Annotated in this window: 46 protein-coding genes and 3 tRNA genes (1 of these 49 only partly in view); 25 read left to right on the top strand and 24 right to left on the bottom strand. The window is 74.6% G+C overall.

Features of this window, described 5'->3' with window-relative positions:
* From ACFQ8Y_RS00245 to ACFQ8Y_RS00225, 5 genes are all read right to left on the bottom strand, one after another.
* Positions 1–492 carry the 5' portion of an ABC transporter permease gene (locus tag ACFQ8Y_RS00245; RefSeq protein ID WP_430552344.1) on the bottom strand. Its footprint begins 477 nt before the window's first position, so 492 of the gene's 969 nt are visible here — the first part of the coding sequence; the start codon lies at positions 490–492; the stop codon falls past the left edge of the window.
* 5 nt (positions 493–497) lie between these two features.
* Positions 498–1,478, bottom strand: coding sequence for an ABC transporter permease (locus ACFQ8Y_RS00240; protein ID WP_429730146.1), 981 nt, complete (start codon positions 1,476–1,478; stop codon positions 498–500).
* Between the two features lie 87 nt (positions 1,479–1,565).
* Positions 1,566–3,227 carry an ABC transporter substrate-binding protein gene (locus ACFQ8Y_RS00235; protein ID WP_430552343.1) on the bottom strand — a complete coding sequence of 554 codons (1,662 nt, stop codon included), beginning with the start codon at positions 3,225–3,227 and terminating at the stop codon, positions 1,566–1,568.
* A 160-nt stretch (positions 3,228–3,387) separates the two neighbouring features.
* Positions 3,388–4,518 (bottom strand): LacI family DNA-binding transcriptional regulator, encoded by a 1,131-nt coding sequence (locus tag ACFQ8Y_RS00230; protein ID WP_430584221.1) that lies wholly within the window; start codon positions 4,516–4,518, stop codon positions 3,388–3,390.
* A gap of 112 nt (positions 4,519–4,630) precedes the next feature.
* Positions 4,631–6,451, bottom strand: a complete 1,821-nt coding sequence (locus ACFQ8Y_RS00225; RefSeq protein WP_430584220.1) for an ABC transporter ATP-binding protein — start codon at positions 6,449–6,451, stop codon at positions 4,631–4,633.
* Between the two features lie 152 nt (positions 6,452–6,603).
* On the opposite strand from ACFQ8Y_RS00225, the gene ACFQ8Y_RS00220 reads away from it, so the two are divergent.
* Complete coding sequence (locus tag ACFQ8Y_RS00220) at positions 6,604–7,164, top strand: TetR/AcrR family transcriptional regulator (RefSeq protein ID WP_430552340.1); 561 nt, start codon at positions 6,604–6,606, stop codon at positions 7,162–7,164.
* 15 nt (positions 7,165–7,179) lie between these two features.
* Here the strand turns inward: ACFQ8Y_RS00220 and ACFQ8Y_RS00215 are convergent, their stop codons facing one another.
* From ACFQ8Y_RS00215 to hemE, 7 genes are all read right to left on the bottom strand, one after another.
* Positions 7,180–7,695 carry an isochorismatase family protein gene (locus ACFQ8Y_RS00215; protein WP_430584219.1) on the bottom strand — a complete coding sequence of 172 codons (516 nt, stop codon included), beginning with the start codon at positions 7,693–7,695 and terminating at the stop codon, positions 7,180–7,182.
* A gap of 60 nt (positions 7,696–7,755) precedes the next feature.
* The gene (gene hemL, locus ACFQ8Y_RS00210) at positions 7,756–9,114 is read right to left on the bottom strand and encodes a glutamate-1-semialdehyde 2,1-aminomutase (protein WP_430584218.1); all 1,359 of its coding nucleotides are present in this window, start codon (positions 9,112–9,114) and stop codon (positions 7,756–7,758) included.
* Positions 9,102–10,067 (bottom strand): porphobilinogen synthase, encoded by a 966-nt coding sequence (gene hemB / locus ACFQ8Y_RS00205; RefSeq protein WP_430584533.1) that lies wholly within the window; start codon positions 10,065–10,067, stop codon positions 9,102–9,104. The genes hemL and hemB overlap by 13 nt, the downstream gene beginning before the upstream one ends.
* Before the next feature lie 56 nt (positions 10,068–10,123).
* On the bottom strand, positions 10,124–10,996 hold the full coding sequence (locus tag ACFQ8Y_RS00200; RefSeq protein WP_430584217.1) for a uroporphyrinogen-III synthase: 873 nt from the start codon (positions 10,994–10,996) through the stop codon (positions 10,124–10,126).
* A complete protein-coding gene (gene hemC / locus ACFQ8Y_RS00195; RefSeq protein WP_430584216.1) occupies positions 10,993–12,081 on the bottom strand; it encodes a hydroxymethylbilane synthase in 1,089 nt (362 codons plus the stop codon). The genes ACFQ8Y_RS00200 and hemC overlap by 4 nt, the downstream gene beginning before the upstream one ends.
* Positions 12,082–12,319: 238 nt before the next feature.
* On the bottom strand, positions 12,320–13,825 hold the full coding sequence (locus tag ACFQ8Y_RS00190; RefSeq protein WP_430584215.1) for a protoporphyrinogen/coproporphyrinogen oxidase: 1,506 nt from the start codon (positions 13,823–13,825) through the stop codon (positions 12,320–12,322).
* Positions 13,822–14,976, bottom strand: coding sequence for a uroporphyrinogen decarboxylase (gene hemE / locus ACFQ8Y_RS00185; RefSeq protein WP_430552334.1), 1,155 nt, complete (start codon positions 14,974–14,976; stop codon positions 13,822–13,824). The genes ACFQ8Y_RS00190 and hemE overlap by 4 nt, the downstream gene beginning before the upstream one ends.
* Positions 14,977–15,025: 49 nt before the next feature.
* Here hemE and ACFQ8Y_RS00180 point away from each other — a divergent pair, with 49 nt between their 5' ends.
* The 3 genes from ACFQ8Y_RS00180 to ACFQ8Y_RS00170 all read left to right on the top strand — a co-directional run bounded on the left by ACFQ8Y_RS00180 (position 15,026) and on the right by ACFQ8Y_RS00170 (position 18,077).
* Positions 15,026–16,459, top strand: coding sequence for a glutamyl-tRNA reductase (locus tag ACFQ8Y_RS00180; RefSeq protein ID WP_430584214.1), 1,434 nt, complete (start codon positions 15,026–15,028; stop codon positions 16,457–16,459).
* Positions 16,460–16,647: 188 nt separating this feature from the next.
* On the top strand, positions 16,648–17,022 hold the full coding sequence (locus ACFQ8Y_RS00175) for an SHOCT domain-containing protein (RefSeq protein ID WP_430552332.1): 375 nt from the start codon (positions 16,648–16,650) through the stop codon (positions 17,020–17,022).
* Positions 17,023–17,126: 104 nt separating this feature from the next.
* Positions 17,127–18,077, top strand: a complete 951-nt coding sequence (locus tag ACFQ8Y_RS00170; RefSeq protein WP_430552331.1) for a Ppx/GppA phosphatase family protein — start codon at positions 17,127–17,129, stop codon at positions 18,075–18,077.
* A gap of 37 nt (positions 18,078–18,114) precedes the next feature.
* On the opposite strand, the gene ACFQ8Y_RS00165 is transcribed toward ACFQ8Y_RS00170, so the two are convergent.
* The 4 genes from ACFQ8Y_RS00165 to ACFQ8Y_RS00150 all read right to left on the bottom strand — a co-directional run bounded on the left by ACFQ8Y_RS00165 (position 18,115) and on the right by ACFQ8Y_RS00150 (position 21,173).
* Positions 18,115–18,402 (bottom strand): DUF6510 family protein, encoded by a 288-nt coding sequence (locus ACFQ8Y_RS00165; protein WP_430584213.1) that lies wholly within the window; start codon positions 18,400–18,402, stop codon positions 18,115–18,117.
* Positions 18,402–19,112: an FAD-binding oxidoreductase gene (locus ACFQ8Y_RS00160; protein WP_430563264.1), complete on the bottom strand. Its 711-nt coding sequence runs from the start codon at positions 19,110–19,112 to the stop codon at positions 18,402–18,404. Before ACFQ8Y_RS00160 ends, ACFQ8Y_RS00165 begins: the two co-directional genes overlap by 1 nt.
* Entirely contained in the window at positions 19,109–19,702 is a 594-nt protein-coding gene (locus ACFQ8Y_RS00155) for a molybdopterin-dependent oxidoreductase (protein ID WP_430584212.1), read from the bottom strand. Before ACFQ8Y_RS00155 ends, ACFQ8Y_RS00160 begins: the two co-directional genes overlap by 4 nt.
* 103 nt (positions 19,703–19,805) lie before the next feature.
* On the bottom strand, positions 19,806–21,173 hold the full coding sequence (locus tag ACFQ8Y_RS00150) for a CoA transferase (protein ID WP_430584211.1): 1,368 nt from the start codon (positions 21,171–21,173) through the stop codon (positions 19,806–19,808).
* Positions 21,174–21,236: 63 nt separating this feature from the next.
* Between ACFQ8Y_RS00150 and ACFQ8Y_RS00145 the strand changes: the two genes are divergently transcribed.
* The 5 genes from ACFQ8Y_RS00145 (at position 21,237) to ACFQ8Y_RS00125 (ending at position 26,843) form a co-directional block, all read left to right on the top strand.
* Positions 21,237–22,070 (top strand): DUF5926 family protein, encoded by an 834-nt coding sequence (locus tag ACFQ8Y_RS00145; protein WP_430584210.1) that lies wholly within the window; start codon positions 21,237–21,239, stop codon positions 22,068–22,070.
* Between the two features lie 243 nt (positions 22,071–22,313).
* A complete protein-coding gene (locus ACFQ8Y_RS00140; protein WP_430552325.1) occupies positions 22,314–23,234 on the top strand; it encodes a glycosyltransferase family 2 protein in 921 nt (306 codons plus the stop codon).
* Positions 23,235–23,362: 128 nt separating this feature from the next.
* Positions 23,363–24,520 (top strand): ROK family protein, encoded by a 1,158-nt coding sequence (locus tag ACFQ8Y_RS00135; protein ID WP_430584209.1) that lies wholly within the window; start codon positions 23,363–23,365, stop codon positions 24,518–24,520.
* Positions 24,517–25,473: a ChbG/HpnK family deacetylase gene (locus tag ACFQ8Y_RS00130; protein ID WP_430584208.1), complete on the top strand. Its 957-nt coding sequence runs from the start codon at positions 24,517–24,519 to the stop codon at positions 25,471–25,473. The genes ACFQ8Y_RS00135 and ACFQ8Y_RS00130 overlap by 4 nt, the downstream gene beginning before the upstream one ends.
* A complete protein-coding gene (locus tag ACFQ8Y_RS00125; RefSeq protein WP_430552322.1) occupies positions 25,470–26,843 on the top strand; it encodes an MFS transporter in 1,374 nt (457 codons plus the stop codon). Before ACFQ8Y_RS00130 ends, ACFQ8Y_RS00125 begins: the two co-directional genes overlap by 4 nt.
* On the opposite strand, the gene ACFQ8Y_RS00120 is transcribed toward ACFQ8Y_RS00125, so the two are convergent.
* Positions 26,789–28,045, bottom strand: a complete 1,257-nt coding sequence (locus ACFQ8Y_RS00120; RefSeq protein ID WP_430584207.1) for an MFS transporter — start codon at positions 28,043–28,045, stop codon at positions 26,789–26,791. The two genes, ACFQ8Y_RS00125 and ACFQ8Y_RS00120, sit on opposite strands and share 55 nt — an antisense overlap.
* A 242-nt stretch (positions 28,046–28,287) precedes the next feature.
* Here ACFQ8Y_RS00120 and ACFQ8Y_RS00115 point away from each other — a divergent pair, with 242 nt between their 5' ends.
* Both ACFQ8Y_RS00115 and lgt read left to right on the top strand, forming a co-directional pair.
* A complete protein-coding gene (locus tag ACFQ8Y_RS00115) occupies positions 28,288–29,856 on the top strand; it encodes a SulP family inorganic anion transporter (RefSeq protein WP_430584206.1) in 1,569 nt (522 codons plus the stop codon).
* 56 nt (positions 29,857–29,912) lie between these two features.
* Positions 29,913–30,932 carry a prolipoprotein diacylglyceryl transferase gene (lgt, locus tag ACFQ8Y_RS00110; protein WP_430552369.1) on the top strand — a complete coding sequence of 340 codons (1,020 nt, stop codon included), beginning with the start codon at positions 29,913–29,915 and terminating at the stop codon, positions 30,930–30,932.
* Here lgt and ACFQ8Y_RS00105 read toward each other — a convergent pair.
* Both ACFQ8Y_RS00105 and ACFQ8Y_RS00100 read right to left on the bottom strand, forming a co-directional pair.
* Entirely contained in the window at positions 30,815–35,527 is a 4,713-nt protein-coding gene (locus ACFQ8Y_RS00105) for a hypothetical protein (protein ID WP_430584205.1), read from the bottom strand. The genes lgt and ACFQ8Y_RS00105 overlap by 118 nt on opposite strands.
* 71 nt (positions 35,528–35,598) lie before the next feature.
* A complete protein-coding gene (locus ACFQ8Y_RS00100; protein WP_430552318.1) occupies positions 35,599–36,714 on the bottom strand; it encodes a diacylglycerol/lipid kinase family protein in 1,116 nt (371 codons plus the stop codon).
* A 192-nt stretch (positions 36,715–36,906) separates the two neighbouring features.
* Here ACFQ8Y_RS00100 and serS point away from each other — a divergent pair, with 192 nt between their 5' ends.
* Both serS and ACFQ8Y_RS00090 read left to right on the top strand, forming a co-directional pair.
* Positions 36,907–38,178 (top strand): serine--tRNA ligase, encoded by a 1,272-nt coding sequence (serS, locus tag ACFQ8Y_RS00095; protein WP_430552317.1) that lies wholly within the window; start codon positions 36,907–36,909, stop codon positions 38,176–38,178.
* Positions 38,175–39,011 carry an HAD family hydrolase gene (locus tag ACFQ8Y_RS00090; protein ID WP_430552316.1) on the top strand — a complete coding sequence of 279 codons (837 nt, stop codon included), beginning with the start codon at positions 38,175–38,177 and terminating at the stop codon, positions 39,009–39,011. The genes serS and ACFQ8Y_RS00090 overlap by 4 nt, the downstream gene beginning before the upstream one ends.
* Here ACFQ8Y_RS00090 and map read toward each other — a convergent pair.
* On the bottom strand, positions 38,995–39,777 hold the full coding sequence (gene map, locus ACFQ8Y_RS00085) for a type I methionyl aminopeptidase (RefSeq protein ID WP_430584204.1): 783 nt from the start codon (positions 39,775–39,777) through the stop codon (positions 38,995–38,997). The genes ACFQ8Y_RS00090 and map overlap by 17 nt on opposite strands.
* 224 nt (positions 39,778–40,001) lie before the next feature.
* Here map and ACFQ8Y_RS00080 point away from each other — a divergent pair, with 224 nt between their 5' ends.
* From ACFQ8Y_RS00080 to ACFQ8Y_RS00070, 3 genes are all read left to right on the top strand, one after another.
* Positions 40,002–41,393 carry an ABC transporter substrate-binding protein gene (locus ACFQ8Y_RS00080; RefSeq protein WP_430552314.1) on the top strand — a complete coding sequence of 464 codons (1,392 nt, stop codon included), beginning with the start codon at positions 40,002–40,004 and terminating at the stop codon, positions 41,391–41,393.
* A gap of 110 nt (positions 41,394–41,503) precedes the next feature.
* Positions 41,504–42,493, top strand: a complete 990-nt coding sequence (locus tag ACFQ8Y_RS00075; RefSeq protein WP_430552313.1) for a carbohydrate ABC transporter permease — start codon at positions 41,504–41,506, stop codon at positions 42,491–42,493.
* Positions 42,490–43,452 (top strand): carbohydrate ABC transporter permease, encoded by a 963-nt coding sequence (locus tag ACFQ8Y_RS00070; RefSeq protein WP_430552312.1) that lies wholly within the window; start codon positions 42,490–42,492, stop codon positions 43,450–43,452. The genes ACFQ8Y_RS00075 and ACFQ8Y_RS00070 overlap by 4 nt, the downstream gene beginning before the upstream one ends.
* Before the next feature lie 98 nt (positions 43,453–43,550).
* On the opposite strand, the gene ACFQ8Y_RS00065 is transcribed toward ACFQ8Y_RS00070, so the two are convergent.
* Complete coding sequence (locus ACFQ8Y_RS00065; protein WP_430552311.1) at positions 43,551–44,006, bottom strand: DUF805 domain-containing protein; 456 nt, start codon at positions 44,004–44,006, stop codon at positions 43,551–43,553.
* A 248-nt stretch (positions 44,007–44,254) separates the two neighbouring features.
* Here ACFQ8Y_RS00065 and ACFQ8Y_RS00060 point away from each other — a divergent pair, with 248 nt between their 5' ends.
* The gene (locus ACFQ8Y_RS00060) at positions 44,255–45,085 is read left to right on the top strand and encodes a DMT family transporter (protein WP_430563277.1); all 831 of its coding nucleotides are present in this window, start codon (positions 44,255–44,257) and stop codon (positions 45,083–45,085) included.
* Positions 45,086–45,104: 19 nt separating this feature from the next.
* On the opposite strand, the gene ACFQ8Y_RS00055 is transcribed toward ACFQ8Y_RS00060, so the two are convergent.
* Together ACFQ8Y_RS00055 and ACFQ8Y_RS00050 are read right to left on the bottom strand one after the other, a co-directional pair.
* Entirely contained in the window at positions 45,105–45,698 is a 594-nt protein-coding gene (locus tag ACFQ8Y_RS00055) for a bacterial proteasome activator family protein (protein ID WP_430552310.1), read from the bottom strand.
* A gap of 66 nt (positions 45,699–45,764) precedes the next feature.
* On the bottom strand, positions 45,765–46,742 hold the full coding sequence (locus tag ACFQ8Y_RS00050) for an NAD(P)H-quinone oxidoreductase (protein WP_430563273.1): 978 nt from the start codon (positions 46,740–46,742) through the stop codon (positions 45,765–45,767).
* Positions 46,743–46,923: 181 nt separating this feature from the next.
* Here ACFQ8Y_RS00050 and ACFQ8Y_RS00045 point away from each other — a divergent pair, with 181 nt between their 5' ends.
* The 5 genes from ACFQ8Y_RS00045 (at position 46,924) to ACFQ8Y_RS00025 (ending at position 52,729) form a co-directional block, all read left to right on the top strand.
* A complete protein-coding gene (locus ACFQ8Y_RS00045; protein ID WP_430584203.1) occupies positions 46,924–50,661 on the top strand; it encodes an ATP-binding protein in 3,738 nt (1,245 codons plus the stop codon).
* A 33-nt stretch (positions 50,662–50,694) separates the two neighbouring features.
* Positions 50,695–51,144: a roadblock/LC7 domain-containing protein gene (locus ACFQ8Y_RS00040; RefSeq protein WP_079573344.1), complete on the top strand. Its 450-nt coding sequence runs from the start codon at positions 50,695–50,697 to the stop codon at positions 51,142–51,144.
* Between the two features lie 10 nt (positions 51,145–51,154).
* Positions 51,155–51,571: a DUF742 domain-containing protein gene (locus ACFQ8Y_RS00035; protein WP_429730019.1), complete on the top strand. Its 417-nt coding sequence runs from the start codon at positions 51,155–51,157 to the stop codon at positions 51,569–51,571.
* A gap of 406 nt (positions 51,572–51,977) precedes the next feature.
* On the top strand, positions 51,978–52,532 hold the full coding sequence (locus ACFQ8Y_RS00030) for a GTP-binding protein (RefSeq protein ID WP_429731380.1): 555 nt from the start codon (positions 51,978–51,980) through the stop codon (positions 52,530–52,532).
* A gap of 112 nt (positions 52,533–52,644) precedes the next feature.
* Positions 52,645–52,729 (top strand) — tRNA-Ser (locus ACFQ8Y_RS00025).
* Positions 52,730–52,811: 82 nt separating this feature from the next.
* On the opposite strand, the gene ACFQ8Y_RS00020 is transcribed toward ACFQ8Y_RS00025, so the two are convergent.
* The gene (locus ACFQ8Y_RS00020) at positions 52,812–54,650 is read right to left on the bottom strand and encodes a GMC family oxidoreductase N-terminal domain-containing protein (RefSeq protein ID WP_430584202.1); all 1,839 of its coding nucleotides are present in this window, start codon (positions 54,648–54,650) and stop codon (positions 52,812–52,814) included.
* A gap of 112 nt (positions 54,651–54,762) precedes the next feature.
* Between ACFQ8Y_RS00020 and ACFQ8Y_RS00015 the strand changes: the two genes are divergently transcribed.
* The 3 genes from ACFQ8Y_RS00015 to putP all read left to right on the top strand — a co-directional run bounded on the left by ACFQ8Y_RS00015 (position 54,763) and on the right by putP (position 56,794).
* A tRNA-Ser gene (locus ACFQ8Y_RS00015) sits at positions 54,763–54,854 on the top strand.
* Between the two features lie 156 nt (positions 54,855–55,010).
* Positions 55,011–55,083, top strand: a tRNA-Arg gene (locus tag ACFQ8Y_RS00010).
* Between the two features lie 199 nt (positions 55,084–55,282).
* Complete coding sequence (gene putP, locus ACFQ8Y_RS00005; RefSeq protein WP_430584201.1) at positions 55,283–56,794, top strand: sodium/proline symporter PutP; 1,512 nt, start codon at positions 55,283–55,285, stop codon at positions 56,792–56,794.
* Positions 56,795–57,189 lie beyond the last annotated feature (395 nt).

The following is a 57,189-nucleotide window of genomic DNA, read 5'->3' as shown; positions in this document are numbered from 1 at the left end:
CAGCGGCAGGCCCGGCATCACGAGGAACAGGTTGACGAGGAAGTTGACGACGTCGTTGCCCCAGCCGCGCAGGTAGCCCCACGACAGGCCGATGACGACGGCGACGAGCGTCGACAGGCCGCCGGCGACGAAGCCGACCAGCAGCGAGACGCGGGCGCCGTAGATCACCTGGGACAGCACGTCCTCGCCGGCGCCGGTGGTGCCGAGCCAGTGCGCGGCGCTGCCGGGCTCGTTGCGGGCGAACGAGTCGTCGTGCGGGGAGTACGGGGCGAGCAAGGGCGCGAAGATCGCCATGAGGACGAACATCCCCAGGATGACGAGCCCCACGCGGGCCTTGGGGTTGGCCCAGACGGTCGCGAACGCGCGGCCGAGCACCTGGCCGGTGCGGCCGAGGCGGGTGCGGGCGGGCCGGGAGGGGCCCTGCACGGACTCGGGGGCGGGGCCCTCGGGGTCCGGGATCGTCGCGGTGGTCGTGGTGGTCGGGTCAGCCATCGGGGTCACCGCCTCGTTCGGGGGTCGAGGACGCCGTAGAGGATCTCCACCAGGAAGTTCGCGAGCAGCACGCTCACGGTGATCATGAGGAAGAGCGCCTGCATCAGCGGGAAGTCCTGGTTGGTGACGGCGTTGAACAGCAGGTAGCCGACGCCGGGGTAGGCGAACACCTGCTCCACGAGCAGGGAGCCGCCGACGACGCCGCCGAGGGCCATGCCGAAGCCGGTGAGGTTCGGCAGGATCGCGTTGCGGGCGGCGTAGCGGATCGCGACGGTGCGGCCGCGCAGGCCGTTGGCCTCGGCGAACGTCACGTAGTCGTCGCCGAGCGTGTTGATCATCGTGTTGCGCATGCCGAGGATCCAGCCGCCGAGCGACGTGATGAGGATCGTCACCGCGGGCAGGGCCGCGTGGTACAGCACGTCGCCGAGGAACTCCCACGACAGGTTCGGCACCGCGGTGGCGGAGTAGGCGCCCGAGGTGGGGAACCAGCCGAGCACGTAGCCGAGGAAGAAGACGATGAGGAGCGCGGTCCAGAAGTAGGGGAACGCGGAGAGGAAGCTGCCGGCCACCGTGGGCAGGGAGTCCATCCAGGTGCCGCGCTTCCAGGCCGCCCCGATGCCGATCAGGGTGCCGAGCACGAACGCCACGACGGTGACGGCGCCGACCATGATCAGCGTCCAGGGCAGGGCGCCGGCCACGAGCTCGGAGACCTGCTGCGGGAAGAAGGTGTACGACACCCCGAAGTCGAGGTGGATGACGTTGTTCAGGTACGTGACGTACTGGTCCCAGATGCTGCCGCCGGGCACGCCGAGCTGGGCCTCGATCGCCGCCTGCACCGACGGCGTCACGGGGCCGTTCTGGGCGAGCTTGGCGATGGCCGCGTCAGCGGGGGAGCCGGGCATGAGGCGCGGGATGACGAAGTTCAGCGTCACCGCCGCCCACAGCGTGAGGACCAGCAGGCCGAGCTTGCGGAGCGCGTAGCGCAACGGAGCCTCCGGGTCGGTCGGTTCGGTGGGGCAGGGGGTGCCGGCCGGGCCTGACGACGGTCGTCGGGCCCGGCCGGCGCGCGGGGGTCAGCCCTGGGCGGGCTGGAGGTGCGTGAGGATCAGCAGCGGGGTGGAGTCCCACGTCTTGGGGGAGGCGTAGGGGTCGTCCGCGCTGGGCCAGCCGGTGAAGTTCTTGTTCGAGAACAGGCCCCACGAGCCGCCGTAGAACAGGGCGATCATCGGCAGCTGCTCGTACGTGATCTGCTCGAGCTGGTGCGTGATCTCGAGCTGCTTCGCCTCGTCGGTGGTCACCTTGAGCTCGGCGAGGAGCTCGTCGGCCTCCTTCGACTCGAAGCGGCCGAAGTTGCCGGCGGAGGTCTTGCCGACGGGCAGCAGGAACTCCGAGCCCATGAGGCCGTTGTAGTCCTGGAACGGCTGCCCGGTGCCGCCGACGGTGCCCATGATCATGTCGAAGTCGCCCGTGCGGAGCTCCTTCTGGTACGCGGCGGCCTGCGGCTGCACGACGCTGACGTCGATGCCGATCGCGGTGAGCTGGCCCTTGACCTGCTCGACGCCCTGCAGCCAGTCCGACCAGCCGTTCGGGGTCGTGATCGTGATCTTCAGCGGCTTGCCGGACGAGTCGACGAGCTTGTCGCCCTTCTTCGTGTACCCGGCCTTCTCGAACGACGCGAGGGCGGCGTCCGTGTCCTGGTCGATGTACCCCTGGTTCGGGATCGACGTGTCGAGGATCGCCTCCTGGTTGGGCAGCATGAGGCCGGTCTGGCTGGCCCGGTCGACGTAGCCCTGCTCGGCCTTGTCGGCGATGACCTGCTTGTCCAGGGCCAGCGCGATGCCCTTGCGGAAGTCGACGTCGTCGTACGGGGCCTTCGTCATGTTCGGGATGAGGGAGATCGCCGCGCCCGCCGGGAACCAGTAGGTGTTGTTCTCGGGGTCGGCCTTGACCCAGGTGTCCTCGACGTCGCTCATGAACGCGTAGGCCCAGTCGTAGCCGTTGTTGACGATGTCCAGCTCGGAGTTGGCGGCGGGCTGCACGAGCTCCTCGACGGCCACCTTGTCCGCCTGCCAGTACGACGCGTTCTTCTTCAGCGTGTACTGGTTCGGCGTGAACTCGCCGAGCGTGTAGGGGCCGGACCCGACGGGCTCCTCGTTGGTCCAGGTGACCGGGTCGTCGACCTCGGACCAGATGTGCTCCGGCACGATGAGCTGCTGGGCGAGGATCTTCGCGGCGGGGACGTCCTCGGTCTGCAGGTGCGCGACGACGGTCGTGCCGTCCACCTCGACCGACTTCAGGTGCGACCACGCGCCCTTGAGGTCCATCTCGGGGTGCTTCTTGACGAGGTCGAAGGAGTACTTGACGTCCTCGGCGGTGAGGGGCTCGCCGTCGGACCACGTCACGCCGTCACGGATGGTGAAGACGACGGTCTTCGCGTCGGGCTGCTCGTACCCCGTGGCGAGCCAGGGGGTCTCCTCGCCGCTCATCTCGTTGATGATGACCAGCGGCTCGTACATGTACGTCGTCGTGTTGCGCTTGCCGGACGAGTACGGGTTGAAGTTCCGGTCGAACGTCGGCGAGCCGTTGTCGGCCGCGATGAGCATCGACGTCGCGCCACCAGCGGCGCCGTCGTCCCCCTTGTTCTGCACCGGTGCCGAGCAGGCCGCCGTGGCCAGCACCGCGACGGTGGCCGCGATGGCGGCCAGGCGCCGCCCCGAGCGCGCTGTGCGCGTCATGGACATCCACTCCTCTTCGTCGAGGCCTCTCCTGTGAGGGCCCGCGCACACCGGGGTCGGCGTGCGACGTCCCGGCGAGTGTATGCGCATACATTTCGGAGCGGCAAACCGTGTGGCCAGTGGCCCGGACGTGCTCCGTGGCCCTCCCGGGCGGCAGGGGTCACGAGCAGCCGCAGCTCTCGCGCAGCAGCACGCGCACGGGCAGGTTCACCGTGGCCGCCGGCGACGACGGGTCGGCCAGCCGGGTGCGGAGCAGCTCCACCGCCGCGCGCCCGAGCTCGACCATCGGCTGGCTCACCGTGGTGAGCCGGGGGATCGAGGCCTGCGTGGCGTCGATGCCGTCGAACCCGGTGAGGACGACGTCGCCCGGGACGTCGACGCCCGCCTCGGTGAGCACGTCGAGGAAACCGAGCGCCGTCTGGTCGTTGGAGCACACCAGCGCGCGGGGGAGCGCGTGCCCGGTGGTCCCCGTGCCGCGGCCGGTCACGTGGGCCGCGAGCATCGTGCGGGCGAGGTCGCGCGCCCCGGCCCGCGTGAAGTCGCTGCGGGCGGCCGGCTCGGCGGGCACCTCGAGCCCCGCCGCGGCGAGCGCGTCGCGGAAGCCCTGGAAGCGCTCGTGCGCGTCGGGGGAGTCGAACGGCCCGCCCACGAACGCGAGGTCGCGCAGGCCGTGGTCGGCGATCAGGTGGTCCACCAGGGCGCGGGTGCCCGCGCGGTTGTCCACCGAGATGTGGTCGTAGGCGTCGTCCTGCGGCGGGCCGGCCATCACGACGACGGGGACCCGGCGCGCGATGTGCGCCAGCAGGTCGTCGGGCACCGACTTCGACAGCACCGCCAGGCCGTCCACGCGGCCGGCGAGCTCGTTGACCGCCTGTGCGCGGCGCAGCCCGCGCGCCACGCCGATCATCACCGCGTGGCCGGTGCGCCACGCCTCCAGCTCCGCGCCGCGCATCACCTCGCCCAGGTACAGGTTGCTCCACCGCGCGGTCACCGGGCCGCCGACGTCGCGCACCACCTCGACCGCCTCGCCCACCCGCACCGGGTCGGGCAGGTCGGCGACCTCGTCGATGCCGTCGACGTCGGGGAAGCACAGGCCCAGCACGCCCGTCGAGCGCGCCGCCAGCCCGCGCGCCGCGCCGGACGGCACGTAACCCAGCTCGCGGATCGCCTCGTGCACCACCGTGCGGGTGCGCTCGCGCACGTCGTCGGGGCGGCGCAGCACCCGCGAGACCGTCGCGATCGAGACCCCCGCGCGCTGCGCGACGTCGTACACCGTGGGGGCCTTCGCCACCGGAACTCCTTGACCGCATGCGTCGCCCGCACGGCCGTGCGAGCGGTCCCACGATAGTGACTGCGCATACATCCCGGCATCGCGGCCGGTCAGCGCCCCGCCGCGGGTGCTGTCAGGCGGCGGGGGCGGGCTCGGCGTCGACGGCGATGCGCAGCGCCGCCACCAGGTCGCGGTACAGCTCGTCCGTGGCGTGCAGCTCCTCGTGGGTGCCGCTCGCGCGCACGCGGCCGCCCTCCATGACGAGGATCCGGTCGGCGTCGAGCACCGTGGACAGCCGGTGCGCGACGGTCACGACGGCGCCGTGCCGGGTGTGCGCGCGGATCGCGTCGTGGATCGCCGCCTCGGTGAGGCCGTCCACCTGCGACGTCGCCTCGTCGAGCAGCAGCACGTCCGGCTCCTTGAGCAGCGCGCGCGCCAGGGCGATCCGCTGCCGCTGCCCGCCCGAGACGGCCGACGACACCAGGGAGGTGTCCAGGCCGTCGGGCAGGGCGTCGAGGTCGGCGGCCAGGCGCACCGCCTCGAGCACCGCGCGCACCTCGTCGTCGGTGGCGTCGGGGCGGCTGAACAGCAGGTTCTCCCGGATGGTGCCCGGCACCACCGGCGTCTCCTGCTCCACGTAGGCGAACCGGGCGCGCACCTGCGCGTGGGTCAGGTCGCGGTACGGCACGCCGTCGAGCCGCACCTCGCCGCCGGTCGGCTCGAGGAAGCGCAGCAGCAGCGAGAGCAGCGTCGTCTTGCCCGCCCCGGAGGGGCCGACGAGCGCCACGTGCCCGCGGCGCGGCACCTCGAGCGTGACGTCGTGCACCACCGGCGTGTCCTCGGCGTAGCCCGCCGTGACGCCGTCGAGCACGAGGACCGGCCGGGCCGGTCGGTCCCGGTCGTCGTCGCCGTCGTGGTGCGCGGCCCCCGCGGCGCGCGGCGCGACGGCCGGACGCGCGGCGTCGTCCTCCTCGAGCTCCATCGTCCCGACCTCCCGGATCCGCTCCGCCGCGGCGAGGCCGGACTGGAGGGTGGTGAACGCCTGGGTGAGCTCCGAGATCGGCCCCACGATGTTGAACGCGTAGAGCAGGAAGGCCACGAGGCTGGAGACGGCGAGCAGGTCCTGCGAGACGCGCCAGGCGCCCAGCCCGAGGATCACGATGATGGCGAGCTGGATGCCGCCCCACGAGACGGTCCACGCGACCGCCTCGGTCTTGACCGCCGTCACCGCGTGCTTCCGCGCCTCCCGCGCGTCGCCGAGGATCTTCGTCCCCTGGCGCTCCTCGGCCCCGCTGGCCTTGACCGTGCGCACGGCGCGCACCGCGCCCTCGACGGCGCCGCCCAGGCGGCCCACCGCCTCCTGCGTGCGGTGCTGCGCCTTGCCGATGCCGGGCAGGAGCAGGCCCATCGCGACGGCCACGACGACGATCGCCACGACGGTGGAGCCGAGCAGCGTGAGGTCGAGCACCGCCATGAGCACGAGCGTGCCGACCAGCGAGATGAACCCGTTGACGAGGCTGACCAGGCTGTTCGACGTCGCCTCGCGCAGCAGCAGGGTGTCGGAGGTGACCCGGGTGACGAGCTCGCCGGCCGGCTTGGACGTGATGGCGCCGACCTTGGCCCGCAGGTAGCGCGTGACGATCGACGACCGGGCCTCGTAGACGACGTCCTCCGCGAGGCGGCCCAGCAGGATCCACTGGAACAGCCCCACGACGGAGCCGACGACCATGAGCGCGAGCAGCCAGGCGACCGGCCCGCCCAGCGACGCGCCGGTCGACAGGGTGTCGAGCACCCACTTGGTGACCATCGGGGTGGCGAGGCTCATCGCGGTGGCCAGCAGGCCGAGCACCAGCCCGAGCGCGAGGGTGCGGCGGTGCGGGCGCACGAAGCCGAGCAGGATGCGCAGGCGCTCGCGGCCGGACGTCTCGGGGGTCGGCGGTGCGGTGGCGGTCATGCTGTCAACCATCGTTGACGCTCCTCGGTCTCGTCAACCCTGGTTGACGGTACTGGCGGCGGTTTGCTGCGGTCGGCCGGATTCCAAAGTGGAACACGAGTGTTCCAATCCGGTCAAGCACTATTCCATTCCACGGGTGTAGCGTTCGCCGCATGACGGAGGTGCAGGACGTCGAGACGGGCGCCCGCGCGCGCACGCGCCGAGCGATCGTCGAGGCCGCGGTGACCCAGCTCGCGCGCGACCCCGGGGTGGCCCTCGGGCAGGTCGCCGACGCCGCAGGGGTCGGCCGCACCACGCTGCACCGCTACTTCCCCGAGCGCTCCGACCTGCTCGAGGCCGTCGGCGCCGAGACCGCGGCGCGGCTGGAGGAGGCCCACGACCGCGCCCGGCTCGACCAGGGCACCGCCCGCGAGGCGCTGCGCCGGCTCTGCCCCGAGTACCTGCTGCTCGGCGACCACCTCACGCTGCTGTTCACGGAGGTGGTGCCCGACGGCCCCGCCGACGGGTGCGCGGACGACGACCCGATGGTCGCGCTGGTCGAGCGCGGGCGCGCCGACGGCAGCCTCGACCCCGAGCTCAGCCCGGCGTGGGTGATCGGCACGATCTGGGCGCAGCTCTACCTGGCCTGGGAGACGCTGCGCGAGGGCCACGAGTCGCGCCACGACGTCGTGCAGCAGCTGATGCGCACGGTGGACAAGGCGCTCGCCCCCTGACGGGCTCCAACGCGGTCAGCCGTGCAGCGCGACCTGGTCGTGCGGGGCGACGCCGTGCGAGCGGCCCGGGTACCGCAGCCCGGAGAAGTACAGGGTCGTGTGGGCGACGATGTGCTCGGCGGGGACGGCGACGCCCTCCCACACGGCGTCGGTCGTCGTGTGGGCGTCGCTCACCAGGGTGACGTCGAGACCGCGGGCGGCGGCAGCCTGCGTGGTGGTCCGGATGCAGTAGTCGGACTGCGCCCCGGCGACGACGAGGCGCGTCGCGGCGAGGTCGTGCAGCACGACGTCGAGATCCGTGCCCGCGAACGCGTCGCGGTACGCCTTGCGCACCAGGGGCTCGCCGGGGGCTCGCTCGAGGGGCGCGGCGAGCTGCCAGCCCGGGGTGCCCTCGGGCAGGTCGCCGTGGTCCTGCACCCACACCACCGGGGTGCCCTCACGGCGTGCGCGGTCCACCAGCGCGGCCGTGCGGCGCACGACGCCGTCGGCGTCGAGGCACCCGTCGAGCACCCCGACCTGCAGATCGATCACCAGCAGCACGGTCCGCCCGGTCGCGGTCGACCGGGGCGCCGGAGTCGTGTCCACCGTCGGTCAGGCGGTCGCCGCCGCGGCGGCGCGGGCGCCGGCCGGCAGGGCGTCGAGGATGCGGTTCACGGCGGCGTCGTCGTGCGCGGCGGAGACGAACCACGCCTCGAAGACCGACGGCGGCAGGTTGACGCCCGCGTCGAGCAGGGCGTGGAACAGCGCGCGGTAGCGGTACGCCTCCTGCGCCTGGGCCTGCGCGTAGTCGCGGACGCCCTCGGCGGCGGCGAACGGCCCGAAGAACGTCGAGAAGAGGGAGCCGGCGCGCTGCACCCGGTGCTCCACGCCCTCGGCGGACAGGGCGTCGCCGAGCGCGGTGGCGATCGTGTCCGCGACGGCGTCGACCCGCGCGTAGACGCCGTCGTCGGCCAGGCGCAGCGTCGTGAGGCCGGCGGCGACGGCCACCGGGTTCCCGGAGAGCGTGCCCGCCTGGTAGACGGGTCCGGTGGGGGCGAGCTGGTCCATGATCGACGCCGGGCCGCCCAGCCCCGCCACGGGCATACCGCCGCCCACGACCTTGCCGAAGGTGATCAGGTCGGGGGTGTACCCCTCGCCGCCCTCGCGACGGATCCGGGCGTTCTCCAGCCCCCACCAGCCGGACGGGCCGACGCGGAAGCCGGTGAGCACCTCGTCCATGACGAACAGGGCGCCGTGCGCGCGCGTGACGCGGCGCAGCCCCTCGTTGAACCCCTCGGCCGGGGGCACCACGCCCATGTTGGCGGGGCTCGCCTCGGTGATGACGGCGGCGATGCGCGAGCCGTGCTGCGCGAACGCGGCCTCGACGGCGGCGAGGTCGTTGTACGGCAGCACGAGGGTCTCGGCCGCCGACGCCTCGGTGACCCCGGCGGTGCCCGGCATGGCGAGCGTCGCGACGCCCGACCCGGCCTCCGCCAGCAGCGCGTCGACGTGGCCGTGGTAGCAGCCGGCGAACTTCACGACGAGCGGGCGACCGGTGACGCCGCGCGCCAGGCGGACGGCCGTCATCGTCGCCTCGGTGCCGGTGGAGACGAGCCGCACGCGCTCCGCGACGGGCACCCGGCGGCGGATCTCCTCCGCGAGCTCCACCTCGGCCACCGTGGGCGCGCCGAACGACAGGCCGCGTGCGGCGGCGTCCTGCACGGCCGCGACGACCTCGGGGTGCGCGTGGCCCAGCAGCGCCGGCCCCCACGAGCAGACGAGGTCCACGTACTCGCGCCCCGCGACGTCCGTGACGTACGGGCCGCGCGCGCTCGCGAGGAACCGCGGGTCGCCGCCCACCGAGCCGTACGCCCGGACGGGGGAGTTCACGCCCCCGGGGATGGCGGCCTGGGCGCGCAGGAACGCGGCGTGGTTGTCGGTGGTGTGCGTGCTGGCGGTCACTTGATCCACTCCGCGATCTTGTTGGCCCAGTAGGTGAGGACGACGTCGGCGCCGGCGCGCTTGATGGCGGTCACGGACTCGAGCACGGCGGCCTTCCGGTCGATCCAGCCGTTCGCGGCGGCCGCCTCGATCATCGCGTACTCGCCCGAGACCTGGTACGCCGCGACCGGCACGTCGGACCGGTCCGCGACGGAGCGCAGCACGTCGAGCGAGGTCCCGGCCGGCTTCACCATGACCATGTCCGCGCCCTCGGCGAGGTCGAGGTCCGCCTCGCGCAGGCCCTCGCGGGCGTTGGCGGCGTCCATCTGGTACGTGCGGCGGTCGCCCTGGAGGGAGCTGTCGACGGCCTCGCGGAACGGGCCGTAGAACGCGCTCGCGTACTTGGCGCTGTAGGCGAGGATGCTCACCTGGTCGAAGCCCGCGTCGTCGAGCGCGTCCCGGATGACGGCGACCTGGCCGTCCATCATCCCGGAGGGCGCCACGACCTCCGCGCCCGCCCGCGCCTGGGCGACGGCCATCGCCGCGTACCGGTCGAGGGTCGCGTCGTTGTCCACGGAGCCGTCGGCGGCGAGCACGCCGCAGTGGCCGTGGTCGGTGAACTCGTCCAGGCACGTGTCCGCCATGACGACGGGGCCCGGGCGCCCGGACGGGCCCGCTGGAGCCTCCGCCTCGACGGCGGCGACGGCCTCGCGCGCGACGCGGATGCCGCGCTGGAGGATCCCGTCGGGGTCGTCGCCGGCGGTGCCCGTCGCGTCGCGCTCGGCGGGGATGCCGAACAGCATGACGCCGCCCAGGCCCGCGCGGGCCGCGTCGGCGACGGCGTCGCGCAGCGTGGCCTCGGTGTGCTGCACCTGGCCGGGCATCGACGTGATCGGCGCGGGCTCGGCCAGGCCCTCCTTGACGAACAGCGGCAGCACGAGGTCCGCCGCGTGCAGGCGGGTCTCGGCGGCCAGGCGCCGCATCCGGGGGGTGGTGCGCAGGCGGCGCGGTCGGTACACGATGCCGGTGCCCGAGGTGCTCACGGGTGCTCCTTCGCTGAGGTGTCGGGCGCACGGTTCGCTCCCGTGGGCCGTGAATCTGACAGTGCCGGGTCTGACGGGGCGAGCCCTGACAGCGCCCGCTCGACGGCGGCGGCGAGCGCCTCGTCGGTGGGGTGCGCCGCGACCGCGGCGACGTGCAGCCCGGCGTCGCGGGCGGCGTCGGCCGAGGGCGTGCCGATGGCGACGACGGGCGTGCCGGTGCCCGCCTGCGCGGCGATCTCGCGCGCCACGGAGCCGGACGAGACGACGACGACGTCGAAGCCGCCGGCGCGGGCGCGCTCCGCGAGGTCCGCGGGCAGCGCGTGGCGCACGGTGCGGTACGCCGTCACGACGTGCGGCGCCCAGCCGCGGTCGGCGAGCCCGTCGTCGAGGGTCGGGCGGGCGAGGTCGCCGAGCGGCAGCAGCACGGCCGGTGTCTCCGGGTCCGTGACGGCCGGGTCGGGGAACGCCGCGACCAGGCCGGCGGCGGTGGCGTCGTCCTCGGGCACGAGGTCGGTCGTGACGCCGAGCGCGGCGAGGGCACGGGTCGTCGCGGGCCCGACGGCGGCCCAGCGGGCGGGCGTCCCGGCGAGGCTCGTGCCGGTCCGGGCGGCGGCGTCGGCGAGCGCGTCGACGGCGTTGACGCTGGTCACGACCGCCCAGACGTAGGCGCCCCGGGCCAGGCCGCGGACGGCGTCGTCGAGCGGGGCGAGGTCGTCCGCCGGCGCGCGCTCGATCACGGGGGCCGCGACGACCTCCAGCCCCAGGTCGCGCAGCCGTGCCACGAGGCCGGCGCCGCGCTCCGGCGCGCGCGCCACGAGGACGGACCTCGCCGGGGGCGAGGTGGCGGGGGTGGCTTCCTCGGCGGTCACGCGCCCTCCGGGTCGTCGGTGCCGGTGGGGGTGTGCAGGGGCTCGACGTCGGCGCGCGGCGCGACGTCGTCGTCCTCCCCGGTGCGGGGCTCGCCCGTGCCGCCCACCAGCGGCGCGAGGCGGGCCGCGCCGTCGGCGAGCAGCGACTCGGCCACGCGGACGCCCAGGGCGGTCGCGGCGTCGTCCTGCGTGGCCCGGTCGCGGGGGCCGGCGTCCGCGGCGAGGGCCGCCGACGCGCTGTGCGTGAGCTGTTCGGTCCCGTCGACGCGCGCGACGACGGCGGTGAGCTGCAGCTCGCCCGCCTCGACGCGGGCGTGCGCGCCGACCGGCGCCGCGCACCCGGCCTCGAGCCGCGCGAGCACCGCGCGCTCGGCCAGCACCGCGAGCCGGGTCGGACGGTGGTCGAGGGCGGCGAACGCGTCGGCCAGGGGGGTGCCGGGCGCCAGGTCGGCGGTGCGGGCCTCGACGGCGAGGGCGCCCTGCCCGGGGGCGGGGGCCACGACGACCGGGTCGAGCGCCTGCGAGACCACCTCGGTGCGGCCCAGCCGGGACAGACCGGCGAGCGCGAGCACGACGGCGTCGAGGTCGGCGTCCGGGCCGAGCGCGCGGGCCAGGCGGGTCTCGACGTTGCCGCGGATGTCCACCAGCTCGACGTCGGGCCGCGCGGCCTGCACCTGCGCCGCCCGGCGCGGGGAGCCGGTGCCGACGCGGGCGCCTCGGGGCAGGGTGTCGAGCGTGAGGCCGTCGCGGGCGCACAGCGCGTCGCGCGGGTCCTCCCGCTCCGGGGTGACGATCGTGAGCTCGGCGGGCTGCGCCGTCGGCAGGTCCTTGAGCGAGTGCACGGCCACGTCGCAGCGCCCGTCGAGCAGCGCCTCCCGCAGCGCGGTGACGAACACGCCCGTGCCGCCCAGCGAGGCGAGCGAGCCCGTCTTCACGTCGCCCTCCGTGCGGATGCGCACCAGCTCGACCGGCCGGCCCAGCAGCTCCTCCAGCCGGCGCGCGACCAGGCCGGACTGCGTCGTCGCGAGGGCGCTGCCGCGGGTGCCGAGGCGCAGCGGGGCGGGGGCGGTCTCGGGGGTGCTCACCGGTCCAGTGTCGCGCAGCGGCACGGCCTCTGGACAACTCCCGGGCGGCCCGGAGGCCGATCTCACACGCTTCTCCCGTCGTCCTGACGCCGGGTCATGACGATGCGTCACCACCGGCCCCGGAGTTGTCAGGATGTGCGCCGGGCACACCGCGCGCTCACCCTGACGGCTCGAGGTGCGGGCGACCTGTCAGGACCAGCGCCCGGGACACCCCGCGCCCGTCCTGACAGGTCGCGGGTCAGAGGGCGGCGACGGCGGCCTGCGCGTGCGCGACGATCGCCGCGAGGCCGGTACCGGCCACCCAGCCGCCGGTCACGGCCAGCCCCGGCGTGTGCCCGACGGCGGCGGTGAAGGCGCCGACCTGCGCGCGGTAGTCGGGGGTGGGCGGGGGGAGGGAGCCGGCCCAGCGCTGCAGCAGGTGGTCGCGGACCCGGTCGGTGAGGTCGACGCCGAGCAGCGCGGACGCGTCGCGGGCGGCCTCGTCGGCCGACGGCGGCTCGGTCGCGGTGCCGATCCGGCCGTACGACAGCCGCACGACGTGCACCCCCGGCCCGGCCACGGCGCGCACGCGGTCGGCCAGCCACGGCCACTTCGCGGTCGCGTGCGTCAGCGCCTTGGCGCGCACCTCGTCCGCCCCGGCGCCGTCGGGTGCGACGAGGAGCCCGGAGCCGCGCGGGGCGTCGTCGAGCTCGGGCGCGTCGAGCAGGAGCGTCGCGAGCCAGATGTCGGCGCCGGCCTCCGGCGTCGGCGCGGGCACGGACCCCGGCCCGACCGCGCCCGGAGCCGTCACCCACGGGGCCAGCAGCGGTGCGACCTGCGGCGTCGTCACGACCAGCCGCGGCGCGCGCACGGTGTCGCCGACGGTCGTGGTGACCTGCCAGTCCGCGCCGACCCGCTCCACGCCGTCGACCTGCTGCCCCACGCGCACGGCCGCGTGGATCGGGCCGGTCGCGTCGGTGCGCGGGGAGTCGGCGAACTCCTCGGCGCTCGCGGCGATCTCACCGGTGAGGGCCTCGACGATCGCGTGGATGCCGCCGTCGATGCCGCGCACGGCGGACCCGGCGGGCGCGGCCGCCCGCAGCTCCCCGACGGCGCGCGACAGCGACGCGGTGCGCGCGAACGCGTCGAGCAGCCCGGGTGCGACGGCGGCCACGTCGAGGCGGTCGAGCGGCGCCGAGTGCACCCCGGTGGCGACGGGCGCGACGAGCCGGTCGGCCACGCGCCGTCCGAGCCGGGACCGCACCAGCGTCCCGAGGTCGGTGGTGTCGGCGACGAACCGCGGCAGCACGCGGTCCAAGGCCGCTCGTGCGACGCCGGGCCAGCCGATCGCGCGGCGGACGTCGGGCGCCCACGGCACGGAGGGGATGCCGAGCACGCCGGCCTTCGGCAGCGGGAAGGCGTGGCCCGCGGCGTACCCCCACGCGGACAGCGGGGCCGGGCTCACGACGTCCAGCCCGAGCTCCTCGGCCAGGTCCGTGACGGCGGTGCCGCGCGCCGCGAACGACTCGGCGCCGAGGTCGAGGCGCACGGGCAGCGAGCCGAACGCGCCGCCGCGCACGGGCCCGCCCACGCGGTCGGACGCCTCGAGCAGCACCACCTGCAGGCCGCGGTGGACGAGGGTGCGGGCCGCGACGAGCCCTCCGATCCCGCCGCCGACCACCACCGCGTCGACGTGCTCGGGCGGCCGGGCGGGCCGGCCGGAGGGCACGTCGTCGGGGGCGCCGAGCGGCGGGAGGGGCGTCACAGCGCGTGCACCAGCTCGACGACGCGCGTGAGCACGGTGGGGTCGGTGTCCGGCGGCACGCCGTGGCCGAGGTTGACCACGTGCCCGGGGGCCCCGGCGCCGCGCGCGACGACGTCGCGCACGTGCGCCTCGAGCACCGGCCACGGGGCGCCCAGCAGCGCGGGGTCGATGTTGCCCTGCACGGGGACGGCGCCGCGCGGGTGGTCGGCGAGCAGGGCGGCGGCCTCGTCCAGCGGGGTGCGGTAGTCCACGCCGACCGCGGGGTGCGTGACGCCGGCGGCGTCGAGCACGTCGCGCAGCGCCGGCAGCAGGTGCCCGGTGCCGGTGCCGAAGTGGATGGCCGGGAGGCCGCCGTCGTCGCCGGGGAGACGCAGGTCGGCGACGTGCGCCAGCGCGGCGGTCGACGACGGCGCCACGTGCGCGGTGTAGTCGGCCAGGGACAGGGAGCCCGCCCAGGAGTCGAAGAGCTGCACGGCCGAGGCGCCGGCGAGCACCTGCGTGCGCAGGAACCGGCCGGTGAGCTCGGCGGTCCAGGCGGTGAGGCGGGCCCACGTCTCCGGGTCGGCGTGCATGAGGGTGCGAGCGGCGAGGTGGTCGCGCGACGGCCGGCCCTCGACCAGGTAGGCGGCGAGCGTGAACGGCGCGCCGCCGAACCCGAGCAGCGGCACGTCCCCCAGCTCGGCCACGGTGAGGCGCACGGCCTCCGCGATGGGGGCGAGCGCGCCGTCGTCGAGCGTGCGCGACGTGAGCCGGGCGACGTCCTCGGCCGTGCGGTACGGCTGGTCCATCACGGGCCCCACCCCGGGCTTGATGTCCACGTCCACGCCCGCGAGCCGCAGCGGCACGACGATGTCGCTGAAGAAGACGGCGGCGTCCACGTGGTGGCGGCGCACGGGCTGGAGGGTGATTTCCGCGGCGAGCGGTGGCCGGAGGCAGGAGTCGAGCATCCCTACCCCCTGACGGACCTCGCGGTACTCGGGCAGGGAGCGGCCCGCCTGCCGCATGAACCACACGGGGGTCACGTCCGGACGCTCGCCCCGCAGGGCACGCACCAGCGGGGAGCGCGTCGTCCGGCCGTCGACCAGCGGGTGGCCGGCGGGCAGCGGGTGGGTCTCGCGGCTGGGCTCGGGGGCGATCGTGGGGGATGTCACGGTTCATGATTCTGCCCCGCTTGTTCGGCCCTCTTAAAGTGGAGCCACTGTGGTACTCCTCTCCCTCACCGCCTCGCACCGCGAGCTGGACCTGGACGCGCTCGAGCGGCTGTCCACCGGGTCCGGCTCCGTCGGGCGCGTCGCCGTGGGGTCGTGCGGGCCCGTGCAGGGCGCCGTGGTGATCTCCACGTGCAACCGTTTCGAGCTCTACCTGGACGTCGACGCGCCGCTGCAGGGCGACGCCGTGCGGCACACCACGCGGCACGTCGCGGCGCTCGTCGCCGCCGGCTCCGGGGTGTCCGAGGAGGTCGCGGCGGACTCCTTCACGGTCCGGACCGGGCCGGAGGTCACCTCGCACCTGTTCACCGTGGCCGCGGGGCTGGACTCGATGGTCGTGGGGGAGCGGGAGATCGCCGGGCAGGTGAAGCGCGCCCTCTCCGAGGCCCGGACGGACGGCACCACGTCCAAGACCCTCGAGCTGCTGTTCCAGACGGCGTCGCGCACCTCGAAGCGCGTCGGCACGCGGACGGAGCTCGGCGCCGCAGGGCGGTCCGTCGTGTCGCTCGGCCTCGACCTCGCCGGGCGGGACGTCGTCCCGGGCTCCGCCGGCCGGGACGTCCCGGGCGGCCGTGCCGACCAGGACGGGTCGTGGCGGGGCGTGCGGACGGTGCTCATCGGCACGGGCTCGTACGCGGGGGCGTCGGTGGCGGCCCTGCGCGCCCGCGGCTGCGACGACGTGCGGGTGTACTCGCGCTCCGGCCGCGCCGAGGCCTTCGCGGCGGGCCACGACGTCGTGGCGGCGCCGGACCTGGTCGAGGCGCTCGCCGACGCCGACCTCGTGGTCTCGTGCTCGGGCGCGCGCGGCCGCCGGCCCTCGGGCAGCGTCGCGGACGGGCAGGCCGAGGCGTCCCTGGAGTACGTGCTCGACGCGGCCGCCGTGGTGCGCTCGCGGGAGCGGGCCGCGGCCGCCGCGGGCGACGAGCCGGAGCCGCGCCCCCTGGTGGTGCTCGACCTGGCGCTGCACCGCGACGTGGACCCGCGCGTCGCGGACGTCGAGGGCGTGCTGCTGTACGACCTCGGCACGCTCAAGGCGCACGCCCCGGCCACCGCCGCGGACGTCGTCGACCGGGCCCGCCGGATCGTGGACGACGCGGCCGCGGGCTTCGAGGAGACCCGCCTGGGCCGCGCGGCGGACGCCGCCGTCGTGGCCCTGTTCGACGCGGCGGAGGTCGAGGTCCGGCGCGAGGTCGACGCGGCGGTCGACCGCCTCACGACCGAGCTCGCGGCACGCGGCGGGACCCCCGACGAGGCCGACGTCGACGCCATCGCGCGCGACGTCCGCAGGCGGGTGCACGCCGCCCTGCACGGCGAGATCGTGGCCGTGCGCGCGGAGGCGCTGGCCCGGGCGCGGGCCGAGGAGGCCGCCGTCGTGGCGGGCGCCGAGGAGCTCGTCGAGGGCGCCGAGCGCACCGGTCGCCGCTGACGGTCCCGTTCCGACGCAGCACTGTCGCGAACCTCCCACAGAGCCCGGTTCGCCGGGTGGGGGCCCAGATCACCCTGTTTCAGCGCGCGCGTCCGGCATGTCAGCACTAGCGTGCCGAAAGCGGGCACCTGGCCGCCCCTGTCGGCCGTCGACGGTGTGGGAACCGCCTTCGAAAGGACGCGCTGAACATGGACACCTTCTGGGACTTCTTCTGGTACCTCGTCTGGATCTTCCTGTTCGTGGCCTACCTGATCGTCCTCTTCCAGATCCTCACCGACCTGTTCCGCGACCGGGACCTGTCGGGCTGGTGGAAGGCGGTGTGGGTCGTCTTCCTGATCTTCGTGCCGATGATCACCGCGCTGATCTACCTCATCGCCCGCGGCCGGGGGATGTCGGAGCGTCAGCTCGCGGCGGTGAAGGAGGCCAAGGCCGGCACCGACGCGTACATCCGGGAGGTGGCGGGCTCCCCGGCCGAGCACATCTCCTCGGCGAAGAAGCTGCTCGACGAGGGCACGATCACGCCCGAGGAGTACGAGCGCCTCAAGGCGAAGGCCCTCTCCTGACCGCCCACCGCTGACCGGCTCACGACGCCCGGCCCCGCCCCGCGGGACCGGGCGTCGTCGTGCGCGGGTCCCGGTGTCCGACCGCGCCGCTACGCTCGGCTGCCATGAGCAGCGCAGCCCCGGCCCCGGCGCCCCGCCTCGGCGTGATCGACATCGGCTCCAACACGGTGCACCTGCTCGTGCTGGACGCCCGGTACGGCGTGCGGCCCGTGCCGCACGCGGAGCGCAAGATCACCGTGCGCCTGATGCGCTATCTCGACGCCGACGGCGCGCTGTCCGACGAGGGGCGGCGAGCGATGCTGGCGGCCGTCGACGACGTCATGGAGCTCGCGCGCGAGTCGGCGGTCGACGAGCTGCTGCCGATGGCGACCTCCGCACTCCGGGACGCGGCCAACGGTGCCGCGGTGCTCGCCGAGATCGCCGGGCGGGTGGGCCGCGAGGTGGTGGTGCTCTCCGGCGAGGACGAGGCCCGGCTCACGTTCCTCGCCGCCCGCCGCTGGCACGGGTGGGCGGCCGGGCGGCTGCTGGTGCTCGACGTCGGCGGCGGCTCGCTGGAGATCGCGTCCGGCGTCGACGAGGAGCCGGACCTCGCCGCGTCCGTGCCGCTCGGCGCCGGACGGACCACGCGCGAGTACCTGCCCGACGACCCGCCCCCGCCCGAGCAGGTGCAGGCACTGCGTGTGCACGCCCGCGCGCTGCTGGCGCCCGTCGTCGACCGGCTCGCCACCGTGCCGGCGCCCGACCACGTGGTCGCGACGTCGAAGACGTTCCGCTCGCTCGCGCGGCTGGCCGGCATGCAGGTGGAGGCCGTCGGCCCGGACGACCGGTGGCGGATGCGCCTCGTCCAGCTCGCGGACTGGGTGCCGCGCCTGGCTCGCCTCACCGCCGAGGGACGCACCGCGCTGCCGGGCGTGACGCCCGAGCGCACGTACCAGATCGTCGGCGGCGCGGTCGTGGCAGAGGAGACCATGCGCGCGCTCGGCGTCGACGAGGTCGAGATCTGCCCGTGGGCGCTGCGCGAGGGCGCCGTGCTGCAGTGGCTCGACCACCTGTAGGCGCCCGACCTGCTGGCGCCCGTCGGCAGGGCCGGGATCAGCGGGAGGGGCCCTGCACCCACGCCGCGCCGGACGCCGACACGCGGACCCCGTCGGGGCGTTCGACGACGACGAGCAGGACGGCGGCGCAGGTCGCGCAGCGCACGACGCCGCCCATCGCGGACAGGTGCACGGTGGTGCGGGCGAGGACGTCGGTGTGCCCGCAGCTCGCGCAGCGCACGACGGCGCGCGTGGTCTCGAAGGCGTAGACCTCGCTCAGCGCGCCGGCCAGGGCCGACCCGTCGAGGGCGGGCCCGCCGGGGAGGGTCGGCTCGGGGGACGACATCAGGCACCTCCGAAACGCTCGGTGCGGACGCGGTCGGGCGGGTGCCCGAGGCCGGTGAGCAGCCCGGCCGCCGCCTCCACGAAGCCGGTGGGGCCGCAGACGAACACGGAGGTGCCGTCGGCGGGCCCGAAGCCCGGGGCGACGAGGTCGTCGGTCGTGATCCGGCGCGGCGGCGCCGGCCAGCCCGGCGGGGCCTCGCGGGTGAAGACCCAGCGCACGTCGAACCCCCGGTCGGGGGTGTCGACCTCCCCGCGCTCGATCGCGTCGGCGGGCGTGCGCACCGAGCACACGAGGCGGAACGGCGCCCGGCGCCCGGTGCTGCGCCGGGCGCGCAGCATCGCGAGGAACGGCACGACGCCGGACCCGCCGGCCACGAGCAGCACCGGGGCGGTGTCGGCGTCGTGCCACACGAAGTACCCGCCGAGCGGGCCGCGCACCTCGAGCTGGTCTCCCGGCCGGGCGTCGCGGACGAGGTAGGGCGACACCTCGCCGTCGGGCACCTCGTCCACCACGAGGTCGACCCGCTCGTCGTGCCCCGTCTCGGCGAGGGAGTAGGCGCGGGTGGCCTGGTAGCCGTCGGGGGCGGTGAGCCGCAGGTCGACGTGCTGGCCGGGCAGCGCGCCGACGAACCCCGGCACCGACAGGGTCAGGGCGCGGGCCGTGCGCGTCAGCGGTCGTGCGCCGACGACCGTCGCGACGTGCCAGCTCACGCGTACCGCTGCTCGAGCCAGGGGTCGCCGTAGGCGTGGTAGCCGTTCTGCTCCCAGAAGCCCAGGTCGTCGTCGTCCATGAGGTCGAGGCCGCGTAGCCACTTGGCGCTCTTCCAGAAGTACAGGTGCGGCACCAGGAGCCGGGCCGGCCCGCCGTGCACCGGCTCCAGCGGCTCGCCCTCGAACTCGAACGCCACCCATGCCTGCCCGTCGAGCAGGTCCTGGAGCGGCACGTTCGTCGTGTACCCGCCGTACGAGCGCGCCATGACGAACTCCGCGCTGGTCTCGACGTCGGCCAGCAGGGTGTCCAGGGAGACGCCGCGCCAGGTGGTGCCGAGCTTGGTCCAGTGCGTGACGCAGTGGATGTCGGTCACGACGTCCTCGGCCGGCAGCGCCATCAGCTGCTCCCACGTCCACGAGACGCCCTCGCCCGTCTCGGTGCGGACGGTGAGCTCCCAGCGGGACTCGTCCACGTTCGGGGTCGGCCCCGCCGACAGCACGGGGAAGTCGTCCGTGACGAACTGCCCCGGCGCGACCTGGTGCTCGGGCTCGGGGCGCCGGCCCCCGAAGCCCCGCGTGACGATGCCCATCGACGTCCCCTCTCGCGGGTGCCCGGCCCTGCGGTGTCGGTCGGCCGGTGCTGGTCCGATCAGACCAGAGGCGCGGCCGTCTCGCACGTGCCGCGGGCGAGGGTCATCCGCGCGCGGGTCCTGTCGACCACGCGGCGTGGTCGGCGCCCCACGGGCGCGCCGGCGCCGGGTGGTCGTCGTGGCCGGGCAGCGCGGGGCGGGCGGTCGTGACGCGCGGGCGGCGGCCGTGGCTCACGACCGACTCCGGGCCGGGCTCGGCGGCCGGCGGGGACCCGGGGGCCCGGGGGTCGGCGTCGAGCAGCCACGCGGCGGTGCGTGCGAGCGCCGCCGCGACGTCGCGGCCGCGCCCGTCGGTGCCGCGGGTGGCGAGCGCGTCCACGATGCCGGCGGCGAGCAGGTAGCCCGTCGCGTGGTCCAGCGCCTGCGCGGGCAGCGCGCCGGGAGCGACGCCGTCCGCGGACTCGAACAGCGCGACGCCCGACGCCGCCTGCACGATCGAGTCGAAGCCGCGCCGGTGCGCCCACGGCCCGGCGTCGCCCCAGGCGGACACGTGCGCGACGACGGCCCCGGGCGGTGGCACGAGCCCGAACCGGTCGAGCGCGCCGGGACGGTAGCCGGTGACGAGCACGTCGGCGTCGTCGAGCAGCGCCTGCGCGCGCTCGCGGTCGCCGGGGTCGTGCAGGTTGAGCAGGGTGGTGCGCTTGCCCTGCCCGACGTCGAGGTGCTGGTGGCGGATCTCGGCGGGCACGGGCGGGTCGACGCGCAGCACGTCGGCACCGAGCGCGGCCAGCGCCCGGGTGGCGACGGGGCCGGCGATGACCCGGGTGAGGTCGAGCACGCGCACCCCCGCGAGCGGCGCGGCCCCGCCCGGGAGGACGGCGGGTCGTGCGACGCCGTCGTCGCGCGCCTCCGTCCGCACCAGGGGCCCTCGCCCCGCGGCCCGGCCGGGCGCGGACGCGCGCCACTCCGGCTCGGCACGCACGCGGACGACGATCGCGCCCGCGGCGGCGGCATCGTCCTCCAGCGCCGCGGCGGAGGCGTCCTCGAGCCGGGCCGCGAGGGCGTCGCGGCCTGTGCCGTCGGGCATGCCGAGCAGGTGCAGCAGCCGGGCCCGGTGGTGCGGGTAGTTGGCGTGCGTGCGCACCCAGCCGTCGCGGGTGCGGAAGAAGCCGGACAGCGGCGCGAACCCCGGGACGGGTCGCCCGTCGAGCCGCAGCAGGCGGTCGGAACCGAACGACGCCGCGACCCGGGCCGGCGCCGGCCCCCGCTCCACCAGCGGGCCCGTCGCGCCCGCGCGTCGGGCGGCCGAGGCGAGGGCCGCGACCGACCCCAGCGCCAGGTCCAGGGCGGGCAGCGTGGCGGCGAGCCAGTCGTCCCGCGCGCCGACGAGCGGCGGGACGTCGTCGCCGGGCGGGGCGCCGTCGCCGAGGCCTGCCCGGTAGTCCGCCACGAGGCGGCGCCACGGCTCCATCCCGTCACCGTACCCACGCCCGGCGAGGGCGGAGGGGGTGGCCGGGCCGATAGGATCGCGGGCATGGCCAAGAGCTCTGCGACCGCCCCTGTCCTGCGTCCGTTCGAGGGTCTTCCCGGGGAGGCCGACTGGGTCGCGCTGCGCGAGGTCGTGCCGTCCGCCACGGCCACGGCGCGCACGACCGCCGACCACGGCGGGAGCGACGTCACCGTCACGACCGTCCTGCCCGGCGGCTGGTGCGCGCTGCACCGCGAGGACGGCACGGTGCTGCTCGCGCTGCAGGGCCTGGGCGCGTCCGACGACCTCAGCCGCGACCTGGCCGCCGCGCTCCTCGCGGCGCTCGCCGCCGAGCCCGGCTCGGGCGTGCTGCCCGAGGACCTGTCGGCCCCGGCGGACGACGACCCGCGCCTCCAGGACGTGCTCGACCTCGACGTCCCGTTCGAGGTGACCGTGCACGACGGCTACGACTACTGGATCGACGCCGGCACGCAGATGACGGACGAGATCCGCGAGTCCCTCGACGAGGCGGCGGAGTCGTCCATCCCCACCGTGAAGCTGGCCTCGGTCCCCGCGGCGTACTGGTGCCGGATGTCGCGCGAGTTCCTGCGCTGGGCGCGCACGGAGGACGAGGACGCCGTCGTCGACGCGATCGCGCGGCTGCACGCGCGCCGCGAGTCGGGTCTCGTGGGCGGCAAGTTCCTCGGGATGTTCCGCGCCTGCGGGCTCGTGGTGCCGGTCTGGGAGCTGCCGCGCGGCACCGAGGCGGCGGAGCTGGAGGAGCCGGTGGCGGAGCTCGCGGGCAGGCTCGAGGAGGCGCTCGCGGTCACCGAGCCGCTGGACGCGAACGAGCGACGGGCCCGGGCCGGTATCGTCTCCCGACAGGTGACGTTGCGCTGACGCGGCGCCGCCCGGCGGCCTCGGTCGCCGGCGGTACCCCGCATCGTCGCGGGCTCCGCACGATCTTCACGGACCGTCCCGGTCGACACCCTTTCTTGACCCTAGGTCGGGCGTTCCGGGGGAGTACAGTTTCTCAGGAAAAGATTGCTCTTCTGATCCCCGGTGATTCCCCCAAGGGGGCACCGCACAGCACGCCGGCGGACCGCCGGCCGACACGGGCGAGAACCCAACAGGCAGGGAGTCGTGAACACGGACCACGGGGCGACCCGCACGGGCGCTGAGGTGTCCACCAGCCAGGACGAGGCCGGCGAGCGGAACTCCGTCGCCGGCGGAGACGGCAGCGTCGCGACGACGCGCGTGGGCGCGCTGCCGGTCGCCAAGACCCCGCGGCCGCCGGCCGCGCAGGGGCGGCGCAACCCGCAGCGCGTCGCGGTGATCATCCCCGCGAAGGACGAGGCGGCGCGCATCGCGGCGACGGTGCGCTCGGCCCGCGCGATCCCGCACGTCGACCTCGTGCTCGTGGTCGACGACGGCTCGACCGACGACACGCAGCACGTCGCGCGCGACGCGGGCGCCGTCGTCGTCCGGCACTCGCACAACCGTGGCAAGGCGGCCGCGATGGAGACCGGCGCGGCGGTGGTCGCGATGCGCGACGCCGACGGCCGCGCCCCGCGGCTCCTGCTGTTCGTGGACGGGGACCTCGGCGACACCGCCGTCAACACGGCGCCCCTCGTCGCCCCGGTGCGCGAGGGCGTGGCCGACCTCGCGATCGCGCTGCTGCCGAAGCAGACCGGGGCGGGCGGCCGCGGCATCGTCGTCGGCACGGCGCGGCGCGCCATCCAGCACCTCACCGGGTGGAGCCCCAGCCAGCCGCTGTCCGGCATGCGCTGCCTCACCCGCGAGGCGTTCGAGGCGGCGACGCCGCTGGCGCACGGGTGGGGCGTCGAGACGGGCATGACGATCGACCTCCTGCGGCAGGGGTACGTGGCCGTCGAGGTGCCGTGCGACCTCAAGCACCGCGCGTCGTCGAACGACCTCAAGGGCCAGCTGCACCGGGCCGGGCAGTACCGGGACGTGGTGCTCGCGGTCAACGCGCGCCGCGTGCGCGGGGCGGTGGACGCGGTGCGCGGCATCGGGCGCTCGCACGAGAGCGCGCAGTCCTGACCAGGGCTCTCGGGTGCCGATCTGGTGCCTGAGCAGCGCCGACACCTCGCGTCGACAATGTCGCCGGGGCGTGGCTAGGCTCGCAGCGCCGGGACGAATGCGTCCCGTCCCGCCCCGACGGAGGCCAGATGCCCACCACCCCTGACACCGGAACTCCCGGCCCGCTGCGCGGGTCCGACGTCCTGGAGGTGCTCGACGCGCTGGTGACGCACGGCCCCGCCGACGAGGCCTCCGCGGCCGAGGCGACGGGCCTGCCGCGCCCGACCGTCGCGGCCGCGCTCGCAGCGCTCCGGGCGAGCGGCGCGGCTGCCGCCGACGACACCGAGGGCGGGTTCCGGGTGGACCCGGACGCCGCGTTCGGGCTGGGGGTGGACGTCGCCCGCGACCGGGTGCGGGTGGCCCTGGTGGACGCGACCGGCGCCGTCCGGGCGCGGGCGGAGCGGCGGGACGTGCAACGCACCCCCGTGGCACGGGCGCGGGCTGCGGCGGTGCTGGCGAACTCCTGCCGGGAGGACGTCGAGGCGCGGCTCGAGCCGGGCCGCCGCGTCGAGGTGAGCCGCGCGGTCGTGGCGTTCCCCGCCGTGGTGGGCGCCGACTGGACCACGGTGCTGCACGTGCCCGGGTACGAGAAGGGCGGCACGGCCCTGCACGACGCCCTGGTGGACGCCCTGGGCTGCCCCGTGACGCTGGACAACGACGTGAACCTGGCCGCCGTGGCGGAGCAGCACCGGGGCGCCGGGCGCGGGCGCTCGTCGTTCGTGACGGTCTCGTTCGGCGAGGGCTTCGGGGCGGGCATCGTGCTCGACGGCCGGGTGCACCGGGGCGCCGCGGGCATCGCGGGCGAGGTGGCCTTCCTGCCGCAGCCGGGGCACGCCCTCGGCGAGCAGGTGCTGGGCGACGCCGCGATCGCGGCGCTGGCGAAGGACCACGACCTGCCGGAGGACATCACGGTCCGTGAGCTGCTCGACCGTGCGGAGCACGGCGACGGCGTGGCCGACGAGGTCGTCGCGGAGCTGGCGCGCCGGGTCGCGGTCATCGTCGCGTCGCTGGCGATCGTGCTCGACCCGGAGGCCTTCGTCCTGGCCGACCAGGCCGCGCGCCCCGCGATCCACGAGCGGGTCGCCACCTACCTCCGCGACCGCATCAGCGTCCTGCCCGTGCACGTCGACGCCTCGCCGCTCGGGGCGGACGGCGCAGTGCTGGGCGCCGCGTGGGCAGCCGGCGAGGCGCTGCGCACCCGCGTGGCCGAGGCCGCGGCGTCGGCCGTCGACGGGGTCGCCCGGTGAGCGCGGCCGACGCGCCGCCGTCCGACCTCGTCGCCCGGCTCGGGCTCGCCCCCGATGCCCGCGCGATCATCCTCAACGCGGACGACCTGGGCATGTGCCGCGCCGCCAACCGCGCGATCCTGCCGCTGCTCGGCGACGGGTTCCTGGACTCGGCGACGGTGATGGTGCCGTGCCCGTGGGCGCCGGACGCCCTCGCGGCGGCCGCGGCCGACCCCGGGCTGGACGTGGGCGTGCACCTGGTCCTCACCAGCGAGTGGACCCGCTACCGGTGGCGCCCGCTCACCGGCACGGGCACGTCGCTGGTGGACGCCGCGGGCTACTTCCCGTCGGCGGTCGACGTCGTCGAGCGGCAGGCGCGCGACGAGGACGTCGCGGCGGAGCTCGCGGCGCAGCTCGACGCGGCCCTCGACGCGGGGGTCGACGTCAGCCACCTGGACAACCACATGGGCTCGGTCTACGGGCTGGCCACCGGGCGCTCGTTCCTGCCGCAGGTCCTCGGGCTCGCGGCGACGCGCGGCCTGCCGTTCCGGCTGCCGCGCTCGCTGGACGGCCTCGGGGCGATGGGCGCCGACCCCGACGCGCCGGGGTCGCAGGCGATCCTCGACACCGCGACCGCGGCTGCCGACGCGGCGGGCGTCGTCATCCTCGACCGGCTGTGGACGCACCCGTTCGAGCTGGCGGGGGAGGGCACCTCCGACGCGGAGGGGTACGAGGCCGTGAAGGCGGGCTTCCTCGACCTGCTGCGCGGCGTGCACCCGGGCGTCACGGAGATCTTCCTGCACCCGATGCTGCACGACGACGAGCTGCGCGACGCCGTCGACTACGCGGCACCCAAGCGCGGCTACGAGGAGCGGCTGCTGCGCGACCCGGACGTGGCCGCCGTGATCGCCGCGGAGGGCGTGGTCCGCATCGGCTGGCGCGACCTGCGTGCCGTGCAGCGGGGCGAGCGGTGAGCGGCACCGAGGCCAGGACGGGCGGGCTCGCCCGGCTGCGCGACCGGCGCCTCGAGGGGGCGCCGACCCGGGCGCAGGCCGTGGCCTACGGGGCGTCGGCCTTCCCGGCGAACCTCATGCTGCAGACGTTCTCCGCGTTCGTCGTCTTCTTCTACGTCGACCACCTGGGCGTGCCCGCCGGCTGGGTCGCGGGCGCGATGGTGGCGCACGGCGTCCTCAACGCCGTCCTCAACCCGGTGGTGGGCGCGGCCTCCGACCGTCGCCGCACGCGCTGGGGCCGGCGGGTGCCGTGGATCGTGCTGGGCATCGTGCCGCTCGTCGTGTCGTTCGCGCTGGTGTGGGCCCCGCCGTCCCTGCCGCCGGCGGGGCTGGTCGTGTGGTTCCTGCTCGTCGTCGCGGTGTTCGACGTCGCGTACGTGGCGGTCGTGCTCAACGTGTCCGCGCTGTTCCCGGAGATCTTCCGCACGACGGCGGAGCGGGCGCGGGGCAACAGCCCCCGGCAGCTCTTCGCGCTGGTCGGGATGATCCTCGGCACGGCGGGCGCGCCGCTGCTGTACGACGCGATCGGCTGGGCCGGGATGGGCGTGGCGCTCGCCGTGGTGTGCGCCGGGTTCTTCGCCTGGTCGCTGCTGGGGATGGTGGAGCGCGACGCCGACGACGCGGTCCGGGCCCGGGAGTCCGCCGTCGGGCTGCGCGACCAGCTGCGGTACACGTTCGCCAACCGCGCGTTCGTCACGTACGTGCTCGGGTCGCTGCTGCTGCAGAGCACCACGGCGGTGCTGCTGGCCGGGATCCCGTTCTACGTGAAGTACACCGTGGGCGGCACGGACGCCGACGCGACGCTGCTGCTGGCGCCGATCTTCGTGGCCGCCATCCCCGCGATCTGGGGCTGGTCGTGGGTGGTGCGGCGGCTCGGGCCGCGCACCACGATGCTCGCCGTCGTCGCCGTCTACGGGCTCGCGACCTGCCTGTACCTGCTGCCCACGACCGTGCTCGGCGCGGCGGCGGCGGGGCTCGCCGTGGGTCTCGGCGTCGCCGGCCTGATGCAGGTGCTGGAGGTGGCCCTCGGCCAGGTGATCGACGACGACGAGCGCCGCACCGGGCTGCGCCGCGAGGGCATGTACTTCGGTGCCAACGGCTTCGTGGTGCGCGGGTCCGTCGTGGTGCAGGCGGTCGTCGTGGCCGGCGTGCTGGCCGCGAGCGGGTACGTCGAGGGCGTGGCCGTGCAGGTGCCCGAGGTGGCCACCGGCATCCGCCTGCTCATCGGCGGCGTGCCCGTGGTCCTCGCGGCCCTCGCCTTCGTCTGCTTCTGGCTCTACCCCTTGCGCTCGGCGGCGCCGAGCGCGCCGGCTCCCGCCGTCACGCCCTGATCCGGGCCGGCGTCCCGGCGGGCGACGAGCCGGTTGAGCCGTTCGGACATGAGCAGGCCGAGGGCCACGAGCACGGCGAGGAACAGGGGGAACACCCAGGCTCCCGCCCAGGTCGAGAGCACGCCGAAGACGGGCGGCGCGAGGGTCGAGCCGGTGTAGGCCGCGGCCATCTGGATCCCGATGATCGCCTGGGAGCTGCGGGCGCCGAAGTTGGCCGGCGTGGAGTGGATGATCGCGGGGTAGATCGGCGCGCACCCGAGCCCCGCCACCACGAGCCCGGCCAGGGCGGGGACCGGCGTGCCGACGGGCAGGGCGATCAGCAGGACCCCGAGGCCGACCGCCGCGAAGCCGCCGCGGATCAGCTGCTTGTCGCCGACGCGGTCGGCGAAGAAGCCGGCGAGGAACCGCCCTGCGGTGATGCCGAGGAGGAAGAGGGAGGCGAACGCGGCCGCGGTGGCGTCCTCGACGCCGCGGTCGGTGACCAGGTACGTCGAGGCCCACAGGATCGCGGTGCTCTCGAGCGCGCAGTAGGCGAAGAACGCGGCCAGGACCAGGGCGACCCCGGGGATCCGTAGCGCCTGCGCGAGCGGGACGTGAGAGCCGCCGCTCCCCGACGGCCCGGCGTCGGCGGCGTGGTCGGCCTGGGGGGCGGGCCGGGCCTTCTTCCACAGCGGGATGCTGAGGATCAGCACGGCCGTCAGCACGGCCTGCGTGACACCCACGATGCGGTAGGCGCTGGACCAGCCCAGGCCCGAGGTGAGGGCGTAGCTCATGATGAACGGGCTGATCGAGGCGCCGAGGCCCCAGAAGCTGTGCAGCCAGTTCATGTGCCTCGCGGCGTAGTGCAGGGCCACGAAGTTGTTGAGCGCGGCGTCCACCGCGCCCGCTCCGAGCCCGTACGGGACGGCCCACAGGCACAGCAGCCAGAACGAGCCCGAGACGGAGAAGCCCACGAGCGCGGCGGCGGTCAGCCCGACGCTGACGGCGGTGACGACGCCGGCGCCGAACCGCCGCGTCGTCCGCTCGGACGCCAGGCTGGAGAGGATCGTCCCGCCGGCGATGATCATGGTGATGATGCCCGCGAACGCGACGGGGACGCCGAGGTCCTGGTGCATGACGGGCCAGCCGGCCCCGACGAGGGAGTCCGGGAGCCCGAGGCTGACGAAGGCGACGTAGATGATCGCCAGGAGGAGCGAGTACACGGCGGGGCGGTCGCCTTTCACGGGCTGTCGGCTGGGGACGGGCGACGACCATCGTCGCAGCCCGGCGGGCGGCGTGCCCCGCCGTCCGCCGCTCCCGCCGTCCCACCGGCGGGCGCCGAGCCGTTCGCGCGAGGGGCGGCCGGGTAGAGTCTGCGCGCGCCCGGCCGTCGAGCCCGCACGTCGTGGCGCCCCCGCCCCACGTCGCGACGACGCGCGTCCCCACCCGATCGAACGGAGACCGCGTGCCCCGCGACCACCCCGCCGCCCTGACGGAACGCTCGGCGCGCTCGGTCGCCGGGCCGCCGGAGGCGGGCTCCGAGGGCTCCTTCCGCGCGGCGTTCTCCTCGGCCCGCCGCCTGCGCACGGAGGTCCTGGCCGGCCTGGTGGTGGCCGTCGCGCTGATCCCCGAGGCGATCGCGTTCTCGATCATCGCCGGCGTCGACCCGCGGATCGGACTGTTCGCCGCGTTCACGATGGCGGTGACGATCTCGTTCGTCGGCGGCCGCCCGGCGATGATCTCGGCCGCCACGGGAGCGGTCGCGCTGGTGGTCGCGCCCGTCGTGCGCGACCACGGCCTCGACCACCTCGTCGCGACCGTCATCCTGGGCGGGATCCTCCAGGTGGTGCTCGGCCTGCTGGGCGTCGCGAGGCTCATGCGGTTCATCCCGCGCTCCGTGATGGTCGGCTTCGTCAACGCGCTGGCGATCCTCATCCTCACCTCGCAGGTGCCGCACCTGGTCGGCGTCCCGTGGGCCGTCTACCCGCTCGTCGCGGCGGGCATCGCGCTCATCGTGCTGTTCCCGCGCCTCACCCGCGTCGTTCCCGCCCCGCTCGTGGCGATCGTGCTCCTCACGCTCGTCACCGTGGGCGCCTCCCTCGCCGTCCCCACCGTGGGCGACGAGGGCGCGCTGCCCGACTCGTTGCCCACCCTGTTCCTGCCCGACGTCCCGCCCACCCTCGACACGCTGCGGATCATCGCCCCCTACGCGCTCGCCATGGCGCTGGTCGGGCTCATCGAGTCGATGTTGACCGCCAAGCTCGTCGACGACATCACGGACTCCCGCTCGAACAAGACCCGCGAGTCGTGGGGGCAGGGCGTCGCGAACGTCGTCACCGGCCTCTTCGGCGGCATGGGCGGCTGCGCCATGATCGGCCAGACCATGATCAACGTGAAGGTCTCGGGCGCCCGCACCCGCCTGTCGACGTTCCTCGCCGGCGCCTTCCTCCTGGTCCTCGTGGTCGGGCTGGGGGACGTCGTCGCGATCATCCCGATGGCGGCGCTGGTCGCCGTGATGATCATGGTCTCGGTCGGCACGTTCGACTGGCACTCGGTCCGGCCCTCGACGCTGCGGCGCATGCCCCTCTCGGAGACGGCGGTCATGCTGGCCACCGTCGCCGTCACCGTCGCCACCCACAACCTGGCGTACGGCGTCGTCGTCGGGGTCGTCGTCGCGGCCGTCCTGTTCGTGCGCCGCGTCGCGCACCTGACCACGGTCACGCGCCTCGACGCCGACGAGGCCGCCGGCGAGGCCGCCGGAGACCCCGGCGAGCGCGTCTACGCCGTCGTCGGCGAGCTGTTCTTCGCCTCCTCGAACGACCTCGTCTACCAGTTCGACTACGCCCGCGACCCGGGACGCGTCGTGATCGACCTGACCGAAGCGCACGTGTGGGACGCCTCCACCGTCGCCGCGCTGGACGCCGTCCAGCACAAGTACGCCGAGCACGGCACGACGGTGGAGTTCCGCGGCCTGAACGCCGACAGCGCGCGGCGGCTCGAGCGCCTCGCGGGCCGGCTCGGCGCCGGCCACTGACCTCGGCGGTGGCCCGGAGGACGACACCCGCACGGTAGGTTCGGGCCATGCCCCCCATGCCCTCGATGACCGCGATGCCCGCTGTCGGAGGACTCCCCACCTCGATCCCCAGCCCCGACCCCGCGTGGGCGGTGCTCGAGCTCGGGCCGTTCTCGGTCCACGTCTACGCGCTGTGCCTGCTCGCCGGCATCGCGCTGGCCACGTGGATCACGCACCGGCGCCTGGTCGCGCGCGGCGCGAGCCCGGAGGTGACCCTCGACATCGTGATGTGGGCGGTGCCGCTGGGCATCGTCGTCGCGCGGATCTACCACGTGCTCACCCATCTGGGCGACTACTCGGACGGCACCGGGCCGTGGGGCTACTGGGAGTGGGTGCGCATCTGGGACGGCGGGATCGCCATCTACGGCGCCCTCCTCGGCGGTGCGCTCGGCGTGTGGATCGGGTGCCGGCGGGCGGGCCTGCGCTTCTGGTCGTTCGCGGACGCGCTCGCGCCCGGCATGCTCGCGGCCCAGGCGGTCGGCCGGCTCGGCAACTACATGAACCAGGAGCTGTTCGGGGCGCCCACGACGCTGCCCTGGGGCCTCGAGATCGACCACCCGGTGGCCGGGTTCCCGGACGACACCCTGTTCCACCCGCTGTTCCTCTACGAGATGCTCTGGAACCTGCTGGGCGTCGCCGTCCTGCTCCTCGTCGAGCGGGCGGTGCGGCGGCGCGCCGAGGTCCGGGCGGACGCCGTCGGCGAGCCCGGGTACGGGCTGCGCTGGGGCCGGCTGTTCGCCCTGTACCTGGTCTGGTACGGGCTCGGTCGCAGCTGGCTCGAGGCGCTCCGCATCGACCCCACGAGCAACGAGTGGCTCGGCGTCCCGGCGAACATCTGGACGTCGTTCGTCGCCGTCGCGCTGGGCGTGGCGCTGTTCGTCGTCCGGGGCCGGCAGCACCCGGAGCCCGAGACGTCCGTCTACGTGCCGGGTCGCTCCCCCTCGTCGGACACGGCAGAGGCCCCTGACGACGCCGACACCTCCGCCGGCGCGGGTCCCTCGGACGACGCCGGCACCCGCTCGGGCGACGCCGGCTGACGCGGCTCGTCGGGGTCGCCGGTCATCCACGACCGCAGCACGATCGACCCGACGAGCGGCACGGCGGCGGCGAGCATGATCGAGACCATGCGGATGCCGTAGTCGTTGACGACGGCGCCGCCGACGCCCGCGATGATCAGGCTGACGAGCACGGGCCGCAGCAGCGGCCAACCGTCCTCGGTGCGCTGCAGCCACCGTGCCCGCAGGCGGGGCCCGCCCCACAGCACCGCGGCGAGGCCGACGAGGACGGCGAGCGCCAGCCACGCGGGCACGCCGCCGCCCAACGAACGCAGGGCGTAGCCGGCCTTGCGGGCGATGGTCTCGAGGGCGGTGCCGTCGACCACGGACTGCACGAACGCGCCGAGGTGCGTGCGTTCGGCCGGGGGCCGCAGCCAGTCGACGACGCCGATCGCGGCGACGAGCGCCACGCCCGCGAGCCCGGCGAGGATCAGCCGCTTCCACGTGACGCGGGCCTCGACGACGCCGAGCACGAGGACGACGAACACGGGCACCAGCACGAGTCCGCCGCCGACGTCGGCGCCGAGGGTGGGCCAGACGCTCACGACCAGGGTCACGAGGCCGACCGCCGAGGCGACCACCCCGGCGGGGATCCTGCCCCAGCGGCGGCGCACGGCCGTGGCGAGCCCGGCGGCCGCGACCACGGCGGCCGTCGCGTAGATCGAGTACGTGGGGTTGCCGAAGCCGTAGTAGCGGCCGCCCAGGGTCGGGGCGGAGCCCAGCGGGCTGCCGCGGTGCAGGGGCGTGCCGAGCACCGCGTCGATCGTGAGGACGAGGAAGGTGAGCGTGGCGATCACCGTCGCGCCCGCCCACGCGGGCCGGCGGGGCGCGAGGGCGCCGACGAGCGCCACGACGACGGTGCTCAGACCGAGCGTCACCCAGAGGGACGTGGCGGGCTCGGCGAGGCGCCACCAGCCCCACGCGGTCATGAGGAACGCGGCGGCGGGCACCGCGGCGCACACCAGCAGGACGGCGTCGAGCACGCGCGCCGACCTCCCCGCGGCCCGCGGCCACGTGCGGCGCAGGCGCGGCAGCAGCAGGACGACCAGGGCGAACGCCGCGAGCCCCACGTAGGCCGGGGTGGTCGTGACCGTGCCGGTCGTGACCCGCAGCATGTGGTCGCGCTCGGTGAGGCCGGCGAGCTCGCGCACGGCGGCCCCGGTGCCACCGGGGCGCTCGGCGGCGAGCTCGATCGGCGAGCCGCTGAGGTCGGCGGGCACGGGCAGGCCGAACGCCGTGACGAGCGTGGTCGGCACGTCGAGCAGCCGCACGACGCCCAGCCAGTGCGTGGCGCCCGACGTGAGGTAGGCGGGCGCGTCGTCCGCGTCCGCGTCGGCCACGCCGATGCCGAGGGACGGGCGACCGGGGGCCGGGTTGCCGACGTCCATCACCAGCACGGTCGCGTCCGCGGGCACCGTCGCCAGCACCCGGCCGACGGTCGCGTCGACGGCGCGCAGGGCGGTGTCGCGGGCGGGGCCGTCAGCCGTGGCGTCGTCGGTCAGCGGGACGAGGCCCGTGTAGACGTCGGGGTCCGGGTGGTACGGCGCGCTGCCGGCGTCGACCAGGGTGACGGGGCAGGAGAAGGTCCCGGCCGGGTCGGCGAGCGCCGCGTCGAGGTCGCGGTAGCGGGCCACCGTCCCGTCGCGGCCGGCGAGGGCGAGGGCCGCGCCGGGGGCGACGGCGGTCGCGCAGACGCCGCCGTCGTCGAGGGCGTCGCCGAGCACGCCGAGGGTCGGGCGGAACTCGGACGACGACTGGAGCGCGGCGAGGTCGTCCCACCCGTCGACCGTCGCGGCGCCGTCGTCTCCCGTGCCGCCGCCCGCGTCGTCGGGCGTGACGTCCCACGGCGCGCACGACCAGGCGCCGTCCGTGGTCTGGCCGGTCACGGGGCTGCGCCCGGAGGACAGGCCGAGCCACCCGGCGGCCGGGCACGTCGCCGAGGCGCCGCCGACGGCGGGCGTCACGCCGGCACCGCTGGCGCCGTCGCGCAGCAGCTCCCACAACGTCGGCGTGGCGGACGGGCTGACGTCCTCCCAGCGCACGCCCTGCGTCCCGACGATGACCACGGGGTGCGCGTCGTCGACCACGGGGGTCCCCGTGCCGGAGACGTCGCCCGCCCGCGCGGACCCCGAGCCGGGCAGCGCCGTGGTGCCGACGAGCAGCGCGACGAGCAGCCCCGCCGACGCCCCGACGAGCACGGCCGGCACGCGGGAGAGCACCGGCCCGGCGGCGCGCGCGGCGTCGTCCCGGGGTGCCGCGGCTGCCCTGCTCGCGTCGTCGGCGTGGGCGAGCCGCCCGGCGAGCAGCACCGGCAGCGCGAGGGCGAGCACGATGGCGGCCACCGCGACGCCGGAGTCGTTGAGCAGGGTGCCGACGGCGGCCGTCACGACCAGCGCGACGACGAGCCGCCACAGCACCGGGTCCTGCCGGTACGCGCGGGCGAGGCCGTCCAGGCGCGCGCGTCCCGGGGCGAGCACGGCCCACGCGGCGGCGACGCACACGAGCAGCGCGGCCGCGCCGGCGGGGTTGGCGACCGTGGCCCAGGCGCCGGCGGCCTTGCCGGCCACGACGCCGAGGGCCTTGCCCTCGACGACGGACTCGACGAAGCCGCCGAGGTGGCTGCCCGGTCCGGGCAGCAACCAGTCCACGACGGACACGACGGCGACCAGGAGCACGGTCCCCGCGGCGACGAGGAGCACGCGCCGCCACGTGATCCGCACCCCGGCGACGCCGAGCGCCAGCACGGCGAAGCCCGGGACGAGGGCCAGGATGCCGCCGAAGTCCGCGCCGAACGGCGGCAGGCCGTCGACCAGCACGGTCACCACGCCCACGGCGGCCACCGTCCACCCGGCCCGCGCGGGGCTGCCGCCGCGGGCGCGCACGGCCGCCGCGAGCCCCGCGGCGAGCACCAGGCCGACCACCGCGTAGACCGCGAAGACGGTGTTGGAGAAGCCGTAGAACCGCGCCCCGAGCGACGGCGCGGGGCCCAGCAGCGAGCCCTGCTGCAGCGTCGTGCCGGTGAGCCCGTCCACCGTGACGACCAGCCAGGTCACGCCGGCGAGGCTGGTCGCGAGGCGCCACGGCGATGGCGGCAGCAGGCGGCGCGCGAACCACGCGACCAGCGCGGCGACCAGGGCCGCGACGGTGAGCGCCAGCACCAGCGTCGTCACCGGTGACGGCGCCGCCCACCAGCGTGACAGGGTCGCCAGCGACGCCGCGACGGGCAGGCTCGACGCCACGACGAGCACGGCGAGGCCCACGCGTCGGCCGTACCGCGGCCGGGTCGGCCGGGCGGCGTCGGGCCCGTCGAGGCGGGCGCCGCGGCGGCCGGCGAGCAGCAGGGCGCCCACCACCACGACGTCGGCCAGGCCCACGAGCCCCAGCACCAGCGGGGACAGGCGCGGCACGGTGTCCGTGAGCACGCTGAGGTACTGCCGGTTCTCCACCGTGCGGGAGACGGAGATGCGGCGGTCGTCGCCCCGCTCCAGCGGGGACCCGGTGAACGGCGCGAGGGCCGGGGTGAGCGTGTCGTCGGCCTCGTCGGTCCCCTCGCCGGTCGAGGTCTCGTCGTCCGTCGCGGCGTCGTCCTCGGGCGCGGTCCCGGACAGGGCGCCCCCGGTCACGGTGTCGGCGAGGGTCGCGGACAGGTCCGCCAGCACCACCACCCCCGCCCAGCGGGACGACGTCGAGGTGAGCCACGTCGCGCTGCCGCCGGGCGACGTCCAGTCCACGACCACCTGGAGGTCGGCAGGGCCGAGCGGCGTGTCGGAGATCCCCGCCACCACGAGACGCCCCCCGGCGGGCAGCAGGCCGGCGAGCCGGCCCACCTGGGCGTCGAGCTCCTCGACGGCGGCCGTGCGCTCGTTCGCGGCGTCGGGCAGCACGCCCAGGTCGACGACGGTGGCCGGGCACTCGGCCACCTGCGCGGCCGTGAGCCGCCCCGCGTCGGGGAGGTAGCGCGCCACGTCGCCGGAGGCGTCGGCGAGCGCGACGGCGGCGCCCGGGCCGACGGCGGTCGCGCAGGCCCGCGCGACGTCGGTGACCTCGCCGAGCGCGCCCGGTTCGGCGGCGTTCGGCGTCAGGGGGTCGCTCGCGGCGAGCTCCGTCCACCCCGGCACGTGCGTGCGCTCCGTGCCGTCCGCGGTGCCGCTCGCGGTGCCGCCCGCCGTCGTGCGGGGCACGGGCACGGTGGTGCAGCCGAGCGCGGGGGCGCCGTCGTCGGGGGCCCGCCCCGACTCCTCCTCGTCGGCGTCCGCACCCTCGACGAGGGTGGGCTGCGCGACGGCCTTGCTGCCCGCGGACAGGGTCAGCCACCCCTCGACCGGGCAGGTGGGGGTGAGGGTGCGCACCGCGATCGACGCGACCGAACCGCCCCCGATGAGGCGCCACAGGTGCGGGGTGCGCACCGCGTCGACGTCCGACCACTGCAGGCCCGACACGCCGGCGAGCACCAGGGGGGTCTCCGGCGGCTCGGCGTCCGCCGGCGCCGGGGCCGCGGACGCCGCCGGCGCTCCGAGCAGGAGGGCGGCGAGCAGGGCGAACGTCGACGCGACGAGCGCGCGGGCGGGGCGGATCACGCGGGCCAGCCTATGCACCGCCCGGTCGCGGGGGCCGCGTGGTCGCCGCGGGACGCCGGACGTTCACGCGATCATCCCGTCCGGACCACGAGCGCGCCGGGCTCGACCCAGGTCTCCAGCTCGACCGCGTTGCCCAGGGGGTCGCCGTCCACCTGCGCCTGCTCGCCGTCGTCCACCCGGATCACCGCGCGGCGGGCACGGGTGTGGTCGATCCGGCCGATCTTGCCGGGCAGGTCGTTGCGCACGCCGAGGCCCTGCGCCACGACCTCGCCGAACAGCTGCGCCCACCCGGCCAGGCCGCCGCGGGTGTCGATGGCGGCGACATCCAGCTCGCCGTCGTCGATGACCGCGTCGGGCAGCAGCGTGATGCCGCCCGGCAGCCGGCCGCAGTTGCCGACCATGATGCTGCGCAGCCGCGCCTCGACGGGCTCGCCGTCGTCGAGGCGGATGGTCGCGCGCATCCGTCGGCCGTGCAGGTGCCGCGCCCCGGCGAGGAAGTAGGCCACCCAGCCGACCTTGGCCTTGAGCTGGTCGTCCGCGTCGGCCACCATCGCGGCGTCGAAGCCCAGACCCGCGATGACGAGGAAGAGGTGCGCCTGGTGGGGGTCGCCGTCGACGAGGGGCTCGGCGTCGGGGGCGAACTCGCTGACCCGGGCGCGGCCGACGTCGATGGCGCGGTCGGTGCCGCCCAGGACGATGGCGACCGCATCGGTCACCGACGTGAGCGGCAGGTCGAGGTTGCGGGCGAGCAGGTTTCCGGTGCCGACCGGGATGAGGCCCATCGGTCGGCCGGTGCCGGCCAGGACCTCCGCCACGGCCCGCACGGTGCCGTCCCCGCCCGCGGCGACCACGACGTCCGCCCCGTCGGACAGCGCCCGCCGGGCCTGGCCGGTGCCGGGGTCGTCCACCGTGGTCTCGTAGAACAGGGGGTCGGGCAGGGCGGCGTCGCCGCACACCCGCTCCACGACGGCGCGCACGTCCGCCGCGCCCTCCTTGGAGGGGTTGATGACGACGGCGAGCCGCATCCCGCGGGCCTCGCCCTCCTGCGCGCGCCCGGCGTCCCGCGCCGCGAGGACGTGCTCTCGGGTGCGGGCCCTGCGCCACAGCACCAACGTCGCGGCGAGCGCGCTCAGCACGAGGGCCAGCGCGACGACCAGCGCGACGATCTCCGCGTACTCGTCCGGCATGACGGCAACCTACGACGGATCGGGCTGCCGGACCCGGCGAAGTCGCCCATCTCACGCCGAGGTGGCACCGAACCCGCCGAGGTAGCACCGGACCCGCCGAGGTAGCGCCGGACCCGCGGAGGTAGTCCGGCACCGCGGACCACCGCGGATATCCGTGGGGCCGTGCGCGGCCCGGCCGTTAGGCTTGCGGGCGTGATCGACCTCCGACTGCTGCGCGACAACCCCGACGTCGTCCGTGCGAGCCAGCTGGCCCGCGGCGACGACCCCGCCCTCGTGGACGCGGCGCTCGACGCCGACGCGCGCCGTCGCTCCTCCCTCACGGAGTTCGAGTCGCTGCGCGCCGAGCAGAAGGCGCTCGGCAAGAAGGTCGCCCAGGCGCAGGGCGAGGAGAAGGCCGAGCTGCTGACCCGCACCAAGCACCTCGCGGAGCAGGTCAAGGCGCGCCAGGCGGAGGCGTCGGGCGCCGAGAAGCAGCTCGACGAGCTCCTCTACGGCATCGCGAACGTCGTCGAGGGCGCCCCGCCCGGGGGCGAGGACGACTACGTCGTCGTCAAGGAGGTCGGCACGCCGCGCGACTTCGCGGCCGAGGGCTTCGCCCCGCGCGACCACCTGGAGCTGGGCGAGGGCCTCGCGGCGATCGACACCGCGCGCGGCGCCAAGGTGTCGGGCTCGCGGTTCTACTTCCTCACCGGCATCGGGGCGCGCCTCGAGCTGGCCCTGCTCAACGCGGCGGTCGACCAGGCGGTGGGTGCGGGCTTCACGCCGATGATCACCCCGACGCTGGTCAAGCCGGACACCATGCGCGGCACCGGCTTCCTCGGCAGCCACGCGGACGAGGTGTACCACCTGGAGAAGGACGACCTGTACCTGGTCGGCACCAGCGAGGTGGCGCTCGCGGGCTACCACGCGGACGAGATCATCGACCTCTCGGCGGGCCCGAAGCGGTACGCGGGCTGGAGCGCCTGCTACCGCCGGGAGGCCGGCGCCGCGGGCCGCGACACCCGCGGCATCATCCGCGTGCACCAGTTCCACAAGGTCGAGATGTTCAGCTACTGCGACCCGGAGGACGCGGCCGCCGAGCACCAGCGCCTGCTGGCCTGGGAGGAGGCGATGCTCGCCAAGGTCGAGCTGCCCTACCGCGTCATCGACACCGCCGCGGGGGACCTCGGCACCTCCGCCGCGCGCAAGTTCGACTGCGAGGCGTGGCTGCCCACCCAGGAGCGTTTCCTCGAGCTCACCTCGACGTCGAACTGCACCACGTTCCAGGCCCGCCGCCTGGGCGTGCGCGAGCGGACCGTCGACGGCACCACGCGACCGGTCGCCACGCTGAACGGCACGCTGGGCACCACCCGCTGGATCGTCGCCATCCTCGAGAACCACCAGCAGGCCGACGGCTCGGTCCGCGTGCCCGAGGGCCTGCGGCCCTACCTGGGCGGCCTCGAGGTGCTCGAGCCGGTCGCGTGAGCGGGCAGCCGGCTCAGCAGGCCACCCGGCGGCTCGTCGCCCTCGACATCGACGGCACCCTGCTCGGGTACGACGGCGGCCTGTCGCCCGCGGTGCGCGACGCCGTCGCGGCGGTCCAGGCGGCGGGGCACCACGTGGTGCTGTCGTCGGGCCGGTCGCTCATCGCGATGACGCCGGTGGCGGAGCTGCTCGGCATCACGACCGGCTGGATGGTGTGCTCCAACGGCGCGGTGACCGTGCGCCTCGACGCGGGCCTCCCGCACGGCTGGGAGCTCGACGAGGTGCGGACGTTCGACCCGGGCCCGGCGCTGCGCCTGCTGCGGGAGGAGCTTCCCGACGCCCGGTACGCCGTCGAGGACATCGGCGTCGGCTTCCGCATGAACGCCCTGTTCCCCGAGGGCGAGCTGGACGGTGTCCACCAGGTCGTCGACTTCGAGCAGCTGTGGGCGCGCGAGGTGACGCGCGTCGTCATCCGCAGCCCCGAGCGGACGCCCGAGGAGTTCAGCGCGATGGCCGCCCGGATCGGGCTGGGCGACGTCACCTATGCCGTCGGCTGGACGGCCTGGATGGACGTGGCCCCGAAGGGCGTCACGAAGGCGTCCGGCCTGGAGCGGCTGCGCGAGCGGCTCGGCGTCGACCCCGCGGACACCGTGGCCGTCGGCGACGGGCGCAACGACGTCGACATGCTGCGCTGGGCCGGTCGCGGCGTCGCCATGGGGCACGCCGACGCCGTCGTGCGTGCGGCCGCGGACGAGGTCACCGGGACGGTCGCCGAGGACGGCGTCGTGCCGGTGCTCCTCTCTCTGCCCCGGGGGGTCAGCCCCGCGCGGTGAGGATGACCGGGCCGTCGGTCGTGACGGCGATGGTGTGCTCGCTGTGGGCGCCGCGGGAGCCGTCGGCGGAGCGGAGGGTCCACCCGTCGGGGTCGGTGAAGATCTCGTCGGTGGTCTCGAGGAACCACGGCTCGATGGCGATGACGAGGCCCGGCTTGAGCGGGAAGCCGCGGCCGGCGCGGCCGTCGTTCGGGATGTGCGGGTCGCCGTGCATGGTGCGCCCGACGCCGTGGCCGCCGAAGTCGGTGTTGATCTCGTAGCCCGCGCCCCGCGCCACCTTGGCGATCGCGGCGGAGATGTCGCCGACCTTGTTGCCGACGGTGGCGGCGGCGATCCCGGCCTCGAGCGCCGCCTCGCTGGTCTCGATGAGCTTGGCGTCCGCGGCCGCGCGCTGCGGCGAGGCAGAGGTGCCGACCACGAACGAGACGGCCGAGTCGGCCACCCAGCCGTCGACCGACGCGGCGAAGTCGAGCGTCAGCAGGTCCCCGTCGCGCAGGGCGTAGTCGTGGGGCAGCCCGTGCAGGACGGCGTCGTTCACGGACGTGCAGATCACCTTGCCGAAGGGCATCGCGCCGAAGGACGGGTGATAGTCGATGTAGCAGGACTCGGCGCCGCGGTCGCGGATCATCCGGTGCGCGACGGCGTCGAGCTCGAGGAGGTTCACCCCGACGTCGGCGGCGTCGCGGACAGCCGTGAGCACCTCGGCCACGAAGCTCCCCGCGGGGCGCATCTGGTCGATCTCTCGCGGGCTCCTCAGCTCGATCATGGCAGTCCTCTCGGAAGGTACGTGACGGGGGTCCGGGTCCCAGGGTGTCACGAATCGTCACCGAGTCGTGACCGTGAAACGACTTGCAGGAACTTGCACCTGCAGGTGGGGGTGCGGTGAACTCTGGAGGGAGGCAGTATCCCGGTCAGGGGGACCAGGGGATCACGGGCCGCCGATCGGCGGGAACACCTCCGTGGACCACGACGCAGTGGAGGAGCTCGGCAATGACCAGACGAACGACGACGGCGCGGCGACGCGTACTGGCGCTGGCGGCAGGCGGTGCGGGCCTCGCGCTCGTGCTGGCGGCGTGCAGCGACCCCGACGGCGAGGGTGGTGTCGGCGAGGAGGAGACCAGCGCCTCCAGCGCGGAGATCGACTGCTCCGCCTACGACGAGTTCGGCGACCTGGACGGCAAGACGGTGAGCGTCTACACGTCGATCGTGGACCCGGAGGGCGCCACCCAGCAGGACTCGTACAAGGCGTTCACCGAGTGCACGGGCGTCAAGATCGACTACGAGGCGTCGCGCGAGTTCGAGGCGCAGCTGCTGGTCCGCATCAAGGCGGGCAACGCGCCCGACATCGCGTACCTGCCGCAGCCGGGCCTGCTCAACACGATCGTCAAGGACTACCCGGACGCCATCCAGCCGGCCCCGGACGCCACCGCCAAGAACGTGGACGAGTTCTGGAACGAGACCTGGAAGGGCTACGGCACGGTCGACGGCACCTTCTACTCCGCGCCGCTGGGCGCCAACGCGAAGTCGTTCGTCTGGTACTCGCCGTCGATGTTCTCCGACGCCGGCTACGAGGTGCCGCAGACGTGGACCGAGCTGATGGACCTCACCCAGAAGATCCACGACGACACCGGCGGCCAGGTCTGGTGCGCGGGCGTCGAGTCCGGTGACGCGACCGGCTGGCCGGGCACCGACTTCATCGAGGACATGATGCTCCGCACCGCGGGCGTCGAGGACTACGAGAAGTGGTACACCCACGAGATCCCGTTCAACGACCCCAAGGTCGTCAAGGCGTGGGACACGGCGGGTGAGATCCTCAAGAACCCGGACTACGTCAACGCGGGCCTCGGCGGGGTCGACTCCATCGCGACGCAGTCGTGGACCGACGCGGGCAACGGCATCCTCGACCAGCAGTGCTGGATGCACCGGGCGGCGAACTTCTACCAGACGCAGTGGCCGGAGGGCACCGAGGTGTCCGAGGACGGCGACGTCTTCGCCTTCTACCTGCCCACCGACCAGACCGACGTCAAGCCGATGCTCGGCGGCGGCGAGTTCGTGGCGGCGTTCAACGACCGGCCCGAGGTGCAGGCCTTCCAGACCTACCTCTCCAGCGCGGACTGGGCCAACCAGAAGGCCCTGTCCACCCCGGACGGCGGCTGGGTCAGCGCCAACAACGGGCTCGACCCGAACAACCTCTCCACGGAGTTCGACCAGTACGTCGCCGGGGTGCTGGCCGACCCGAACACGGTCGTCGCGTTCGACGCGTCCGACCTCATGCCGGGCGAGGTGGGTGCCGGCACGTTCTGGACCGGCATCGTGAACTGGCTGACCGGGTCGAGCACCCAGGAGGTCACCGACAAGATCGAGGCGTCCTGGCCGAAGTGAGCCGGCTCGCCGCGTGATCCCGCTCGACCGCGCGGTCCGGGGGCGTCGTCGGACGTCCCCGGACCGCGCGCCGCTCGCGTCTCCGTCCCGACTCCTCGAGGAGGTCATCGATGACCTGGTTGCTCGAGCCTGACACCACGGGGCAGAAGTTCTTGCTCATGGTGGTCGCCGTGGTGCTCTTCGCCGCGGTGATGGGCCTCATCCTGTTCCTGGTGGACCGGCCGAAGCGCATCCCGTCGTGGGTGGTGGCGGCCGGCTTCGTCGGCGTGCCGCTGCTCTTCCTCGCGTACGGGCTGCTCCGCCCCGGCCTGATCACCCTCTGGCAGTCCTTCTTCAACCGCAACGGCACCGAGTTCATCGGGCTCGACAACTACGTCACGGCGTTCACGCAGAGCCAGTTCCAGCAGGTGCTGCTGGTCACCGCCGCCTGGGTGATCCTCGCGCCCCTGCTGAGCGCGGTCATCGGCCTCGGGTACGCGGTGCTGGTCGACCGCACCCGGTTCGAGAAGCTCGCCAAGGCGCTCGTGTTCGTGCCGATGGCGATCTCGATGGTCGGCGCCTCGATCATCTGGAAGTTCGTCTACGAGTTCCGTCCCGACCAGGCGAACATCAACCAGATCGGGCTGCTCAACCAGCTGCTGGTGTGGGTCGGCCTGCCGCCCCAGCAGTTCCTCATCGGCCAGCCGTGGAACACCTGGTTCCTCATCGTGGTGATGATCTGGATCCAGACCGGGTTCGCGATGACGGTGCTGTCCGCGGCGATCAAGGCCATCCCGGACGACATCGTCGAGGCCGCCCGCCTCGACGGGCTGCACGGCTTCGGGATGTTCCGCTACATCACGGTGCCGAGCATCCGGCCCGCCCTCGTGGTGGTGCTCACCACGATCGCCATGGGCACGCTGAAGGCCTTCGACATCGTCCGCACGATGACGGGCGGCCAGTTCGGCACCCAGGTGGTGGCCAACGAGTTCTACACGCAGGCGTTCCGGCAGGGGAACCAGGGACTGGCGGCGGCGCTCGCCGTGGTCCTGTTCATCCTGGTGATCCCGATCATCGCGTACAACGTGCGGCAGATGCGCAAGTCGGAGGAGATCCGATGACCTCGACCCCCACCCCCGGCCAGGCCGTCGCCGGCTCCGCTCTCGACGACGACGTCCCTCAGGCGGGCGTCCGCAAGCTCTCGCGCCTGGAGCGCCGGGCGATCGCCACCAAGGGCAAGCTCAGCTCCCCGTGGGCGTCCGGGATCGCGATCATCATCGCCATCCTGTGGACGATCCCGTCGCTCGGGCTGCTCATCACGTCGTTCCGCCCGCAGGAGGACATCCGCCGCACGGGCTGGTGGACGGTGTTCGGCGACCTGTTCACCGGGGACGCCCAGTTCACGATGGACAACTACAACGAGGCGCTGTACGGGAACAGCAACGACCTGTCCACGTTCTTCGTGAACTCGTTCGTCATCACGATCCCCGCGGTGCTCATCCCGATCACGCTCTCGCTGCTCGCGGCGTACGCGTTCGCGTGGATCAAGTTCCCGGGCCGGAACTTCCTGTTCGTGGCCGTCTTCTCGCTGCAGGTCGTCCCCTTGCAGATCGCCCTGGTGCCGCTGCTGGCGGACTACGTCGACTGGAACGTCAACGGCAGCTTCTGGACGGTGTGGCTCTCGCACTCGATCTTCGCGCTGCCGCTGGCGATCTTCCTGCTGCACAACTTCATGAAGGACATCCCGGCGTCCCTCGTCGAGGCGGCCCGTGTCGACGGGGCGGGGCACGTCAAGATCTTCTTCCGCGTGCTGTTCCCGCTGCTGGTCCCGGCGATCGCGTCGTTCGGCATCTTCCAGTTCCTGTGGGTGTGGAACGACCTGCTCGTCGGCCTGACGTTCGCCGCCCCCGAGTATCAGCCGCTGACGGTGAAGATCGCGGAGCTGGCCGGCACGCGAGGAGGGGACTGGTACCTGCTCACCGCCGGAGCGTTCATCGCGATGGTCGTGCCGCTGATCGTGTTCATCGCGCTCCAGCGGTTCTTCGTCCGCGGGATGCTCGCGGGCGCGGTCAAGGGCTGACGGCCCGCGAGGGACGCACCGCACGCACGCACGGACGACGACGGCGGCCCGGGCACCCGCCCGGACCGCCGTCGTCGTGCGTCGTCCGCCCGCCGCGGTCAGACCGCGGGCGGGGGGACCGGCGCGCCGTACGGCGCGGCCGGGGTGGCCTGCAGCCCCCTCGGGTCCGCGCCGAAGCGGTTCGGCCCCACGGTGCCGGCCGTCACGTAGAAGACCAGCATGATGATCGGGCCGGCCAGCGGGATGAAGGTCATGAACCAGAAGAAGCCCGACTTGTCCTGGTCGTGGAGGCGGCGCACCATCACGGCGAGCGTCGGCAGGACGAAGGCCAGCCCGGTGAGGCTCATCAGGCCCGAGACGACGTAGAAGGCCGCGCCGTAGGTGCGGGTCGCCGGGTCGAGCGTGGCGTTGCCGGCGATGCCGAGCAGGACGCCCTCGACCAGGAACACGAGCACCACGAACAGGTACCAGAACCAGAACTCGGAGCGACGCGCGCGGCCGGAGAACGTGGCGTACTGCGAGAAGACGGACTTGATGGCGTCCGGGAAGGACATGACGGCCTCACAGGGTCGATGGGGAGGGCGGCGGGCCGATGGCTCCGCGAGCGCGCGTTGTCGCGCGCCGGCCTGACAGCCCCGCGAGCGTAGGGCGCGTGCGCACGTGACGTCCAGGGGTCGTCCACGTCCCGTCCACATCGTGGGTGGGGAGTCCTCCCCGTCGCGGGTTCGGGCCGGATGTGCTGCGCCCGTATGCTCCGGGAGTGTCGACCGCCGCCCCCTCCCCGCGCGGAGCGCTGGACCGCGTGCCGGCCCCCGCGCTGTTCCTGGTCTCGGGGCTCACCCTGTACGCGGGCGCGGCCGTCGCGGTCGGCCTCTTCGACCGCCTGGGGGCGCCGACCGTCGGCTGGTGGCGCATCGCCCTCGCCGCCGTCGTCCTCCTCGCGTGGCGGCGCCCGTGGCGACGACGCTGGACCCGCCGGGACCTCGTCGCGGCGGCGCTGTTCGGCGTCGTCCTCGCGGCGATGAACGTCGTGTTCTACGTGGCCGTCGACCACCTGCCCCTCGGGGTCGCCGTCGCGATCGAGTTCCTCGGCCCGGTGGCGGTCGCCGCCGTCACGGGGCGCGGCTGGCAGGAGCGGGCGGCGATCGTGGTGGCGGCGGCCGGCGTGGTGCTGCTCGCGGGCGTCACCCTGGGCTCCGGGATCCCGCGCGAGGACGCCGTGATCGGGCTGACCGCCGTCCTCGTGGCCGCCGCGTGCTGGGCCGGCTACATCGTCCTGGGCAAGCGCGTCGCCCATGCCGGGTCCGGCGTCGACGGGCTCGCGGTCGGCATGGCGGCGGGCGCCGTCGCCTTCGCGCCGTTCTTCGCGTGGTCGACGCCCGAGGTCGTGACCGACCCGCCCCTGCTGCTGTTCCTGCTGGTCGTGGCGATCTGCTCGTCCGTCGTCCCGTACGTGCTGGACCAGGTGGTGCTGCGCCGGGTCGGCATGGCCACGTTCTCGGTGCTGCTCGCCCTCCTGCCCGCGACCGCCGTCCTCGTCGGCGCGGTCGTGCTGCGACAGGTGCCCACCTGGCCGGAGCTGGCCGGCCTCGCGCTCGTCTCCGGCGCGATCGCCATGACGGCGCGGTCCTGACGGCGTTCCCTCGGCGGCCCTACAGGTACTGACCGGGGGAGGGGCGCCGGTCGTCCTGCCCCGGCTGGCCCGGCTGCCCCGGGCCCGCCGGCCCACCGGGGCCGAACGGTGCAGGGTGCGCCCCGGGCGGCAGCGCGCGCCGCATCTGCGAGAGCTGCGCCTGCGCGGCCATCTGCTGGGCGACCAGCGCCGTCTGGATGCCGTGGAACAGGCCCTCGAGCCAGCCGACCAGCTGGGCCTGCGCCACGCGCAGCTCGGCGTCCGACGGCACGCCCTCGTCCGAGAACGGCAGCGTGATGCGGTGCAGCTCCTCGACGAGGTCGGGCGAGAGGCCCTCCTCCAGCTCGGTGAGGGAGCGCTCGTGGATCTCGGCGAGCCGGGTGCGGGCGGCGTCGTCGAGCGGGGCGTCGCGCACCTCGTCGAGCAGCCGCTTGATCATGCCGCCGATGCGCATCACCTTGGCGGGTTCCTCGATGCGGGACGACTCCTCCGCCGGCGCGACCTCCTCGGCGGGGGCGGCGACCCCTTCGGGCCCGGTGGCCTCCCCGTCCGGGGTGACCACGCGCGGAGCCGTGTCGTCGGTGTCGCGAGTGCCGTCGTCGCTCTCGGTCATGCTCCCCAGTGTGGCCCACGGGACGGACAAGGGCCGGTCGGGCCGGCCGGACGGCGATCGAGGGTGTCAGGGCACCAGCAGCACCTTGCCGAACACGGCGCCGGACTCGAGCAGCTCGTGCGCGGCCGGTGCCTCGGCGAAGGGCACCCGGGCGTGCACCACGGGCCGGACCCGGCCGTCGGCGACCAGGGGCCACACCCGCTCGCACACGGTCGCGACCAGCGCCGCCTTCTCCTCGGCGCTGCGCGGGCGCAGCAGGGTCCCGGTGACCCACGCGTGCTTGGCCATGAGGGCGTTGAGGTCGAGCTCGCCCCGGCGTCCCTGCTGGAGCCCGATGACGACGAGCCGGCCGCCGGGGGCGAGCGCGCGCACGTTGTCGGCGAGCCCGCCGCCCCCGAGCACGTCCAGCACGACGTCGGCCCCGCGCCCGTCGGTCGCGTCGCGCACCGCGGCCACGACGTCCTGCGTGCGGTGGTCGACGGCGACGTCCGCGCCGAGCTCGACGCAGCGGGCCGCGCGGTCCGGGCCGCCCGCGGTGGCGACCACGCGCGCCCCGAGCGCTGCGGCGAGCTGGATCGCGACGCTGCCGACCCCACCCGAGCCGCCCTGCACCAGGAGCGTCTCGCCGGCGTGCAGCCGGCCGGTGTCGACGAGGTTGGTCCAGGCGGTGCAGACGGCCTCCGGCAGCGCGGCGCCGTCGACGAGGTCGACGCCGTCGGGCAGCGGCAGCAGCTGGCTGGCGCGCGCCACGACCTGCTCGGCGTAGCCCCCGCCCTCGAGCAGCGCGACCACGCGGTCACCGGGCGCCCAGGTGGTCACCCCCGGCCCGAGCGCGCGGACCGTACCCGAGATCTCCAGGCCCGGCCACTCGGGAGCGCCGGCCGGCGGAGGGTAGTTTCCGGCACGTTGCAGCAGGTCAGCGCGGTTGACCCCCGCAGCAGCCACATCGATCAGAACCTCGCCGTGGCCCGGTTTGCCCAGGTTGACGAGGGATAGGGTGAGTTTCCCTGGACCGCCAGGTGCCGATATCGTGACCGCTCGCACACCGATGGAGCCTACTCGCGTGCCTGGAAGCCCAGCCGGGCGCGGGGGGTGGTGCCGGACGTGATGGCACCCACCCGAGGATCGGACGGCGACGGCCGGCCGCCTCGACGAACAGTGTTGGAGAGAGGTTCAGATGCTCCGCAGGTTGGGCGTTCGCGGGAAGATTCTTGCGACACTCGCCGTGCCGATCTTCGTCCTGGCGTTGACGGCGGGCTGGATCACCTGGCAGTCGCTGCAGGAGAACCGCAGCGCCGAGCAGACCGCGGCCCTCATGGAGTCGCTGCAGCTGCAGGACGACGCCGGCTCCGCCGTGGCCGCGGAGCGCGCCACGAACATCGCTGCCGACAAGGGGATCCCGGGCGCCAAGAAGGCGCTCGTCGAGGCGCAGGAGGCGACCGACCGCGCGCTCGACGAGCGCGACGAGGCGCTCGAGGTGCTCGACATCAGCGCGCTGCCCACCAACGTGCAGGACGCGGTGAACCGGACGCTCCGCGACCGCACGGTCCTCGACGACCTGCAGCGCAACGTCATCTCCGGCCAGCTCTCGGAGTCGCGCGCGACCGAGCGGTACACCGCGCTGAGCGAGAACGCGCTCGACGTCCCGCGCGCCGTGGCGCAGAGCAGCGACGACGCCGGCCTCACGCGCCGCATCAACGCCTACGTCTCCCTCGACGAGGCGATGCTCGCCAACACCATGGAGCGACCGGTCGCCGGCGCGGCCCTGAACTTCCTCGCGCAGGGCGATGCCCCGCCGTCGGACCTCAACGGCCGCATGGTGAGCCTGCTGCAGACCACCGACGCCCTGATCGCGACCGCGCAGGAGCAGCTCGACCTGATCCCGGGCGGGCTCGAGGTGCCCGGCTACGAGGCGGACCTCGACCGGGCCCGCCTCCAGCTGCGGTACCTGAACTTCTCCGGCATCGACCCCGAGGTCGCGAGCCAGTGGAACGAGCTCTCGCAGGGCTGGGTCGAATCGACGCAGCCGGTGCGCGACGAGTCCCGCGACGGTGTGGTCGAGTACTCGAAGGACCTCGCGGGCAGCGCCCAGACGGCCGCGCTGCTGACCGGAGCCGCGGCGTTCGGTGTCGTGCTCGTGTCGTTCCTGCTGGCGCTGCTCATCGCGCGCCGCATCGTGCAGCCGCTGGCCCGCCTGACCTCCGCGACGGCGGAGGTGCGCGACCGTCTTCCCCGCATGGTGGAGCAGATGGCCGTGCCCGGGCAGGCGCCGTCGATCGACCTCGTGCAGGTGCCGGTCGAGTCGAGCGACGAGATCGGGCGTCTCGCGGCCGCGTTCAACGAGGTGAACGAGACCACGATGGTCGTCGCGCGCGAGCAGGCGGCGCTCCGCGGCTCCATCGCGGAGATGTTCGTCAACGTGGCCCGCCGCGACCAGGTGCTGCTCAACCGCCAGCTCTCCTTCCTCGACGAGCTCGAGCGGTCCGAGGAGGACCCGAGCACGCTGTCGAACCTCTTCCGCCTGGACCACCTGGCCACGCGAATGCGCCGTAACGCCGAGTCGCTCCTGGTGCTCGCGGGCATCGACTCGGGCCGTCGCGTGCGCAACCCGATGCCGATCTCCGACGTCGTGCGTACCGCGTCGTCCGAGATCGAGCTCTACGACCGCGTCCGCCTCGACCTGGGCGTGGACCCGCACATGCTCGGCCACAACGCGCTGAGCTCCGCGCACCTGCTGGCGGAGCTGCTGGAGAACGCGACGATGTTCTCCGAGCCGCACACGCCCGTCGAGGTGTCGACGTCGCGCGACGAGCGCGGGGTCGTCGTCATGGTCCGCGACCACGGGCTCGGCATGAGCCCCGAGGAGCTCGCGGACGCGAACACCAAGGTCTCCAGCCGCTCCGCGTCGGACGCCGTCGGCGCCCAGCGCCTCGGCCTCTTCGTGGTCGGCCGCCTGGCCGACCGCCTCAACGCGCAGGTCCGGTTCCAGACCGGGGCGTCGGGGTCGGGCACGGAGGTCACCGTCGTCTTCCCGACGGAGCTGTTCCTGCCCGACGACGCGCTGCCGCTCCCGCAGCCGACCGACCCGCTGGAGGCGGCCACGCAGAACGCCGCGGCCGACCTCGGCGGCCAGATCGCGGAGGCGTTCGAGGAGCACACCTCCGGGCCGGTCGCCGCGGTGCCCTTCGAGGCTGCGGAGCCCGCCCCGTCGTTCGGGGTCCCGGACGCGGTCGAGCCCCCCACGATGCCGACCCCGGCGGTCGCCCCGGTCGCCCCCGTGGCGCAGGCGGCCCTCCCGGTCGAGCCCGAGCCGCCGGCCGCGGTGCCCGTCGACCTGGACGCGCTCACCGACGGCACGACGTCGATCGGCATGCCCCGCCGGCGGCGCTCCGGCGTCGGTTCCGGTGACGCCGTGACGCGGCCGGACACGGGCCCGATCGTGCTGCCGCCGCTCGCGACGCCGGACCTCCCGGACCTCGTGGACGAGACGACCACCGACTCCTGGCGGCCGCCGGCGGAGGTCGAGGCCTCGGCGGGCTCGCTGCCGAGCCGGCACCGCGCGCAGCCCGAGCCCGTCGCCGAGCCGGAGCCCGTGTCGGCACCGGTCCTCGGCGTCGACCAGCGGGCGGGCCTGTTCTCGAGCTTCCGCTCGATGGGGTCCCTCGACGTCTCCGAGACCGAGAGCACGCTCCAGCTCGACGCGGTGACGGAGGACCCTGCGGCCCTCCCGGACGAGCTCGCCCCCCTGACGCCGGCCGCGCCGGCGCCCTTGCCGCCGGCCCTCGTCGAGCCCGTCGCGCCGGTCTCCGTGCAGGACGTCCCGTTCGCGGCCGCGCCCGCGCCGGCGCCCGTCGACGCGCCCGTCGAGTCGGCTGCGGCCCAGCCGTTCGCGCCCGTGCAGTCGGAGCCGTACCGACCGGCCACCGAGGCGGCGCCCGCCGTGGCGCTGCCGACGCGGGATGTCGCGCCTGCCGCCCCGGTCGAGCCCGCGCCTCCGGTCGTGGAGCCGGTCCGGCACGAGCCCGCGCCCGTCTCCTACGCGGAGCCCGTGGCGTCGTCGTTCGACCCGGTCGTGCGCGAGGTCACGGAGCCTGCGGCGGGGCCGGTCTCGGCTCCCGTCCCCGGGCCGTCGTTCGACCCGGTGACGCCCCCGTCCTCGGGCCCGTTCGCGCCGACGGACTCGCTCGCGCCGACGGAGGCGCAGGGGCGGGACGCGTTCCAGGAGCTGCCGCCGTTCGAGGACCTCATCGCCGACCTGCCGGGACGTCGTGCCGGCCGCGAGGCGCCGACGCAGGGCGGTCGCAAGCGCGGCCTGTTCGGACGCAAGCCCTCGGCAGAGGAGCCCGCGGCCCCGGCGGCCCCGACCGCGTCGCCGTTCCCGCCGGCCCCCCAGGCCGCGCCGGAGCCGACCCGGCCCGAGGCACCGGCCTTCGGGGCGGCCCACGCGTACGAGACGCCGCAGGACGACGCACCGCGGCACGCGCCGGTCGACGACCCGGCGCCCTCGGCGGCGACGTCGTACGGGGGCTCGGTGCTGCCGCTGCGCCCGACGGAGCCGGCGGGGTACGACCCGCTGGACCCGCACTTCGTCCCCGACACCGTCGAGGCGCGGTCGGAGTGGATGGCCTCGGCCGTCCTGTACGAGGAGATGTCCACGATGCTGCAGCGCGGCGTCTTCCAGGAAGGGAACGTGACTTCGACGAACGAGCAGACGTACCGCCCGACGACGGTCGCGAACGAGGCCGGCGGCCTCGCGCGACGCCAGCGGGCGGGGGAGTCGACCGCGTCGACCGAGCGGTTCACGGCCCGCATCGAGCGGGACCCGGAGCAGCTGAGGTCGCGACTGTCGGCGTTCCAGTCCGCCACGAGCCGCGGCCGGAACGACGCCGGGGCCGTCAGGGCCTCGACGCAGGCCGCCCCTACCGTGAATGATGTCCCTGGATCCGCGCCGCACCAGCGGTGACCTGCGCCTTCGGCGTATCGACGAGGAGGAAGCGTGACCCTCAGTACTGAAGCGACCAACTTCGGGTGGCTTCTCGACAACTTCGTGCGCACCGTCCCGGGCAGCCGCCACACCCTGGTGGTCTCGGCGGACGGTCTGCTCATGGCGATGTCCGACCAGCTCGACCGCACCAGCGGTGACCAGCTCGCGGCGATCGTCTCCGGCATGTCGAGCCTGACGCGCGGGGCGGCGCGTCAGCTCGACGGCGGCAACGTGCGGCAGGCCGTCATCGAGATGGACAACGGGTTCCTCTTCCTGATGAACGTCTCGAACGGGTCGGTCCTCGCCGTGGTGGCCGAGTCGTCCTGCGACATCGGGCTCATCGGCTACGAGATGGCGCTGCTCGTCTCCCGTACCGAGGCCACGCTCACCCCGCAGCTGATCTCGGAGATGCGCGGGAACCTTCCGGTGGACGGCTCGACGCGCTCCGCGCGGGTGGGATGAGGTCGCGACCATGACGCACGCATCGTTCGGTTCTCTGGGTGCGCACTCGGCAGACGGCTACGAGGCCTCGACGGTGCGTCCTTATGCGGTGACCGGTGGCCGCGTCCGATCCGCCCTGTCCGACCTGCCGCTCGAGGCGCTGGTCGAGGTGATGCCCGGTGCCGTCACGAGCGTCGGGCTCACCCCGGAGAAGCGGGCGATCCTGCAGCACGCCGCGCACACCTACGTCTCGATCGCGGAGCTCTCCGCGCTGCTGCGACTGCCCCTCGGCGTCGTCCGCATCCTGGTCGCGGACATGCAGGAGGAGGGGCACATCACCGTGCACACCTCGACCCCGGTGAACGTCCACACGGGTCACGGCAGTTCCCACTCGGGCCTGTCTCTGAGCGTCTTGGAGAGTGTTCTCAATGGCATTTCCGCCCTCTGACAGCCCGGCGCCCGGAGCCTCCGGGGGCATGTCCCCGGCGTGGGCTCCGGTGTCCCCGGCCTTCGGTGCCGTGAGCGCGCCGGTGGCCGGTGGAGCGCCGGCGGCGGTCGGCGCCCCGCAGCGGCAGAGCGTGCTGGGCAGCGCCCCGGCCGCGGCCCAGGACGCGCGCCCCGCGGCGGCGCCCCAGGGCCCGATCACGTCGGTGCCGTCCGCCTCGGCGGCTCCGTCCGGTGCGGCGGCGCGGCCCGTGGCGCAGCAGGTGCCCGCGAGCCCGCCGCAGGCCGCCGCGCCCCAGGCGCCGGCCGCCCAGTCGGCCACGGCGCCGCAGCCCCCTGCCGCACGTCCGGCCGACGGGGCTGCCACGCAGGCGGCCGCGGCACCCGCGCCGCCCGCCGGCGCCCCGACGGTGACGAAGATCGTCGTGGCCGGTGGCTTCGCCGTCGGCAAGACGACGTTCATCGGCTCCATCTCGGACGTCGAGCCGCTCAACACCGAGGCCGCGATGACCGAGCACTCGGTGGGTGTCGACGACGCGGGCGGGGTCTCCGACCGCAAGACGAGCACCACCGTGGCCATGGACTTCGGCCGGGTGAACCTGCCGGGCAACCTGTGGCTGTACCTGTTCGGCACCCCGGGGCAGGATCGCTTCCTGTTCATGTGGGACGACCTCATCCGCGGCGCGATCGGTGCCGTCGTGCTGGTCGACACGGACCGCCTGGAGCAGTGCTTCCCGGCGATCGACTACTTCGAGTCGCGGGGCGTGCCGTTCGTCGTGGGCGTCAACTGCTTCGACGGGGTGGCCAAGCACCGGCTCGAGGACGTCCGCGAGGCGCTGCAGATCCCGGCGCACGTGCCGATGCTCTACACGGACGCGCGGTCGCGCGCGGCGACCAAGCAGACGCTCATCGCCCTCGTGCAGCTCGCGATGCGTCAGCTGCGCTCGGGCGGCGGCGCGGCCTGAGAGCTGCTCGTCCGTCGCTCCCGCGGCCCCGGAACGCCTCGGCGACCGGGGCCGCGGGCGTATGCCGGCCGGTACACTGCTGTGCCGGACGAGCGCCCGTGCGGCCGTCCCGGGAGGGCTGACAGAGCGGCCTAATGTGACGGTCTTGAAAACCGTTGTGCAGCAATGCACCGGGGGTTCGAATCCCTCGCCCTCCGCCCGACGACGCCCCGACGGTCATACCGTCGGGGCGTCGTGCTGTCCGTGCCGGATCAGGGGTGCCGGATCAGGGGTGCCGCGTCAGGCGTGCCGGATCTCGACGAGCGGCAGCCGCAGCGCCCCGGGCGCGGCCCCGGGGACGACAGGCCGCCGGGGCGCCGTCGGCGGCACGACGGCGTACCTCGCGCTGGGAGCGGGCCGGGGGTCGGCCTCGTCGCGGTTGGGCCACAGCGCGCAGGCCCGTTCGGCCTGCGCGGTGATGGTCAGCGACGGGTTGACGCCCAGGTTCGCGGTGACGGCGGACCCGTCGAGCACGTGGAGGCCCGGGTGGCCGTGGACGCGGTGGTAGGGATCGATCACGCCCGCCTCCGGCGTCTCGCCGATGGTGCACCCGCCGAGGATGTGCGCGGTCATCGGCACGTCGAACGGGTCGCCCGCGCTGCCGCCGGCGAGACCGCCCATCCGGTCGGCCATCGCGCGCACGGCGTGGTGCGCCACGGGGATCCACGTCGGGTTCGGGGCGCCGGTGCCCTGCCGGGAGGTGAGGCGCCGCCCCAGCGGCCCGCGGCGCGTGAACGTGGTGAGCGAGTTGTCGCGGCTCTGCATGACGAGGGCGATGACCGTGCGCTGCGACCAGCCGCGCAGGTCGTACAGCGCGGGCAGGTGCCGGCGCTGCCGCCACAGCTCGCCGAGCCAGCGTCGCCAGCGCGACCCCTCGCCGGGCCCGACGCCGTCGACGAGCACCGTCTGCAGCAGTCCCATCGCGTTGGACCCGCGGCCGTACCGGACGGGCTCGACGTGCGTCTGCGGGTCCGGGTAGAAGGACGACGTGATGGCGACGCCCTCGGAGTAGTCGGGCTCGCCGACCTGCCCGCGGCGGGCGGGCCGCATGGCGCCGAGCAGCGCCTCGGAGTTGGTCCGGGTGAGGTGACCGAGCCGGTCGGACAGGCGCGGCAGGTCCCCGCTGTCCCGCATCGCGTGCAGGAGGCGCTGCGTGCCGAGCGTGCCGGCGGCGAGCACGACCTGCCGGGCACGGTAGGTGCGGCGGCCCGCCCAGCGGCGACCTGTCCGGTGGGTGCGGATCTCGTACCCGCCGCCGGGCCGCGGCACGACCGCGGTGGCCGTGGTCAGCGGGTGCACCCGCGCGCCGGCGCTCTCGGCGAGGTGCAGGTAGTTCTTCACGAGCGTGTTCTTCGCGTTGTGCCGGCAGCCGGTCATGCACTCGCCGCAGTGCAGGCACGGGTTGCGGTCGGGCCCGGCGCCCCCGAAGAAGGGGTCGGGGACCGCGGGGCCGCGGGCGCCGCGCGGCCGGTCGTCGCCGTCCGGGCCGAGGTACACGCCCACCCGCACCTTGCGGAAGGTGTGCCCCACCCCGAGGTCGTCGGCGACGTCGCGCATCAGCTCGTCGGCGGGGGTGGTGCGGCGGTAGTCGACGACGCCGAGCATCCGCTCCGCCTGGTCGTAGTACGGCTCGAGCTCGGCCTTCCAGTCGGTGACGTGCGCACAGGCGGGGTCGGTCCAGAAGGCGTCCAGCGGCCGGTACAGGGTGTTCGCGTAGACGAGCGAGCCGCCGCCGACGCCGGCGCCGGCGAGGACCAGCACGTCCCGCAGGCGGTGGATCCGCTGGATACCGAAGCAGCCGAGCGCCGGCGCCCACAGGAAGCGCCGCAGGTCCCAGGAGGTGCGCGGCAGCTCGTCGTCGGCGAACCGGCGCCCGGCCTCGAGCACGCCCACGCGATAGCCCTTCTCGGTCAGGCGCAGAGCGGCGACGCTGCCGCCGAACCCGGAACCGATCACCAGCACGTCGTAGTCGTCCGGTGCGTCGCCGGGCGGCGGGGAGGGGGTGGTGGGGTGGTGCGGGCCGTCGTCCGTGCCGTGGTGGGCGCGCTGCGGGTGGTCCTGGTCGTCGTCGTCCAGCATGCGGCAGACCGTAGCGCGGTCGGGGGTGTGGTGGGGACGACGCCGCGCGGCTTTGCCCCCGGGCAGCGTCGCCGGTTAGTCTGGGCGCCGCGGTGTTGCTGTGTTGCCGCGAGGAGACGTCGCATAGTCTGGTCTAGTGCGCCACCCTGCTAAGGTGGTAACGGGGCAACCCGTTCGCGGGTTCAAATCCCGCCGTCTCCGCCAGGAAGGCTCCGGCTGCTGAACGCCCGGGGCCTTTTCTGTTGCCCCGGCAGGAGCCCTGCCGGTGTCGTGCATCACGATGCGGCACCTCGGTTTGGGGAACCGGCTCGAGGGCTGTAATGTTCTCGTCGGTCGGTGCGAGAGCGCCGGCCAAGGACTGCGCCCGTAGCTCAACGGATAGAGCATCTGACTACGGATCAGAAGGTTGGGGGTTCGAATCCCTCCGGGCGCACCGAAAGGCACAACGGCTCGATCCTCACCAGGGATCGGGCCGTTGGTCGTTTCGGAGCCATCGAGGTGGCAACGGGGTGGCACCGCAGCGAGGTCAGCGCCGACCGCGTCCCGACCTGGCCCCGGTCCGTCGTGCATGCGGCGGTCGGCGCGTCCAGCGCCAGACGCTGCACCACACGACCGAGAGGGTGATCGATCGCATGAGCGATCAGACCTGGCAGACGATCGCGATCGTCGCGTACCTGGTGGCGATGCTGGGCATCGGCTACGCCGCGTACCGCCGCACGGACGACCTGGACGACTACATGCTCGGGGGGCGCAAGCTCCGGCCGGGCGTGGCGGCACTGAGCGCCGGCGCCTCCGACATGTCGGGCTGGCTGCTGATGGGACTGCCGGGGGCGATCTACTCCACCGGTCTCGTCGAGGCGTGGATCGCGATCGGCCTCACCGTCGGCGCCTGGCTCAACTGGAAGTTCGTGGCGCCCCGCCTGCGGGCCTACACGGAGGTCGCGAGCAACTCGATCACGATCCCCAGCTTCTTCGACAACCGCCTCCATGACCCCGCGCACCTGCTGCGCATCGCGGCCGGGCTCATCGTGCTGGTGTTCTTCACGTTCTACGTGTCGTCCGGCATGGTGGCCGGCGGCACCTTCTTCGAGAGCTCGTTCGGCCTCGACTACCTCACCGGGCTCCTGGTCGTGGGAGGGGTGACGCTGGCCTACACGCTGTTCGGCGGGTTCCTCGGTGCCACGTGGACCGACGTCGCGCAGGGGCTGCTGATGCTCGCGGCTCTCGTGGCGGTGCCGGTCATCGCGATCGTGGACCTCGGTGGCTGGGGCGCGGTGACCGAGGGCATCCGTGCTGCCGACGCCGCCACCGGTACCCACCACCTGTCCTTCTTCGCCGGCGCCTCGGCCACCGGGGTGATCTCCGCGCTCGCGTGGGGCCTGGGGTACTTCGGGCAGCCGCACATCATCGTGCGCTTCATGGCGATCCGCAGCCCGCAGGACGCGAAGGCCGGTCGCCGGATCGGGATCGGGTGGATGTTCCTCACCGCGCTCGGGGCCGTGCTGACCGGACTGGTCGGCGTCGCCTACGCGACCGTCAACGGTCTCGCGGTGGACAACCCCGAGACGATCTTCCTGGTGCTGGCGCAGCTCCTCTTCCACCCGCTGATCGCGGGGCTGGTGCTCGCGGCCGTGCTGGCGGCGATCATGTCGACGATCTCGTCGCAGCTCATCGTCTCCTCGTCGGCGCTCGTCGAGGACCTCGTCAAGATGACCGGGCTCCGCCTGAGCACCCGCACCGAGGTGATGCTGGGACGGGCGGGCGTGCTCGTCGTCGCCGTGGTCGCCGGCCTCATCGCCCTGGACCGCACGTCGTCGATCCTCGACCTCGTCGGGTTCGCCTGGGCGGGCTTCGGCTCCGCGTTCGGACCCGTGGTGATCCTCAGCCTGTACTGGCGCCGCCTCACGCGATGGGGCGCCCTGTCCGGGATGCTCGCGGGCGCGGTCGTGGCCTTCGCCTGGGGAAGGTCGTCCCTCGCGGACTCCCTCTACGAGATCATCCCGGGCTTCGCGCTCGGCCTGCTCGTGGCCGTGGTGGTCAGCTTCCTGACGCCGCGGCCGGACGGCACGGTGCTCGACGAGTTCGACTCGGCGCGCCGGCTGGCGCGCGGTGACCGGCCTGAGCCGGAGACCGTGACCGCCTGATCGGGGCCCCACGCGGCACCGGTCGGGCGCCCGTGGCCGGACGTGGCGCGCGCCACGTCCGGCCACGTTGCACGGAGCGGCCCGCCCGGGTAATGTTCTACGACGTCAGCCCGACGGGCCGACGGACACCGAGGAGACAGCCGAGAGGCTGGGTACCGGTGGCCGGGCCGGGACTGAAAACCCACACCTTCAACGGTCGGGATGCTTCGCGCATTCTTCCCGGTGGGATCGGATCGTCTTTTCGACCTCCCTTCGATCTTCGGATCAGGGATTTGGAAGAGGGAAAACGGTCTGGTAAGTTTGAGGGGTTGCCCCGGCGGGGTCGGAACGGTTGGTTCTGGTTCTGCGGTGTGCGTCGGTTGTTTGAGAACTCAACAGTGTGTTTGATAGTCAAT

The organism is Isoptericola sp. NPDC056605 (genome assembly GCF_042792795.1).
Lineage (GTDB): Bacteria > Actinomycetota > Actinomycetes > Actinomycetales > Cellulomonadaceae > Isoptericola.
Note: the sequence above shows the minus strand (reverse complement) of the source record. Positions and strands in the feature narration are given on the sequence as shown.

What these genes read in the sequence shown, in the direction of transcription:
- ACFQ8Y_RS00235 (WP_430552343.1), bottom strand. Translation starts at nt 3,227, where the DNA reads ATGACGCGCACAGCGCGCTCGGGGCGGCGCCTGGCCGCCATCGCGGCC.
- ACFQ8Y_RS00225 (WP_430584220.1), bottom strand. Translation starts at nt 6,451, where the DNA reads ATGACCGCCACCGCACCGCCGACCCCCGAGACGTCCGGCCGCGAGCGC.
- ACFQ8Y_RS00220 (WP_430552340.1), top strand. Translation starts at nt 6,604, where the DNA reads ATGACGGAGGTGCAGGACGTCGAGACGGGCGCCCGCGCGCGCACGCGC.
- hemB (WP_430584533.1), bottom strand. Translation starts at nt 10,067, where the DNA reads ATGCGGCGCCTGGCCGCCGAGACCCGCCTGCACGCGGCGGACCTCGTG.
- ACFQ8Y_RS00175 (WP_430552332.1), top strand. Translation starts at nt 16,648, where the DNA reads ATGGACACCTTCTGGGACTTCTTCTGGTACCTCGTCTGGATCTTCCTG.
- ACFQ8Y_RS00170 (WP_430552331.1), top strand. Translation starts at nt 17,127, where the DNA reads ATGAGCAGCGCAGCCCCGGCCCCGGCGCCCCGCCTCGGCGTGATCGAC.
- ACFQ8Y_RS00165 (WP_430584213.1), bottom strand. Translation starts at nt 18,402, where the DNA reads ATGTCGTCCCCCGAGCCGACCCTCCCCGGCGGGCCCGCCCTCGACGGG.
- ACFQ8Y_RS00155 (WP_430584212.1), bottom strand. Translation starts at nt 19,702, where the DNA reads ATGGGCATCGTCACGCGGGGCTTCGGGGGCCGGCGCCCCGAGCCCGAG.
- ACFQ8Y_RS00150 (WP_430584211.1), bottom strand. Translation starts at nt 21,173, where the DNA reads ATGGAGCCGTGGCGCCGCCTCGTGGCGGACTACCGGGCAGGCCTCGGC.
- ACFQ8Y_RS00145 (WP_430584210.1), top strand. Translation starts at nt 21,237, where the DNA reads ATGGCCAAGAGCTCTGCGACCGCCCCTGTCCTGCGTCCGTTCGAGGGT.
- ACFQ8Y_RS00135 (WP_430584209.1), top strand. Translation starts at nt 23,363, where the DNA reads ATGCCCACCACCCCTGACACCGGAACTCCCGGCCCGCTGCGCGGGTCC.
- lgt (WP_430552369.1), top strand. Translation starts at nt 29,913, where the DNA reads ATGCCCTCGATGACCGCGATGCCCGCTGTCGGAGGACTCCCCACCTCG.
- ACFQ8Y_RS00100 (WP_430552318.1), bottom strand. Translation starts at nt 36,714, where the DNA reads ATGCCGGACGAGTACGCGGAGATCGTCGCGCTGGTCGTCGCGCTGGCC.
- map (WP_430584204.1), bottom strand. Translation starts at nt 39,777, where the DNA reads ATGATCGAGCTGAGGAGCCCGCGAGAGATCGACCAGATGCGCCCCGCG.
- ACFQ8Y_RS00080 (WP_430552314.1), top strand. Translation starts at nt 40,002, where the DNA reads ATGACCAGACGAACGACGACGGCGCGGCGACGCGTACTGGCGCTGGCG.
- ACFQ8Y_RS00075 (WP_430552313.1), top strand. Translation starts at nt 41,504, where the DNA reads ATGACCTGGTTGCTCGAGCCTGACACCACGGGGCAGAAGTTCTTGCTC.
- ACFQ8Y_RS00070 (WP_430552312.1), top strand. Translation starts at nt 42,490, where the DNA reads ATGACCTCGACCCCCACCCCCGGCCAGGCCGTCGCCGGCTCCGCTCTC.
- ACFQ8Y_RS00065 (WP_430552311.1), bottom strand. Translation starts at nt 44,006, where the DNA reads ATGTCCTTCCCGGACGCCATCAAGTCCGTCTTCTCGCAGTACGCCACG.
- ACFQ8Y_RS00055 (WP_430552310.1), bottom strand. Translation starts at nt 45,698, where the DNA reads ATGACCGAGAGCGACGACGGCACTCGCGACACCGACGACACGGCTCCG.
- ACFQ8Y_RS00035 (WP_429730019.1), top strand. Translation starts at nt 51,155, where the DNA reads ATGACGCACGCATCGTTCGGTTCTCTGGGTGCGCACTCGGCAGACGGC.
- ACFQ8Y_RS00020 (WP_430584202.1), bottom strand. Translation starts at nt 54,650, where the DNA reads ATGCTGGACGACGACGACCAGGACCACCCGCAGCGCGCCCACCACGGC.
- putP (WP_430584201.1), top strand. Translation starts at nt 55,283, where the DNA reads ATGAGCGATCAGACCTGGCAGACGATCGCGATCGTCGCGTACCTGGTG.